49 protein-coding genes and 2 pseudogenes (2 of these 51 only partly in view) are annotated in these 56,991 nt (G+C 74.5%); 21 read left to right on the forward strand and 30 right to left on the reverse strand.

Translation table 11 applies throughout. The annotated features are described in order from the left end of the window. Both ACVV2G_RS22220 and ACVV2G_RS22225 read right to left on the reverse strand, forming a co-directional pair. Nucleotides 1-1,078 carry the 5' portion of a hypothetical protein gene (locus tag ACVV2G_RS22220; RefSeq protein WP_453844498.1) on the reverse strand. It extends 851 nt beyond the left edge of the window, so 1,078 of the gene's 1,929 nt are visible here — the first part of the coding sequence; the start codon lies at nt 1,076-1,078; its stop codon lies beyond the left edge, outside the window. Nucleotides 1,079-1,279: 201 nt separating this feature from the next. Further along, a complete protein-coding gene (locus tag ACVV2G_RS22225) occupies nt 1,280-2,665 on the reverse strand; it encodes an NsdA family TPR-like regulatory protein (RefSeq protein ID WP_453844499.1) in 1,386 nt (461 codons plus the stop codon). Nucleotides 2,666-3,012: 347 nt separating this feature from the next. Between ACVV2G_RS22225 and ACVV2G_RS22230 the strand changes: the two genes are divergently transcribed. The 3 genes from ACVV2G_RS22230 (at nt 3,013) to ACVV2G_RS22240 (ending at nt 6,186) form a co-directional block, all read left to right on the forward strand. Further along, a complete protein-coding gene (locus tag ACVV2G_RS22230; protein ID WP_453844500.1) occupies nt 3,013-3,666 on the forward strand; it encodes a bifunctional DNA primase/polymerase in 654 nt (217 codons plus the stop codon). A 91-nt stretch (nt 3,667-3,757) separates the two neighbouring features. Further along, entirely contained in the window at nt 3,758-4,534 is a 777-nt protein-coding gene (locus ACVV2G_RS22235) for an ABC transporter ATP-binding protein (RefSeq protein ID WP_453844501.1), read from the forward strand. After that, the gene (locus ACVV2G_RS22240; protein ID WP_453844502.1) at nt 4,531-6,186 is read left to right on the forward strand and encodes a transporter; all 1,656 of its coding nucleotides are present in this window, start codon (nt 4,531-4,533) and stop codon (nt 6,184-6,186) included. Before ACVV2G_RS22235 ends, ACVV2G_RS22240 begins: the two co-directional genes overlap by 4 nt. An 87-nt stretch (nt 6,187-6,273) precedes the next feature. On the opposite strand, the gene ACVV2G_RS22245 is transcribed toward ACVV2G_RS22240, so the two are convergent. Next, nucleotides 6,274-7,260, reverse strand: coding sequence for an alpha/beta fold hydrolase (locus tag ACVV2G_RS22245; protein ID WP_453844503.1), 987 nt, complete (start codon nt 7,258-7,260; stop codon nt 6,274-6,276). A gap of 587 nt (nt 7,261-7,847) precedes the next feature. Next, on the reverse strand, nt 7,848-8,540 hold the full coding sequence (locus tag ACVV2G_RS22250) for an iron-dependent transcriptional repressor DtxR (protein ID WP_453844504.1): 693 nt from the start codon (nt 8,538-8,540) through the stop codon (nt 7,848-7,850). A gap of 223 nt (nt 8,541-8,763) precedes the next feature. Between ACVV2G_RS22250 and ACVV2G_RS22255 the strand changes: the two genes are divergently transcribed. After that, a complete protein-coding gene (locus tag ACVV2G_RS22255; protein ID WP_453844505.1) occupies nt 8,764-9,519 on the forward strand; it encodes an SIS domain-containing protein in 756 nt (251 codons plus the stop codon). Between the two features lie 59 nt (nt 9,520-9,578). Here the strand turns inward: ACVV2G_RS22255 and ACVV2G_RS22260 are convergent, their stop codons facing one another. Further along, a complete protein-coding gene (locus ACVV2G_RS22260) occupies nt 9,579-10,985 on the reverse strand; it encodes a PAS domain-containing protein (protein WP_453844506.1) in 1,407 nt (468 codons plus the stop codon). 470 nt (nt 10,986-11,455) lie between these two features. Then, nucleotides 11,456-12,556 (reverse strand): citrate synthase 2, encoded by a 1,101-nt coding sequence (locus tag ACVV2G_RS22265; RefSeq protein WP_453844602.1) that lies wholly within the window; start codon nt 12,554-12,556, stop codon nt 11,456-11,458. Nucleotides 12,557-12,860: 304 nt separating this feature from the next. On the opposite strand from ACVV2G_RS22265, the gene pdxH reads away from it, so the two are divergent. Then, nucleotides 12,861-13,490, forward strand: a complete 630-nt coding sequence (gene pdxH, locus ACVV2G_RS22270) for a pyridoxamine 5'-phosphate oxidase (RefSeq protein ID WP_453844603.1) — start codon at nt 12,861-12,863, stop codon at nt 13,488-13,490. Here the strand turns inward: pdxH and ACVV2G_RS22275 are convergent. The 9 genes from ACVV2G_RS22275 to ACVV2G_RS22315 form a co-directional block, all read right to left on the reverse strand. Continuing rightward, nucleotides 13,480-14,127: a TetR/AcrR family transcriptional regulator gene (locus tag ACVV2G_RS22275; RefSeq protein WP_453844507.1), complete on the reverse strand. Its 648-nt coding sequence runs from the start codon at nt 14,125-14,127 to the stop codon at nt 13,480-13,482. The genes pdxH and ACVV2G_RS22275 overlap by 11 nt on opposite strands. After that, nucleotides 14,115-14,849 (reverse strand): enoyl-CoA hydratase family protein, encoded by a 735-nt coding sequence (locus ACVV2G_RS22280; RefSeq protein WP_453844508.1) that lies wholly within the window; start codon nt 14,847-14,849, stop codon nt 14,115-14,117. The genes ACVV2G_RS22275 and ACVV2G_RS22280 overlap by 13 nt, the downstream gene beginning before the upstream one ends. Then, nucleotides 14,846-16,414 carry a 4-coumarate--CoA ligase family protein gene (locus tag ACVV2G_RS22285; RefSeq protein ID WP_453844509.1) on the reverse strand — a complete coding sequence of 523 codons (1,569 nt, stop codon included), beginning with the start codon at nt 16,412-16,414 and terminating at the stop codon, nt 14,846-14,848. The genes ACVV2G_RS22280 and ACVV2G_RS22285 overlap by 4 nt, the downstream gene beginning before the upstream one ends. Nucleotides 16,415-16,431: 17 nt before the next feature. Beyond that, complete coding sequence (locus ACVV2G_RS22290) at nt 16,432-17,562, reverse strand: acyl-CoA dehydrogenase family protein (protein WP_453844510.1); 1,131 nt, start codon at nt 17,560-17,562, stop codon at nt 16,432-16,434. Nucleotides 17,563-17,756: 194 nt separating this feature from the next. Further along, nucleotides 17,757-19,601 carry an acetyl/propionyl/methylcrotonyl-CoA carboxylase subunit alpha gene (locus ACVV2G_RS22295; RefSeq protein WP_453844604.1) on the reverse strand — a complete coding sequence of 615 codons (1,845 nt, stop codon included), beginning with the start codon at nt 19,599-19,601 and terminating at the stop codon, nt 17,757-17,759. A 94-nt stretch (nt 19,602-19,695) separates the two neighbouring features. Beyond that, nucleotides 19,696-21,294, reverse strand: a complete 1,599-nt coding sequence (locus tag ACVV2G_RS22300) for an acyl-CoA carboxylase subunit beta (RefSeq protein WP_453844511.1) — start codon at nt 21,292-21,294, stop codon at nt 19,696-19,698. After that, on the reverse strand, nt 21,291-22,964 hold the full coding sequence (locus ACVV2G_RS22305) for an acyclic terpene utilization AtuA family protein (protein WP_453844512.1): 1,674 nt from the start codon (nt 22,962-22,964) through the stop codon (nt 21,291-21,293). Before ACVV2G_RS22305 ends, ACVV2G_RS22300 begins: the two co-directional genes overlap by 4 nt. Next, nucleotides 22,961-23,812: a TIGR03084 family metal-binding protein gene (locus ACVV2G_RS22310; protein WP_453844513.1), complete on the reverse strand. Its 852-nt coding sequence runs from the start codon at nt 23,810-23,812 to the stop codon at nt 22,961-22,963. The genes ACVV2G_RS22305 and ACVV2G_RS22310 overlap by 4 nt, the downstream gene beginning before the upstream one ends. A gap of 350 nt (nt 23,813-24,162) precedes the next feature. After that, nucleotides 24,163-25,176, reverse strand: coding sequence for an EamA family transporter (locus ACVV2G_RS22315; RefSeq protein WP_453844514.1), 1,014 nt, complete (start codon nt 25,174-25,176; stop codon nt 24,163-24,165). Between the two features lie 454 nt (nt 25,177-25,630). Between ACVV2G_RS22315 and ACVV2G_RS22320 the strand changes: the two genes are divergently transcribed. Continuing rightward, nucleotides 25,631-26,026, forward strand: coding sequence for an NUDIX hydrolase (locus ACVV2G_RS22320; RefSeq protein WP_453844605.1), 396 nt, complete (start codon nt 25,631-25,633; stop codon nt 26,024-26,026). 90 nt (nt 26,027-26,116) lie between these two features. After that, the gene (locus ACVV2G_RS22325) at nt 26,117-26,737 is read left to right on the forward strand and encodes a dihydrofolate reductase family protein (RefSeq protein ID WP_453844515.1); all 621 of its coding nucleotides are present in this window, start codon (nt 26,117-26,119) and stop codon (nt 26,735-26,737) included. Nucleotides 26,738-26,782: 45 nt separating this feature from the next. Here the strand turns inward: ACVV2G_RS22325 and ACVV2G_RS22330 are convergent, their stop codons facing one another. Next, nucleotides 26,783-27,358: a DinB family protein gene (locus ACVV2G_RS22330; RefSeq protein WP_453844516.1), complete on the reverse strand. Its 576-nt coding sequence runs from the start codon at nt 27,356-27,358 to the stop codon at nt 26,783-26,785. Between the two features lie 128 nt (nt 27,359-27,486). On the opposite strand from ACVV2G_RS22330, the pseudogene ACVV2G_RS22335 reads away from it, so the two are divergent. Continuing rightward, nucleotides 27,487-27,728 (forward strand): annotated as a pseudogene (locus tag ACVV2G_RS22335) (hypothetical protein). Between the two features lie 39 nt (nt 27,729-27,767). Here ACVV2G_RS22335 and ACVV2G_RS22340 read toward each other — a convergent pair. Further along, entirely contained in the window at nt 27,768-30,773 is a 3,006-nt protein-coding gene (locus tag ACVV2G_RS22340; protein ID WP_453844517.1) for an FAD-binding and (Fe-S)-binding domain-containing protein, read from the reverse strand. Nucleotides 30,774-30,883: 110 nt separating this feature from the next. On the opposite strand from ACVV2G_RS22340, the gene serC reads away from it, so the two are divergent. Then, a complete protein-coding gene (gene serC / locus ACVV2G_RS22345; protein ID WP_453844518.1) occupies nt 30,884-32,002 on the forward strand; it encodes a phosphoserine transaminase in 1,119 nt (372 codons plus the stop codon). Between the two features lie 70 nt (nt 32,003-32,072). On the opposite strand, the pseudogene ACVV2G_RS22350 reads toward serC, so the two are convergent. After that, a pseudogene (locus ACVV2G_RS22350) lies at nt 32,073-32,327 on the reverse strand (ABC transporter permease); the annotation flags it as partial. Nucleotides 32,328-32,342: 15 nt separating this feature from the next. Then, nucleotides 32,343-33,311 (reverse strand): YncE family protein, encoded by a 969-nt coding sequence (locus tag ACVV2G_RS22355; RefSeq protein WP_453844519.1) that lies wholly within the window; start codon nt 33,309-33,311, stop codon nt 32,343-32,345. Nucleotides 33,312-33,411: 100 nt separating this feature from the next. On the opposite strand from ACVV2G_RS22355, the gene ACVV2G_RS22360 reads away from it, so the two are divergent. Beyond that, a complete protein-coding gene (locus ACVV2G_RS22360; protein ID WP_453844520.1) occupies nt 33,412-34,092 on the forward strand; it encodes a GDSL-type esterase/lipase family protein in 681 nt (226 codons plus the stop codon). A gap of 215 nt (nt 34,093-34,307) precedes the next feature. Here ACVV2G_RS22360 and ACVV2G_RS22365 read toward each other — a convergent pair whose 3' ends face one another. Both ACVV2G_RS22365 and ACVV2G_RS22370 read right to left on the reverse strand, forming a co-directional pair. After that, the gene (locus tag ACVV2G_RS22365) at nt 34,308-35,297 is read right to left on the reverse strand and encodes an aldo/keto reductase (RefSeq protein ID WP_453844521.1); all 990 of its coding nucleotides are present in this window, start codon (nt 35,295-35,297) and stop codon (nt 34,308-34,310) included. 56 nt (nt 35,298-35,353) lie between these two features. After that, nucleotides 35,354-35,479: a helix-turn-helix domain-containing protein gene (locus tag ACVV2G_RS22370; RefSeq protein ID WP_453844522.1), complete on the reverse strand. Its 126-nt coding sequence runs from the start codon at nt 35,477-35,479 to the stop codon at nt 35,354-35,356. 136 nt (nt 35,480-35,615) lie between these two features. On the opposite strand from ACVV2G_RS22370, the gene ACVV2G_RS22375 reads away from it, so the two are divergent. Next, nucleotides 35,616-36,230 (forward strand): aldo/keto reductase, encoded by a 615-nt coding sequence (locus ACVV2G_RS22375; protein ID WP_453844523.1) that lies wholly within the window; start codon nt 35,616-35,618, stop codon nt 36,228-36,230. Between the two features lie 124 nt (nt 36,231-36,354). Here the strand turns inward: ACVV2G_RS22375 and thpR are convergent, their stop codons facing one another. The 3 genes from thpR to ACVV2G_RS22390 all read right to left on the reverse strand — a co-directional run bounded on the left by thpR (nt 36,355) and on the right by ACVV2G_RS22390 (nt 38,937). Beyond that, on the reverse strand, nt 36,355-36,927 hold the full coding sequence (gene thpR, locus ACVV2G_RS22380; protein WP_453844524.1) for an RNA 2',3'-cyclic phosphodiesterase: 573 nt from the start codon (nt 36,925-36,927) through the stop codon (nt 36,355-36,357). 187 nt (nt 36,928-37,114) lie between these two features. Then, a complete protein-coding gene (locus ACVV2G_RS22385; RefSeq protein ID WP_453844525.1) occupies nt 37,115-38,473 on the reverse strand; it encodes an MFS transporter in 1,359 nt (452 codons plus the stop codon). Between the two features lie 26 nt (nt 38,474-38,499). Next, nucleotides 38,500-38,937 (reverse strand): MarR family winged helix-turn-helix transcriptional regulator, encoded by a 438-nt coding sequence (locus tag ACVV2G_RS22390; protein WP_453844526.1) that lies wholly within the window; start codon nt 38,935-38,937, stop codon nt 38,500-38,502. A gap of 150 nt (nt 38,938-39,087) precedes the next feature. On the opposite strand from ACVV2G_RS22390, the gene ACVV2G_RS22395 reads away from it, so the two are divergent. Continuing rightward, complete coding sequence (locus ACVV2G_RS22395) at nt 39,088-39,276, forward strand: ribbon-helix-helix protein, CopG family (RefSeq protein WP_453844527.1); 189 nt, start codon at nt 39,088-39,090, stop codon at nt 39,274-39,276. A gap of 46 nt (nt 39,277-39,322) precedes the next feature. Here the strand turns inward: ACVV2G_RS22395 and ACVV2G_RS22400 are convergent, their stop codons facing one another. Further along, on the reverse strand, nt 39,323-40,780 hold the full coding sequence (locus ACVV2G_RS22400; RefSeq protein WP_453844528.1) for an NCS2 family permease: 1,458 nt from the start codon (nt 40,778-40,780) through the stop codon (nt 39,323-39,325). A 179-nt stretch (nt 40,781-40,959) separates the two neighbouring features. Here ACVV2G_RS22400 and ACVV2G_RS22405 point away from each other — a divergent pair, with 179 nt between their 5' ends. The 3 genes from ACVV2G_RS22405 to ACVV2G_RS22415 all read left to right on the forward strand — a co-directional run bounded on the left by ACVV2G_RS22405 (nt 40,960) and on the right by ACVV2G_RS22415 (nt 44,069). Further along, on the forward strand, nt 40,960-41,214 hold the full coding sequence (locus ACVV2G_RS22405; RefSeq protein ID WP_453844529.1) for a DUF2530 domain-containing protein: 255 nt from the start codon (nt 40,960-40,962) through the stop codon (nt 41,212-41,214). A gap of 19 nt (nt 41,215-41,233) precedes the next feature. Beyond that, nucleotides 41,234-41,377, forward strand: a complete 144-nt coding sequence (locus tag ACVV2G_RS22410) for a hypothetical protein (protein ID WP_453844530.1) — start codon at nt 41,234-41,236, stop codon at nt 41,375-41,377. Nucleotides 41,378-41,666: 289 nt separating this feature from the next. Next, nucleotides 41,667-44,069, forward strand: coding sequence for an HAD-IC family P-type ATPase (locus ACVV2G_RS22415; protein ID WP_453844531.1), 2,403 nt, complete (start codon nt 41,667-41,669; stop codon nt 44,067-44,069). 255 nt (nt 44,070-44,324) lie between these two features. On the opposite strand, the gene ACVV2G_RS22420 is transcribed toward ACVV2G_RS22415, so the two are convergent. Further along, on the reverse strand, nt 44,325-47,459 hold the full coding sequence (locus ACVV2G_RS22420; RefSeq protein WP_453844532.1) for a sacsin N-terminal ATP-binding-like domain-containing protein: 3,135 nt from the start codon (nt 47,457-47,459) through the stop codon (nt 44,325-44,327). Between the two features lie 183 nt (nt 47,460-47,642). After that, on the reverse strand, nt 47,643-48,569 hold the full coding sequence (locus ACVV2G_RS22425) for a DUF3027 domain-containing protein (RefSeq protein ID WP_453844533.1): 927 nt from the start codon (nt 48,567-48,569) through the stop codon (nt 47,643-47,645). Between the two features lie 333 nt (nt 48,570-48,902). Between ACVV2G_RS22425 and ACVV2G_RS22430 the strand changes: the two genes are divergently transcribed. The 4 genes from ACVV2G_RS22430 to ACVV2G_RS22445 are packed head-to-tail and all read left to right on the forward strand — an operon-like array spanning nt 48,903 to nt 52,410. Continuing rightward, complete coding sequence (locus ACVV2G_RS22430; RefSeq protein ID WP_453844534.1) at nt 48,903-50,294, forward strand: MFS transporter; 1,392 nt, start codon at nt 48,903-48,905, stop codon at nt 50,292-50,294. A 58-nt stretch (nt 50,295-50,352) separates the two neighbouring features. Then, nucleotides 50,353-50,841: a DUF2771 domain-containing protein gene (locus tag ACVV2G_RS22435; protein WP_453844535.1), complete on the forward strand. Its 489-nt coding sequence runs from the start codon at nt 50,353-50,355 to the stop codon at nt 50,839-50,841. 11 nt (nt 50,842-50,852) lie between these two features. Further along, nucleotides 50,853-51,572: a futalosine hydrolase gene (locus ACVV2G_RS22440; protein WP_453844536.1), complete on the forward strand. Its 720-nt coding sequence runs from the start codon at nt 50,853-50,855 to the stop codon at nt 51,570-51,572. Then, nucleotides 51,562-52,410 (forward strand): 1,4-dihydroxy-6-naphtoate synthase, encoded by an 849-nt coding sequence (locus ACVV2G_RS22445; RefSeq protein ID WP_453844537.1) that lies wholly within the window; start codon nt 51,562-51,564, stop codon nt 52,408-52,410. The genes ACVV2G_RS22440 and ACVV2G_RS22445 overlap by 11 nt, the downstream gene beginning before the upstream one ends. A gap of 43 nt (nt 52,411-52,453) precedes the next feature. Here ACVV2G_RS22445 and ACVV2G_RS22450 read toward each other — a convergent pair whose 3' ends face one another. Further along, on the reverse strand, nt 52,454-52,837 hold the full coding sequence (locus ACVV2G_RS22450; RefSeq protein WP_053132946.1) for a cold-shock protein: 384 nt from the start codon (nt 52,835-52,837) through the stop codon (nt 52,454-52,456). A gap of 162 nt (nt 52,838-52,999) precedes the next feature. Between ACVV2G_RS22450 and ACVV2G_RS22455 the strand changes: the two genes are divergently transcribed. After that, a complete protein-coding gene (locus ACVV2G_RS22455; protein WP_453844538.1) occupies nt 53,000-53,272 on the forward strand; it encodes a hypothetical protein in 273 nt (90 codons plus the stop codon). On the opposite strand, the gene ACVV2G_RS22460 is transcribed toward ACVV2G_RS22455, so the two are convergent. Together ACVV2G_RS22460 and ACVV2G_RS22465 are read right to left on the reverse strand one after the other, a co-directional pair. After that, nucleotides 53,227-53,883, reverse strand: coding sequence for an HAD family hydrolase (locus tag ACVV2G_RS22460; RefSeq protein WP_453844539.1), 657 nt, complete (start codon nt 53,881-53,883; stop codon nt 53,227-53,229). The two genes, ACVV2G_RS22455 and ACVV2G_RS22460, sit on opposite strands and share 46 nt — an antisense overlap. Before the next feature lie 804 nt (nt 53,884-54,687). Further along, complete coding sequence (locus tag ACVV2G_RS22465) at nt 54,688-55,728, reverse strand: hypothetical protein (protein WP_453844540.1); 1,041 nt, start codon at nt 55,726-55,728, stop codon at nt 54,688-54,690. A gap of 138 nt (nt 55,729-55,866) precedes the next feature. Here ACVV2G_RS22465 and ACVV2G_RS22470 point away from each other — a divergent pair, with 138 nt between their 5' ends. Further along, a protein-coding gene (locus ACVV2G_RS22470) for a helicase-associated domain-containing protein (protein ID WP_453844541.1) crosses the window boundary here: on the forward strand, nt 55,867-56,991 show its beginning. It continues 1,476 nt past the right edge of the window; 1,125 of the gene's 2,601 nt are visible here — the first part of the coding sequence; it begins with the start codon at nt 55,867-55,869; its stop codon lies off the right edge, out of view.

A 56,991-nucleotide genomic window follows, 5' to 3' on the forward strand; every position in this document is an offset into this window, starting at 1 on the left:
CACCGCCGTGCACCGTCCCGTAGGGGTCGGGCGCGGGGCCGCCGGGCACCGGCGCGATGAACTGCGTGGCCTCGGCGTCGGGGTGCGGAGCGGGCGCGGCGGGGGCGGGCTGGTGCCCGGCCCCGGCCTGCTGCGGGTAGTGCGGTGCGTGGCCGAGGTACTGCGCCGACTCGGCGTGCGCCTGGGCGGGGCGGCCGTGCCGGCCGTGCGCCTGGGCGTCGGGGCCGTACGGGGAGTGCTGTCCGTACGTCTGGCCCGCAGGGTCGTGCTGGGAGTGCTGCCCGTACGTCTGACCCGCAGGGTCGTGCTGGGAGTGCTGCCCGTACGTCTGACCCGTGGGACCGTGCGGGGCGTGTGTCGGCGCGGGGCTCTCCGGAGGCAGCGCCCCCGGCCCCACGGGGGGTATGTACTGCGTCGCGCCCTCGTCCCCGGGTGCCCCGACCGGCGGCAGGAACTGGGTGAGGCCCTCGTCGGCCGACGGCAGCGGTGCGAACGGCTGCGGCGCGGACGCGTGCGGCACGGGCGCCTGATCCTGCCGCCCGTAGGAGAACTGCGCGCCGTGGGCCTGGCCACCGGCCGGTTCCCCGTACGCCGCGGCCCCACCGTCCGCCGGTCCGCCGTACGCCGCGGCCCCACCGTCCGCCGGTCCGCCGTAGGTCCCCGGGGCCCGGCCGCCGGAGGGCTCGCCGTACCCCGGGGCCTGCGCGCCCTCCGGAGGCAGCGGGCCGGGGCCCGCCTGGGACGGCAGGCTGCCGGGCGACTGGACCGGACCCTGCGCGGGCCAGGTGTGCGAGGCGGACGGCTGGGCGGTCTCCGGCGGGCCGGCCCCCCAGGGCTGGTCGCCGGACGGCGTGGACCAGCCCTGTTCCGGAGCCGGGCTCTGCTGCTGCTCGGGGCCCCACGGCCGGTCCCAGGCCTGTCCGCCGGGCGGCGCCGAGGGGGGCACGGGCCGGCCGGCCTGACCGGCGCCGGCGCCTGCCCGGCCCGGCAGCAGCGGCTCGCCACCGTCCGAGGGCAGCACGATGCCTTCGCGCGCGGGCCGCGCCGAGGGCTCCTCGCCCTGTCCACTCTGCGTCACCGGGACTCCTACGAATGGGGGACCTTCGGAATCGTCGGCTCACGCTACCGGGTCCCCGGAACCCCCTGCCACGCCGCACGGGGCGTGGACTCCTTCCCTGTGACAGCAGTAACAAAACCGGTACGCGGCACGCTGTTCACGGCACTTCCCGCCCACCGTGCCGCCGTTTCCCGCCCGTTCACCCGCGCGCGGCCCCGGCGTTCACGCCGCCGCCTGGAGGTCGAGCCGCGCCCCGAACTCCCGTACCACCGCCTCCTCCCGGTACGGCTCCAGCCGCGCCTGGAAGTCGTCCAGGTACTCGGAGCCCCGGTTCGAGCGCAGTGTCTCCAGGAGTTCCACGGCCTTCGTCGCGGTGGTGCAGGCCTGTTCGATCTCGCGCTGCTGCACCTGCGCCGTGGCCAGCAGCACGTGTCCGATGGCCCGCCTGCGCGCCCGCGACTCGGGGTGCCCGTCCAGGGACTGCCGGGCGTACCGCGCCGCGGCGTCGGCCTGCCCGAGGTCACGGTGGCAGTGCGCCAACTCGTCGGCGAGGTAGGCCTCGTCGAAGTGCGCGATCCACACGGGGTCGTCCCCGGAGGCGGCGTCGGCCGCGTCCAGTGCGGCCACCGCCCGCCCGGCCGCCGTGTGGGCCGCCCGTACGTCGCCGAGGAGCGCGTGGCCGCGGGCCTCGGCCGCGTGGAACATCGCCTCCGCGCGCGGCGTCACCCGCCCGCGTGCGCCCTCCTGCGCCGCGCGCGCCAACTGCGCGATCTCCCGCGGGTTGCCGAGCTGTGCGGCCAGGTGGCTCATGGACGCGGCGAGGACGTACCCGCCGTACCCCCGGTCGCCGGCCGCCTGCGCGAGCCGCAGGGACTGGATGTAGTACCGCTGGGCGAGCCCCGGTTGCCCGGTGTCGACGGCCATGTACCCGGCGAGTTCGGTCAGTCGGGCCACCGAGGCGAACAGCTCCCGTCCGACCGACTCCCGGTAGGAGCCCGCGAGCAGACCGGAGACGACGCTGTTCAGGTAGTGCACGACCACCGGGCGCACGTGCCCGCTGCCGTACTGGTGGTCCAGCTCCACCAGCGCCTGCGTCATCGCCCGCACGGCCGCCACGTCGGAGGGCCCCACCCGCGGCCCGGCCGAGCGCGACACCTGGGAGTCGGGGGCGGAGATCAGCCAGTCCCGGCTGGGTTCGACGAGCGCGGAGGCGGCCACGGAGGACCCGGACAGGAAGTCCCGGCGCCCGACGTCGCTGCGCCACAGCTCGCAGACCTGCTCGATGGCCCCCGGTACCGTCGGCGAGAACTGGAGGCCGACGCCGGACGCCAGGTTCTTGCCGTTGGCCATGCCGATCTCGTCGATCGTGACCGTGCGGCCGAGCTTGCGTCCGAGCGCCTCGGCGATGATCGCCGGCGCCCTGCCGCGCGGTTGCTGCCCGCGCAGCCAACGGGCCACGGAGGTCTTGTCGTACCGCAGGTCGAGCCCGTGCTCGACCCCGCACACGTTGACCCGGCGGGCGAGGCCCGCGTTCGAGCAGCCCGCTTCCTGAATGAGCGCCTGCAGTCGTTCGTTCGGCTGCCGCGCGACGAGCGGCCTTGCGGCCATGACGTAACCCCCATGCGGTCTCATGCGGTCTCGGTGCTGTCCCGGCGGACGAAGGAATCCGGCCGTGAAGATCAATGCCCCGTCGATGTGCCGACAATGCGAGACGTGCGAAGCTTGCGAGGATTGCCGGGGTACGGCCGCTGCCGGCCCCAGACGTGGCTACCCAGCTCGCCCGGCGAATCCCCTGCGCGCCCCCACGCATGCACCCATGCGCCCGGCCACGGCATCGGTGCTCCTCCCCCGCGCAGAGGCGTGGGCACGGCCCCGGAGGGCTCGCGCCGGGAGGGTGGCGCCGGGAGACGGGCGGGCGCCCGTAACCCGGCGTGGGCACGGGAGTTGAGTTCCACGTGGAAGAGACCATCCCGGGCACCGAAGCCGCTCAGATCCCGCAGCAGCGCGGCGCGTCGCTGCTGGAGACCGCCGTACGCTACGCCGAGGAGCGCCACTGGGACGTGTTCCCCGGCACCTGGCTGGAAGCCGCCGACGGGGTGCAGCGCTGCTCCTGCGGGGACCCGGCGTGCGCCGCCCCGGGCGCGCACCCGGCGCACGAGGACTGGGCGGCCCAGGCGACGGGCAGCGCGACCGTCGCCCGCCGGATGTGGCAGAAGCAGCCCACCGCGTCGGTCCTGCTGCCCACGGGGCGGACGTTCGACGCGATCGACGTGCCCGAGACCGCGGGGTTCCTGGCCCTCGCCCGGATGGAGCGGATGGAGCTGACGCTCGGTCCGGTGACGCTCGCGCCGGACCGGCGGATGCGGTTCCTCGTCCTCCCCGGGGCCGCGGCGAAGGTCCCGGACCTCGTACGGCGGCTGGGGTGGTCGCCGCCGTCCCTCGATCTGAAGGCACTGGGGGAAGGGGCGTACGTGGCCGCGCCGCCCACGCGGTACGGGACGCGGGGGGCCGTGCAGTGGGCGTGCCGGCCCACGCCGGCGAACCGGTGGCTGCCGGATGTGGAGGAGCTGGTCTCGCCGCTGGCGTACGCGTGCGGCAGGGACCGCTAGGAATCCGCGGCGCGGAGCCGCACGTCCGCACCGGCCCGTGCCCCTCCGGCCCGTTTCTCCCCCCGTAGGGTGCAGGTCGACGGAGGGAGACGTGGTGAGCACAAGCGCCGTACGGATACAGGGGCTCTGGAAACGGTTCGGGCAGCAGGTCGCCGTGGGCGGAATCGACCTGGAGCTGCCCGCGGGCAGGTTCATCGGGCTCGTCGGGCCGAACGGGGCCGGGAAGACGACCACCCTCTCCATGGTGACCGGGCTGCTCAGGCCGGACCAGGGATCGGTCGAGGTCGTCGGGCACGACGTGTGGCGCGACCCGGTCGAGGTGAAGGCCAGGATCGGGGTGCTGCCCGAGGGACTGCGGCTGTTCGAGCGGCTGTCGGGGCGGGAACTGCTCGGCTACACCGGCCGGTTGCGCGGGCTCCCCGGTGCCGAGGTCGACAAACGGGCCACGCAGCTCCTGGACGTGCTCGACCTGGCCGGAGCCCAGCACAAGCTGGTCGTCGACTACTCGACCGGCATGCGCAAGAAGATCGGGCTCGCGTCCGCGCTGCTGCACAATCCCGAAGTGCTCTTCCTGGACGAGCCGTTCGAGGGCGTCGACCCGGTGTCGGCCCAGACGATCCGGGGGGTGCTGGAGCGCTACACCGCCTCCGGCGCCACCGTCGTCTTCTCCTCCCACGTCATGGAGCTGGTGGAGTCGCTCTGCGACTGGGTGGCGGTCATGGCCGCGGGCCGCATCCGCGCCACCGGCACCCTCGCGGACGTGCGCGGCGAGGCGGCCTCCCTGCAGCAGGCGTTCCTCGAACTCGTCGGCGCCGGGGCCCGGGACACCGGGTCCCACCTGGACTGGCTGGGCGGCGGGTCCCGGTGAACGCGCACGGCACCCCGGTCGGCTCCGGCACCCCCGCCGGCCCCGGCACCCCCGCCGGCTCCGGCACTTCCGTCACCTCCGTCACCTCCGTCTTCGTGCGGCTGAAGCTGTCCCTGCTGCGCAACGGGTTGCGGCAGTCCGGCGGGCGGCGGGCCGCGTACATCGCCTCGGTCGTCGTCGTCCTGCTCTTCGCCGCGCTCCAGCTGATCGGTCTGATCGCGCTGCGCGGGCACGCGCACGTGGACGCGCTGGTCATCCTGCTGGCGGCGGTGCTGGGCCTCGGCTGGGCGGTGATGCCGCTGTTCTTCCCCGGCGGCGACGAGACCCTCGACACCACCCGGCTGGTGATGCTGCCGCTGCGGCCCCGCCCGCTGATCCGGGCCCTGCTCACCGCCTCGCTGGTGGGCATCGGACCGCTGTTCACGCTGTGCATGTTCGCCGGTTCCGTGGTCGCGGTCGCGCACGGCGGGGCGGCGTACGCCGTCGGTGTCGTCGGTGCCGTGCTCGCGCTGCTGGTGTGCGTGACGCTCGCGCGGACGGTCGCCGCCGCCAACGTGCGGCTGCTGACCAGCCGCCGGGGCCGCGATCTGGCAGTGCTGAGCGGGCTGGTCATCGCGGTCGGGGCGCAGCTCGTCAACTTCGGCGTGCAGCGGCTCGGCTCGTCGGGGCTGGAGCAGCTCGGCCCGGCGGCCGACGTACTGCGCTGGGTGCCGCCGGCATCGGCGATCGGTGCGATGGACGCGGCGGGCGACGGGGCGTACGGCGTCGCACTCGCCCAGCTGGCGCTGACCGCGGCGGCCCTGGTGCTGCTGCTGCGGGTCTGGTCCCGCCACCTGACGCGGCTGATGACCACGCCCGACGGCTCCACCCTCCGGAGCGACACCCGGCCGGTACGCGAACGCGGCTCCTCGGGGCTCGCCCGGCTGCTCCCCGCGGGCCGCACCGGCACCACCATGGAGCGCACCCTGCGGTACGTGTGGCGCGACCCCAAGACCAAGGCGGCGTGGGTGACGTCGCTGGCCATCGGTCTGATCGTGCCGGTCTTCAACGCCTGGCAGGGCACCGGTTCGGTCTACTTCGCATGCTTCGCCGCCGGGATGCTCGGCATCCAGATGTACAACCAGTTCGGCCAGGACACGTCCGCGTTCTGGATGGTCGCGATGACGATCTCGTCGACCAGGGACGCCCACGTCGAGCTGCGGGCCCGCGCGCTGGCCCTGCTGCTGATCACCCTGCCGTACGCCACCCTCGTCACCGTCCTGACCACGGCGATGCTCGGCGACTGGCGGACGCTGCCCGAGGCGCTGGGCCTGTCCTTCGCGCTGCTCGGCGCGATGCTGGCGACCGGGGCGTGGACCTCGGCGCGCTTCCCGTACTCCATCCCGCAGGAGGGGTACAAGAACGTCGCCCCCGGCCAGGTCGGACTGGCCTGGATTTCGATCTTCGGCGGCATGGTCGGCGCGGCCCTGCTGTGCGCGCCGGTGATCGCGCTGACGATCTGGCTGAACGTGCGCGAGGGCGGCGGTGGCTGGCTGCTGCTGCCGGTGGGCACGGTGTACGGCGCCGCGCTGTCCCTGCTCGGCCTCCGCCTGGCCGCGCCGCGCACGGCGGGACGGCTGCCGGAGATCCTCACGGCGGTCAGCAAGGGGTGACCCGCGCCGCGGGGGGCGCGCGGCGGACCCGGACCGGGGCGCGGTGCCCGGAGGGCTGTCCCACGGCCGGGTGGGCCGGGGCCCCGGTCAGGGGTCCATGAGTGTGTCCAGGAAGGGTTCGATGGCCGCCCGCCACGCCTCCGGCTGGTCGTAGTGGACGAGGTGGCCGGCGTCGGCGACCTCCGCGTACTGGCCGCGCGGCAGCACGCGGACCATCTCCTGCGCCTCCGCGCGGCCCAGCTCCCCGTCGAGGCCGCGCACGACCAGGGCCGGGCAGCGCACCTGGGCCAGTTCCTCCCAGTGGGCGTCGTAGACCCATGTCTCACGGGACCTGAGCATCTGCTCCGGCTCGAACACGGGCCGCCAGCCGTCCGGGGACTCGGCCATCACCTCGGCGTAGAACTCGCCCCGGGCCGGGTTCGGCCGCTCCACCCACGGGTCGTCCTCGCCGAACCACTTGCGTACGTCGGCGAGCGTGGCGAAGGGGACCGGCCAGGCGCGGAACCACTCGGTCCAGGTGTGCTGCGAGGCGGCGCCGAGCGCCGAGGCCCGCATGTCGCAGATGATCAGTCCGCGGACCAGGTCGGGACGTTTGGCGGCGAGCTGCCAGGCGGTCAGCGCGCCCATGGCGTGGCCGATGAGGACGGCCGGACCGAGGCCCAGCTGCTCCAGGGCGGCCTCGACGTCCTCGACGTAGGCCTCCCGGGTGTAGGCCGCTCGCGGGGGCTTGTCGCTGCGGCCGTGGCCGCGCTGGTCGAGGGCGACGGCCCGGTGGCGGGCGGAGAGCCAGCGGGCGGTGGGGGCCCAGTGCGAGGCGCGGCCCATCAGGCCGTGGAGCAGCAGCACGCCCGGCAGGTCACCGGACCCGTGGGCGGAGGGCGGGGAGGGCCGGTCCGCCCCGGCGCTCCCGCCCTGGCCGGTGCCGCCGCGGCCTCCGCCGGCGGAGGCCGGGCCACCGGAGGCCAGGTCGCCGGGGGCCGGGTCGTGCGCCCGGTCGGTCTTGGGTGGGTCTCCGAACTCCCAGGCCGCGAGGCGTACGCCGCCCGCGCCGGTCACGTCGATGCGCCGCGCCATCAGGTCCTGGCACCCCCAAGCTCCACTCGGACCACTCGCCCCAGCCGGGCCGGCCGGTCCCGTGCACTGTGTCCTGCCTGTCGTACCTGTCCTACCTGTCGTGCCTGTGCTGCTCGCCGAGGGCGCCGTCGTGTGCCCGGTCCTCCGGCGCTCGCAGCGTATCGAATACCCATTCGAAGAGGCCGCATCGGTGGGCAACACCCCTCATTCGAGTGACACCCCTCGGGGATTGATCGCCGCGGCCGAGGGGAGATCTTCAACGGGAGGCGGACCGCTCGGGGAAAACGGTCCGAAGGGGATTGACCCTGAGAGCTCGGGGCTCCGGGTCAGCACCGGGGAGGACAGGCCCCGGCGCCACACGGCGCCGGGGCCCTCTCCGTCTCTCCGTCATGGTCCTCCCCCTCTCCGGCCGGGTGACCTCGCCGTCGGGCCGCGGCCGGGAGCCCTCACGTCATATGCCCGACGTCCCAGCCTCGCACGCGACGCGTCCGGGCGCTGCGCTTCGGCTCACCGGGCCGCGGAATCGGCGGGATCGCGCTCCCCGGGGCACCGCTCCCCCGCCCGTCGGGAAGCCGGCCGGCCCGCTCTCAGCGCTTGGCGACGAACACGTGCGAGGCGATCTCCGTCTCCAGCTCCGCCGCCTCGCCGCCGCTGCCCACCAGCACACCGCCCGCCGACTCCGTCACGCTCACCACCGAGCCGGGCTGCACACCCGCCCGGCGCAGCGTGTACATCAGCTGCGCGTCCGTCTGGATCGGCTCGCCGATGCGGCGCACGACGACCGTCTTGCCCTCCGGGCCCGGGTCCAGGTCGGCGAGCGACACCATGCCCTCGTCGAGGAACGGGTGGGCGCCGTCCGTCTCACCCAGCTCCTCCAGGCCCGGAATCGGGTTGCCGTACGGCGACTCGGTGGGGTGGCGCAGCAGCTCCAGCACGCGGCGCTCGACGGCCTCGCTCATCACGTGCTCCCAGCGACAGGCCTCGGCGTGCACCTGCTCCCACTCCAGGCCGATCACGTCGACGAGCAGGCACTCCGCGAGCCGGTGCTTGCGCATCACCCGGGTGGCCAGCCGGCGGCCCTCGTCGGTCAGCTCCAGGTGCCGGTCGGCGGCCACGGACACCAGACCGTCGCGCTCCATCCGCGCGACCGTCTGGCTGACCGTCGGGCCGCTCTGGTCGAGCCGCTCGGCGATCCGGGCGCGCATCGGGACCACACCTTCCTCCTCCAGCTCGAGGATGGTGCGGAGATACATCTCCGTGGTGTCGATCAGTCCGGACATACGTGCCCCTTGATGAGATTGCCGGAGGCTACGGCCCACCGGCGCGTGCGCTGGCCCTGGACTCAATTCTGACGCATACCACCGACAAGCGTGCCCCGGCGCGGAAAGCCGGGCTCCGCGGGGCCCGGAGCGCCACGCAGACGCCGTGCGGACGCCGTATTGACACCGCACTGGTCCAGACCGCACGGTGATCCGCGACGCAGCCACACCGAAGGGGTCCCGCATGAGCGACCGCAAGCCGGCCGGCCTGTTCATCGACGCCGCGATCGACCTCCTGCGGCGCGTCCGCGACGAGGAGGCCGAGGCCATCGAGGCGGCCGGCACGCTGCTCGCCGACACCGTGCAGAGCGGCGGCCGGCTCTTCGCCTTCGGCGCCGGTCACTCCTCCCTCGCCGCCCAGGACGTCGTCTACCGCGCCGGCGGGCTCGCCCTGATGAACCTGCTCGCCGTGCCCGGCGTCGTCGGCGTGGACGTCATGCCGGCCACGCTCGGCTCCGCCCTGGAGCGGGTCGACGGCCTCGCGGGCGCGGTGCTGGACGCCTCGCCGCTGCGCGCGGGCGACGCCCTGGTGATCATCTCCCTGTCCGGGCGCAACGCCCTCCCCGTGGAGATGGCCGTGAACGCCCGGGCGCTCGGCGTGCGGGTCATCGGCGTGACCTCGGTGGCGTACGCCGCCGAGACCAGGTCGCGGCACCTCTCCGGCACCTTCCTCAAGGACCACTGCGACATCGTGCTGGACTCCAAGATCGCCGTCGGGGACGCGGAGCTGACGCTCGACACCGTCCCCGCCCCCTTCGCCCCCGCCTCCACGGTCGTCACCAGCGCGCTCGTGCAGGCGATGACGGCCACGGCGGCCGCCGCCCTCGCCGACCGGGGCGTCGAACCGCCCCTGCTGCGCTCCGGCAACGTGGACGGCGGCCACGAGTGGAACGGGCGCGTCCTGGAGCAGTACCGGGACCGGATCTTCTACCGCCGCTGACCCGGCGGCCCGCCCACCGGCCCGGCCGCCGGTCACGGCCGCCGGCTGCACGGTGTCCGCTACCGCGGCTCCACCGCACCGGCCAGATCCAGTGCCGTCGCGATGCGCACCGCCACGTCCTCGGCGTACATCGCGTCGGACCGCTCGAACGCGCTGCGCCCCGCGCCCCGCAGGAAGGTCACGACGCCCAGCGTCCGGCCCCGGCTGCGCAGCACCGCGCACAGGCCGTGCACCGTGTCCGCCGGCCACTGCCGGGCCGTGGCCCACTCGCGCACCCGCTCGGCCGGCACCGCCCGGACGCCAGCACTGGCCCGCACCGAGCCCGCCCGCTCCACGCACTGCACCGCCGGATGGCCCTCGCCGTAGCGCACCGGCATCCCGGTCGTCCCGGCCGGCACGCTCGGTCCCGGCGCCCCGGAGGGCGTGGCCGCGACCCGGACCAGCCGGACGGGCCCCGCCGCCTCGGTGCCGGGCTCGGTGACCCCGCCCGCGATCCGGTCGATCAGGGCGTGGTCGGCGAAACCGGCGAGCGCGAAGTCCAGGTGCACGACCGCCGCCTCCGCGGGGTCCTCGCACTCGGCCGCCGCCCGCGCCGCGCGGTGCAGCTGGTTGGCGCGGAAGCGCAGCAGCGCCGCCTCCTGCTCGGCCTGCCTGCCCTCGGTGACGTCCTGGAACAGCCAGCCGACACCGAGCGGCACCGGCTCCTCCGCCAGCGGCGACGCCAGCCGCACGAACCCGCTGCGCCAGCACCGGCGCCGCTCGCCCTCCGGGGTGCGCACGCTCACCCAGACCTCGGCGGGCGTGGGCGGCGCGCCCTCCGCCAGCACGTGCGTCAGCGCGCTCTCCAGCTCCTCGACGCCCTGGGCGAGCAGATCGCCCAGCGGCCGGCCCAGTACGGACGACCGCCCCGCGCCCAGGGCGCGTGCCGCGTGGGCGTTCACGACGGCGGGCCGCAGATCGACGTCCACCAGGACGACGCCCCAGCCCGCGTCCTCCAGCAGCGCCTCGCTCAGCGCGATGGAACGCTCCAGGTCGATCTGCGTGTGCACCTCGCTGAACGCGCAGTACACCCCCGCGGGCCGGCCGTCGGGGCCGCGTACGGCCGCGGACTGGGTGCGCACCAGCACCCGCCCGCCGTCCTTGGTCAGCAGTGCGAACTCGTGCACCTGCCGGCCCGGCGCCCCCATCGCGGACAGCAGCCGCTCCTCGACCTCCCCGGCGTCCGCCCGGCGCACGGCCCACCCGGCGAAGCCCTGCCGCCCCACGGCCTCGGCCGCGCTCCAGCCCAGGATCCGCTCCGCCTCGCGGTTCCAGTGGGTGACGACCCCGTCCGCGTCGAAGGCGCACAGGGCCGCGTCCATGCCGTCGAGCAGCGCGGCCAGCAGGTCCGCGCCGTCCCGCTCGGGCTGTCCCGGCTCCTCCGGACCCAGCTCGTCGGTGGTCCCACTACGCCGCGAAGCACTCACCCGGACCCCCCTGCAGGCTGCGTCCGCCGTACGGCACGTCGGTTCGCTCACTGGCCTTCATTCAACTCGAACGTGATGCAGCACACAGCGAGTTCCCACAAGATTGCGGAAATCGTTGCACTGCGGAAACCGGCATACGCCCCCGTCATGCGGGGTGGGCGGCCGGCCGCCGGACCATCCGTGGCCCGGAAAAAGGGATTGCCCGGTGGCCGACCGGTTTCCTAGGGTGGGCGGTACACGAGAAGGGAGGTGGTTCGGCAGATGTATGCATACCGGACGCGTGAGGTGGCTGCGGGCTAGCGGCCCGTCACCACACCGAGTGCGGTGCCGGACCAGCGCGTGAGAGACGCGTGCAGCCGGCCCAATCCCGAGCAGTCACCCGACCCGCGAGTCGCCGGTACGTCCGGCCGGCTCCTCTCCGGAGGAACCCGACTCGCGGGTCGCCTGCGTTCCACCGCGCTTCGCGGGGGTCAGTCCGCGATGCCGGCGTGGCCCTCGATCTCGCGCGGGCCGCGGGGCCCCGGGCCGACGTAGCGGGCCGAGGGGCGGACCAGGCGGCCGGTGCGTTTCTGTTCGAGGATGTGGGCCGACCAGCCGGCCGTGCGGGCGCAGGTGAACATCGAGGTGAACATGTGGGCCGGGACCTCGGCGAAGTCCAGCATGATGGCGGCCCAGAACTCGACGTTGGTGGCCAGGACCCGGTCGGGGCGGCGGGCGTGCAGTTCGGCCAGGGCGGCCTTCTCCAGGGCCTCGGCGACCTCGAAGCGGGGGGCGCCCAGTTCGCGGGCGGTGCGGCGCAGGACGCGGGCGCGGGGGTCCTCGGCGCGGTAGACGCGGTGGCCGAAGCCCATGAGGCGCTCGCCGGCGTCGAGGGTCTTCCTGACGTAGGCCTCGGCGTCCCCGGTGCGTTCGATCTCCTCGATCATGTGCAGGACGCGGGAGGGGGCGCCGCCGTGCAGCGGGCCGGACATGGCGCCCACGGCGCCGGAGAGGGCCGCGGCCACGTCGGCGCCGGTGGAGGCGATGACGCGGGCGGTGAAGGTGGAGGCGTTCATGCCGTGCTCGGCGGCGGAGGTCCAGTAGGCGTCGACCGCGGCGACGTGCCTCGGGTCGGGTTCGCCGCGCCAGCGGATCATGAAGCGCTCGACGACGGACTGCGCCTGGTCGATCTCGCGCTGCGGGACCATGGGCAGCCCCTGCCCGCGGGCGGACTGGGCGACGTAGGACAGGGCCATGACGGCGGCGCGGGCCAGGTCGGCGCGGGCCTGCTCGGCGCCGATGTCCAGGAGGGGCCTGAGGCCCCAGACGGGGGCGAGCATGGCGAGCGCGGACTGCACGTCGACGCGGATGTCGCCGGAGTGGACCGGGATCGGGAAGGGCTCCGCGGGCGGCAGGCCGGGGTCGAAGGCGCCGTCGACGAGCAGGCCCCAGACGTTGCCGAAGGAGACGTGCCCGACGAGGTCCTCGATGTCCACGCCGCGGTAGCGCAGGGCACCGCCCTCCTTGTCGGGTTCGGCGATCTCCGTCTCGAACGCGACGACTCCCTCGAGCCCGGGTACGAAGTCGGACATCAGCGGCTCCTCGTGATCGTGGTGGGTGGCGACCGGTGCGGAGGCGGTGCGGACGCCCCGTGGACCCGCCGGGTCCGTCGGATCCACGGTCGTGTCCTCGACTCGCGGTCCTGGCGGTCACCCCTGTGACACCCCGTACGGCCGACGGTCGTCCGACCGGTTCGGGAGCAAGCACGATATCCCCGAGTGCCACGCTTGGGGAGGGGGTGCGGCACTCAGTGCCACTCAGTGACCGGGAACACCACCGATACGGCAGGATGGCGCCGTGACCGACCGCGACGACGCGCCCCTGGATCTCCCCTCGATGCGCACGCAGTACCGGGCCGCCGGGCTCGACGAGACCGACCTCGCCGCCACGCCCGTCGAGCAGTTCGCGCACTGGTTCCGGCAGGCCGCCACGGAGGGCCGCCTGTTCGAACCGAACGCCGTGGTCGTCTCCACGGCGGACGCCCGGGGGCGGCCCAGCTCCCGCACGGTGCTGCTGAAGCACTTCGACGAGCGGGGCTTCGTCTTCTACACCAACTACACCTCCCGCAAGGCGCGCGAACTGGCGGAGAACCCGCACGTCTCGCTGCTGTTCCCCTGGCACCCGATGGCCCGCCAGGTGATCGTCACGGGCGTCGCGGAGCGTACCGGCCGGGACGAGACCGCCGCGTACTTCCGGACCCGGCCGTACGGCTCCCAGCTGGGCGCCTGGGCCAGCGCCCAGTCCTCCGTGGTGGCCGGGCGCGACGCCCTGGACGCCGGGTACGCCGAGCTGGCCGCGCGCCACCCGCGGGGCGAGCCGGTGCCGGTGCCGCCGCACTGGGGCGGGTTCCGGGTGGTGCCGCGGGCGGTGGAGTTCTGGCAGGGGCGGGAGAACCGCCTGCACGACCGGCTGCGGTACGTGGCGCGGGACGACGGGGGCTGGCAGGTGGAGCGGCTCAGTCCGTGAGCGGGCGGCCTCGCTCCAGCGTCCCGTCCAGCAGGCGCGCCCACTGCTCGACGACCCGTTCCCGGCGGGCCGCGTCGTCGGTGAGGAGGTTGGCGAGGCCGAGGCCGCGGGCCATGTCGAGGAGGCCCTGGACGGTCTCGCGGGCGCCGGGGCGCCGCTCGTCGACGCCGAGGAGGTCGACGGCGATGCGGTGGGACTCGCGGCCGACCCGGGCCTCCAGCTCGGTCACCCGGTCGCGCAGCTGCTCCTCGTTGGAGGCGGCCACCCACAGGTGCAGGGCGGCACGGAACAGCGGGCCGGTGTAGAGACCGACCAGGGCCGACACGACCGCCCGACGGTCGTCGGCCGCCGCGCCCTCGGGGAAGAGGGCGCGCAGGGCGAGGGAGCGTTCCTCGGCGACGTACTCCACGGCGGCCGTGAAGAGGTCCTCGCGGGTGGGGAAGTGGTGCTGGGCGGCGCCACGGGAGACACCGGCGCGTTCGGCCACGACGGAGACCGTGGAGCCCGCCCATCCGTGTTCGGCGAGGCAGGCCACGGCGGCTTCGAGGAGCCGTCGCCGGGTGGCCCGGCTGCGGTCCTGCTTGGGAACGCGCTCCGCGCGCTCGGCCGTGCCCACGGCACCGCTCACACCACCCATTCCGGATCCCGTCGTTCGAGGAAGGCCGTCATCCCCTCGCGGGCCTGCGGGGAGGCGAACAGCCGGGCCGAGAGCGCGGTCAGGTGGGCCGCGTCCCGGTCGAAGGCCTCCAGCACCCTAGCCGTGAGCAGCCGTTTCGTCTCGGCCAGGCCCTGCGGTGAGGCGCGGCGCACACCGTCCAGGACCGGTTCCAGTACGGCGTCCACGTCGTCGCCCGCCGCTGTGACCAGGCCGATCCGGGCGGCCTCGGCGGCGTCGAAGCGCTCGCCGGTGAGGCAGTGGCGGGCCAGGGCGCGGGGGTCGGTGCGGGGCAGCAGGGGCAGGGAGACGACGGCGGGGGCCACGCCGATGCGGACCTCGGTGAAGGCGAACGTCGACGCGGTGGAGGCGCCCGCGATGTCGCAGGCGGCGAGCAGACCGAGGCCGCCCGCGCGGACGTGCCCGGCGACCCGGGCGACGACGGGTTTGGGCAGCTCCACGATCTGCCGGAGCAGGGCGACCAGCGCGTCGGGGTCGGGCGGGTCGCGCAGGTCGGCGCCGGCGCTGAAGGTGGTGCCGGTGTGGGTGAGGACGACGGCGCGGACCCCGGTGTCCTCCCCCGCGTCGGCGAGGGCGGCGGCGAGGCCGGTGACGAGGGCCGCCGACAGGGCGTTGCGGTTGTGCGGGGAGTCGAGGACGAGGGTCTGGACGCCGCGTTCGCGGGTGCGGCCGACCGGCGTCACCGGTCGCCCCGCAGTTCCCGGCGGAGGATCTTGCCGCTGGCGGACCTGGGCACGCCGTCGGCGAAGGTGACCCGGCGGACGCGCTTGTGGGGGGCGACGCGTGCGGCGACGTAGGTCATGATCTCGGCCTCCGAGAGGCCGGGTGCGGTCGGGCGGCGCACCACGTGGGCGTGCGGCACCTCGTTGCCGTCGTCGTCGTAGGTGCCGACGACGGCCGCGTCGGCGACGCCGGGGTGGGTGAGCAGGAGGGCTTCGAGTTCGGCGGGGGCCACCTGGAAGCCCTTGTACTTGATCAGCTCCTTGACGCGGTCGACGACGAACAGCCAGCCCCCGGCGTCGACGTGGCCGACGTCCCCGGTGTGCAGCCAGCCGGACGCGTCGATCAGGGCGGCGGTGGCGTCGGGGCGGCCGAGGTAGCCCTTCATGACCTGCGGTCCCCGGATGAGGATCTCCCCGCGTTCGCCGGCTCCGAGGTCCCTGCCGGGGTCGTCGAGGGCGACGATGCGCATCTCGGTGCCGGCGATGAGCCGGCCGACGGTTCCGGGGGGCGCGACGTCCATGGCGTCCAGGGGGACGACGTGGGTGCCCGGGGACAGTTCGGTCATGCCGTACGCCTGGCCGACGGGCGGCAGGCCGAGCCGCCGCGAACAGGCGGTGGCGAGGTCCGCGTCCAGGGGGGCGGCGGCGCTGACGACGTACTTCAGGGACGAGAGGTCGTAGTCGGCGACCAGGGGGTGCTTGGCGAGGGCGAGGACGATCGGCGGGGCGACGTACAGGCCGGTGATGCGGTGGTCCTGGATGGCCGCGAGGAACTGCCCCAGGTCGAAGCGGGGCAGGACGACGACCGTGGCGCCGAGCCGCAGGGGGGCGTTCATGAGGGCCGTCAGACCGTAGATGTGGAAGAACGGCAGCACGGCCAGGATGCGGTCGCCCGGCGCGGCCGGCATCGCCGGTTCGAGCTGGGCGAGGTTGGTGGCGATCTGCCGGTGGGTGAGCATCACGCCCTTGGGGGTGCCGGTGGTGCCCGAGGAGTACGGCAGCGCGGCGACGTCCTCGGCGGGGTCGATGGCGGCCTCGGGTTCGGGTGCGGTCGAGGCCAGCATGGCGATGAGCGAGCGGTGGCCGGGCGCGCTGTCGCACACGAAGATCTCCTGGACGCCGCCCGCGAGCGCGGCGGCCCGGCGGGCGGTCTCCAGCAGGGGGGAGACGGTGACGATCCAGCGGGCCCGCGCGTCGCCCAGCTGCCCCGCGAACTCCTCGGCCGTGGCGAGCGGGTGCGCGGTGGTGACCGAGGCGCCCGCGCGGGTGGCGGCGTAGAAGGCGAGCGGGAAGGCGACCGTGTTGGGGCTGTGCAGGGCGAGGACGTCGCCCTTGCGTACGCCGGCCTCGGCGAGGGCGGCGGCGACGCGCCGGTGGAACCGGTCCACCTGCTCGTAGGTGAGGGTGGTGCCGTCGGTGCCGTCGATCAGCGCCGGGGCGTTGCCGAAGGCGGCGGCGCGGCCGAGGACGGCATCGTGGATGGGCAGGTCGACGGGCGGGACGTCGGCGTACTCGCTGCGGAACACGGTTCCTCCAGTGCGGGCTAGTACGACTTGGGCAGGCCCAGGGTCTGGTGGGAGACGTAGTTGAGGATCATCTCCCTGCTCACCGGCGCGATGCGGGCCACCCGCGCCGCCGTTATCAGCGGGGCGAGCCCGTACTCGCGGGTGAGGCCGTTGCCGCCGAGGGTGTGCACGGCCTGGTCGACGGCCTTCACGCAGGCCTCCCCGGCCGCGTACTTGGCCATGTTGGCGGCCTCGCCGGCACCGAGGTCGTCACCGGCGTCGTACAGGTGGGCCGCCTTCTGCATCATCAGGCGGGCCAGTTCGAGGTCGATGTGGGCCTGGGCGAGAGGGTGGGCGATGGCCTGGTGGGCGCCGATCGGGGTCTTCCAGACGGTGCGTTCGCGGGCGTAGTCGAGGGCGCGGGAGAGTGCGTGGCGGCCCATGCCGATGCCGAAGGCGGCGGTCATGACGCGTTCGGGGTTGAGGCCGGCGAAGAGCTGGAGGAGGCCGGCGTCCTCGTCCCCGACGAGGGCCTCGGCGGGCAGCCGCACGTCGTCCAGGGTCAGTTCGAACTGCTTCTCCTCGGCGTGCAGTTCCATGTCGATCCGCCGGCGCTCGAAGCCGGGGGTGTCGCGGGGGACGATGAACAGGCAGGGCTTGAGCCGGCCGGTGCGGGCGTCCTCCGTGCGGCCGACGATCAGGGTGGCGTCGGCGATGTCGACGCCGCTGATGAAGACCTTGCGTCCGGTGAGCAGCCAGTCGGTGCCGTCGCGGCGGGCGGTGGTGGTGATGCGGTGGCTGTTGGAACCGGCGTCGGGTTCGGTGATGCCGAAGGCCATCAGGCGGCTGCCGTCGGCCAGCGCGGGGAGCCACTCCCGCTTCTGGGCCTCGGTGCCGAAGCGGGCGATGACGGTGCCGCAGATCGCCGGGGAGACGATCATCATGAGCAGGGGGTTGCCCGCGGCGCCCATCTCCTCCAGCACGAGGGAGAGTTCGGTGATGCCGCCGCCGCCCCCGCCGTAGGCCTCCGGCAGGTTGACGCCGATGTAGCCGAGCTTGGCGGCGTCCTGCCAGAACTGCCTGTTGCCGGTGCCGGAGCGGCCCTTCGCGAAGGCGGCTACCGCCGTGCGGAGGGACCTGTGCTCGTCGGACTCGATGAGGGCGGTCACTGTGGCTCCTTCGGGTGCGGGTGGTGGGTGGTGGCTCGCGCTCGCGCGGTGCGGCGGGGTTTCCGTGCGGTCCTCGCTCGCGCGGTGCGGCGGCGTTTCCGTGCGGTCCGTGCGGTCCTCGCTCGCGTGGTGCGGCGGGGTTTCCGTGCGGTCGGTGCTCGCGCGGCGCTGCGGCGTATCCGCGCGGTCCGCTCCTAGGTGCCGCGGACCACCGCCAGCAGGGAGCCCACCGCGACCTGTTGTCCCGCGGCGGCGTGCAGGTCCGTGAGGGTCCCCGTGACCGGGGCGGTGATCCGGTGTTCCATCTTCATGGCCTCCAGCCAGAGCAGGGGCTGGCCCGCCTCGACGGGTGAGCCTTCCGCGAGGCCCTCCGCGAGGCGGACGACCGTGCCCGGCATCGGGGCGAGCAGCGAACCCGGGGCGTGCTGGGCGGTGGGGTCGGGGAAGCGGGGCAGGGCGGTGAGCGCGGTGGCGTTCACGTGGACGCGGTCGCCGTGGCGGGCGACGTCGTAGCGGCGCCGTACGCCGTCGGCCTCCAGGACGACCAGGCGGGCGTCGGCGTGCACCACGCGCACGCCGTCGGCGGCGAGGCCGGTGCGGGTGTGGTGGTAGCGGACCTCGTGCTCCTCGCCGGCCAGGGCGTACCGCTTGAGCTGGGGCTGCGAGGGCAGGTTGCGCCAGCCGCCGAAGCGGCCCGCGCGGGCGCTCGCGTCGGCGAGGGCGGCGGCCAGGGGGGCGAGGGGGTCCGGGGCGGGTGACGTCAGGCCGTCCAGGTGGCGGTCGTAGAAGCCGGTGTCCATGCGGCCCGAGGTGAACTCCTCGTGGCGCAGGGAGCGGACGAGCAGGTCCCGGTTGGTGACCGGGCCGTGGATCACCGCCCGTTCCAGGGCCCCGGCGAGCCGGCGGACGGCCTCCGCGCGGGTGGGGGCGTGGGCGACGAGCTTGGCGAGCATCGGGTCGTAGTGGACGCCGATGTCGTCGCCGTCGGTGTAGCCGGTGTCCAGGCGGACGCCGTCCGGGACGGCGAGCCGGTGCAGGCGTCCGGTCTGCGGGGCCCAGCCGTTCGCCGGGTCCTCGGCGTACAGGCGGGCCTCCACGGCGTGGCCGCGCGCGGGGGGCGGGGCGTCGCCGAGGGCGTGGCCCTCGGCGACGCGGAGCTGGAGGGCGACCAGGTCGACGCCGTACACCGCCTCGGTCACCGGGTGCTCCACCTGGAGGCGGGTGTTCATCTCCAGGAAGTGCGCCCTGCCGTCCGCGACGAGGAACTCGACGGTCCCGGCGCCGACGTAGTCGACGGCGCGGGCGGCGCGTGAGGCCAGGGTGCGCAGTTCGTCCGTCAGCTCCTCGGGCAGGCCGGGTGCCGGGGCCTCCTCGATCACCTTCTGGTGGCGGCGCTGCAGGGAGCAGTCGCGGGTGCCGAGCACCCACACCGTGCCGTGGGTGTCGGCGAGGATCTGCACCTCGACGTGGCGGCCGTCCTCGACGTACGGCTCGACGAACACCTCGCCGTCGCCGAAGGCACTCGCCGCCTCCGCGCGCGCGGCGGTCAGCGCGGCGCCGAGGTCCGCGAGGCGCCGTACGACGCGCATGCCGCGTCCGCCGCCGCCGGCCGCCGCCTTCACCAGCACCGGCAGGTCGGCCTCGGTGACCTCGTCCAGGGGCGCGACGCCCATCAGGTGCTTGGCGCGGGTCTTGGACGCCATCGCCTCGATCGCCTCCGGCGGCGGCCCGATCCAGGTCAGGCCCGCGTCGGCGACGGCCCGCGCGAAGCCGGCGTTCTCGGACAGGAAGCCGTAGCCGGGGTGCACGGCGTCGGCGCCGGCGGCGATCGCGGCCCGCACGATCAGGTCGCCGCGCAGATACGTGTCGGCGGGGGCGGCGCCCGGCAGCCGTACCGCCGCGTCGGCCACGCGCGCGTGCAGGGCGTTCTCGTCGGCGTCCGAGTACACGGCGACCGTCCGGATGCCCGACTCGCGGCAGGTGCGGAAGATCCGGCGGGCGATCTCGCCCCGGTTGGCGACGAGGACGGTGCCGATCACGGTGTTCGGCCGGCCGGTCGCGGGGGGTCTCTCGTCGGTCGCGGGGTGTGCCTCGCCGGTCGCGGGGCTTTTCTCGCTGGTCACAGTGGTCCCCTCACATCCGGAAGACGCCGAAGCCACCGCGCGCCCCCTCGTAGGGCGCGGTGTGGACGGCGGACAGGCACAGACCGAGGACGGTGCGGGTGTCGCGCGGGTCGATGACGCCGTCGTCGTAGAGCCGCCCGGACAGGAACGCCGGCAGCGACTCGGCTTCGATCTGCTGCTCCACCATCGCGCGCAGCGCCGCGTCGCCCTCCTCGTCGTACGGCCGTCCCTTCGCCGCGGCGGACTGGCGGGCCACGATGGAGAGCACGCCGGCGAGCTGCTGCGGGCCCATGACGGCGGACTTGGCGCTGGGCCAGGCGAAGAGGAAGCGGGGGTCGTAGGCGCGACCGCACATGCCGTAGTGGCCGGCGCCGTAGGAGGCGCCGAGCAGGACGGACAGGTGGGGCACGCGGCTGTTGCCGACCGCGTTGATCATCATCGCGCCGTGCTTGATGATGCCGCCCTGCTCGTACTCCTTGCCGACCATGTAGCCGGTGGTGTTGTGGAGGAAGAGGAGCGGGATGTCGCGCTGGTTGGCGAGCTGGACGAACTGGGCGGCCTTCTGCGACTCCTCGCTGAAGAGGACCCCCCGGGCGTTGGCGAGGATGCCCACCGGGTAGCCGTGCAGGGCCGCCCAGCCGGTCACCAGGCTCGTCCCGTACAACGGTTTGAACTCGTCGAAGTCGGAGGCGTCGACGATGCGGGCGATCACCTCGCGCGGGTCGAAGGGGGCCCTGAGGTCGCCGGGGACGATGCCGAGCAGGTCCTCCGGGTCGTGCTTCGGCGGCTCGGCGAGCGGGGGGTCGGCGTACGCCTTGCGGTGGTTGAGGCGGGCGACGACGCGGCGGGCCTGCCGCAGCGCGTCCGGTTCGTCCACGGCGAAGTGGTCGGCGAGGCCCGACACGCGCGCGTGCATCTCGGCGCCGCCGAGTGACTCGTCGTCGCTCTCCTCGCCGGTGGCCATCCTGACCAGCGGCGGCCCGCCGAGGAACACCTTCGCCCGCTCCTTGACCATGATCACGTGGTCGGACATGCCGGGGATGTACGCGCCGCCCGCCGTGGAGTTGCCGAAGACCACGGCGATCGTCGGGATGCCGGCGGCGGACAGCCGGGTGAGGTCCCGGAAGATGCCGCCGCCGGGGATGAAGATCTCCTTCTGGGAGGGCAGGTCGGCGCCCCCGGACTCGACCAGGCTCACGCAGGGCAGCCGGTTGGCGAGCGCGATGTCGTGGGCGCGCTGGGCCTTCTTCAGCGACCAGGGGTTGCTGGCACCGCCGCGCACGGTCGGGTCGTTGGCGGTGATCAGGCACTCGACGCCCTCGACGGTGCCGATGCCGGTGACCAGGGAGGCGCCCACGGTGTACTCGCTGCCCCAGGCCGCCAGCGGCGACAGCTCCAGGAAGGGCGTGTCGGGGTCGAGGAGCAGTTCGACGCGTTCGCGGGCGAGGAGCTTGCCGCGCCCGCGGTGCCGGGCGACGTACTTCTCACCGCCGCCCGCCAGCGCCTTGGCGTGTTCGGCGTCGAGGTCGGCGAGCTTGGCGAGCATGGCCTCGCGGTTGGCCCGGTGGTCCGGGGCGGCCGGGTCCAGGGCCGAGGGCAGGACCGTCACAGGAGAACCTCCGGGATGTCCAGGTGCCGGGCGCGCAGCCACTCGCCGAGCGCCTTGGCCTGCGGGTCGAAACGGGCCTGGGCCGCGACGCCCTCGCCGAGGACGCCCTCGACGACGAAGTTGAGGGCGCGCAGGCCGGGCAGTGCGTGCCGGGTGACGGGCAGGCCGCGGGCCTCGGGGATCAGCTCCCGGAACCGGTCGGCGGTCAGCTCGTGCGCGAGCCAGCGCCAGGCCTCGTCGGTGCGCGCCCACACGCCGACGTTGGCGTTGCCGCCCTTGTCGCCGCTGCGGGCGCCCGCGACGCGGCCGAGGGCGGCCCGCCGCACGGGCCCCGGCGGGAGCGGCTCCGGCAGGGGCGGTTCCGGTACGGCGTCGAGTACGGCGGTGTCCTGGGGCGGCGCCACCGCGACCCGGCGCCCGTCGTGGAGGACGGCCACGTGGCCGACGGCGCCGTGGGGGACGTACACGTCCTCGAAGACCCCGTAGGGGGCGCCCTTTCCGGGCGGCGCCAGTACATGGAAGCCGGGGTAGCTGGCGAGGGCCAGCTCGACGGCGGCGCCGCTCAGCGCCCGCCCGACGACCCGCTGGTCTGCGTCGCGGACGACGAGCCGCAGCAGGGCGCTGGCCGTCTCCTCGGTCGGGGCGTCGGGCCGGTCGGTGCGCACGAGGTCCCAGCGGACGTCGGCGGCCTTGCGCAGGGCGGGTTCCATCTGCGCCCGCACCAGCGCGGCCTTGGCCTCGATCTCGAGGCCGGTGAGCACGAAGGCGACCTCGCCCCGGAAGCCGCCGAGGCGGTTCAGGCCGACCTTGAGGGCGGGCGGCGGGGCCTCGCCGCGCACGCCCTCGACCCGGACGCGGTCGGGCCCGTCCTGGGCGAGCCGTACGGTGTCCAGCCGGGCGGTGACGTCGGGCCCCGCGTACCGGGCGCCGGACGTCTCGTACAGCAGCTGGGCGGTCACCGTGCCGACGTCGACGAAGCCGCCGGTGCCGTCGTGCTTGGTGAGGACCGAGGTGCCGTCGGCGTGCAGTTCGGCGAGCGGGAAGCCGGGGTGCCGGACGTCCCCCTCGCCGAAGAACGCGTAGTTGCCGCCGGTCGCCTGCGCCCCGCACTCCAGCAGGTGCCCGGCGACGACCGCGCCCGCCAGCCGGTCGTACTCGCCCGGCGTCCAGCCGAAGTGCGCGGCGGCGGGCCCGGTGACCAGGGCGGCGTCGGTGACCCGCCCGGTGACGACGACGTCGGCGCCCGCGCGCAGGCACGCGGTGATGCCGAAGCCGCCGAGGTAGGCGTGGGCGGCCAGGGCGCCCGGGTGGGCGGCGGCGAGGTCGTCGCCCTCGACGTGCGCGACCCGTACCGGGACGCCGAGCCGGCCGGCCAGGGCGCGTACGGCGTCGGCGAGTCCGGCGGGGTTGAGTCCCCCGGCGTTGGCGACGATCCTGACGCCGCGCTCGTGGGCGAGGCCGAGGCACTCCTCCAGCTGGCGCAGGAAGGTGCGCGCGTACCCGGCGGCCGGGTCCTTCAGCCGGTCGCGGCCGAGGATCAGCATGGTCAGCTCGGCGAGGTAGTCGCCGGTGAGGACGTCCAGCGGGCCGCCGGTGAGCATCTCGCGCATGGCGTCGAAGCGGTCGCCGTAGAAGCCGGAGGCGTTGCCGACGCGGAGCGGCTCCGTCATCGCGGGCCCTCCCCCCTGGGCGGGCGTCCGGCTCCCGGCGGGCGTCCGGCTCCCGGCGGGCGTCCGGCTCCCGGCGGGCGTCCGGCTCCCGGCGGGCCGGCGAAGGCCTGGGCGATGTCCAGCCAGCGGTCGGCGTCCGGGCCCTTCGCGGTGAGGGCGAGGTCGGCGCGGTGGGCGCGCTGGGTGGCGAGGAGGCAGAAGTCGAGCGCGGGCCCGGTGACGCGCTGTCCCGCGTCCTCGGGGCCGTACGTCCACAGGTCCCCGTCGGGGGCGGTGAGTTCGACGCGGAACGGCTCGGCGGGCGGGGTGAGTCCGTGGGCCGCGTGCGCGAAGTCCCGGGCGCGGACGCCGATGCGGGCGATGTGCCGCAGCCGCCCGGTGGGCGGCCGGGTCACGCCGAGGGCGTCGGCGATGTCGAGGCCGTGGGCCCAGGTCTCCATCAGGCGGGCGGTGGCCATGGAGGCGGCGGCCATGGGCGGGCCGTACCAGGGGAAGCGGGCGCCGGGGGCCGCCGCGCGCAGTGCCCCGTCGAGGGCGGTGCGCCCTTCCCGCCAGGTGGCCAGCAGGCCGGCGGGGGTCTGCCGGGCACCTTCCTCGGCGCCGTCGTCGACGTACCGGTCGGGCGCGGCGAGGGCCTGCTCGACCAGGGCGCGGAAACCGCCCTCGTCGGTGACGGCCAGCAGCGCCGCGCGGTCGGTCCAGGCCAGGTGCGCGATCTGGTGGGCGATCGTCCAGCGGGGCGCCGGGGTGTCGAGGCGCCACTGCTCGGGGCTCAGCCGGGCGACCAGCGCGTCGAGTTCCTCGCTCTCCTCGCGCAGGTCGTCGATCACGGGCGTGGGGTCGGACACGGACGCCTCCCTCGGGCACGGCGGTGTGCGGCGCGGCGTGGGGAGGAGCATGGCAGGGGCGGGGAGAACAATCAAGCATGCTTGCATGATTTTGGGCGAAGGGCGGAGGGCTCGTTGCGGGGGCCCGGCCGGGGAACGGCCCCGGGCTCCTTGGGCGTCCTCGTCTCAGGCCGCTCGGAGTTGGCCCCGCCCACCGCGCGCGGGTCGTCGTCCCGCAAGGGCTGGAAGACCTCGGCCGGGTGGTTCATCGGTGCCCGCCCCGTGATTCCCGATGAGCTGACCGGTCCGCACCCTGTGCGGTGCGGGTGAAGCCCACCGCGGCCGGGGCGTTCGCGGTCGGGCCCCCGCGATCAGACCGGGGGCAGGTCCGGGAGCGCCTTCGCCCGCCGCCGCCCCATCTGGGTCCGCACCGCCCCCATGCTCGCCGCGATCACCAGGGCGATGGCGGCGGACTGGGTGGCGGTCAGGGCCTGGTCGAGGACGAGGAAGCCGGCCGCGGCGGCGATGGCGGGCTCCAGGCTCATGAGGATGGCGAAGGTGGGCGCGGGCATCCGGCGCAGGGCGAGGAGTTCGAGGGTGTAGGGCAGGACGGAGGAGAGCAGGGCGACTCCCGCGCCCAGCGCCAGCGTCACCGGGTCGATCAGCTCGGCGCCCGCCTCGGCGACGCCCAGCGGCAGGAACAGCACCGCGCCGACCGCCATGGCGAGGGCCAGCCCGTCGGCCTGCGGGAAGCGGCGGCCGGTGCGTGCGCTGAACACGATGTACGCCGCCCACATGGCGCCCGCCCCCAGCGCGAAGGCGACACCGGCCGGGTCGAGGCTGCCGAAGCCGCCGCCGCCGAGCAGGAAGACGCCGGCCAGGGCGAGGGCGGCCCAGACCAGGTTGACCGCGCGCCGGGAGGCGAAGACGGAGAGGGCGAGCGGGCCGAGCACCTCCAGGGTGACGGCGGGGCCGAGGGGGATGCGGTCGACGGCCTGGTAGAAGAGGCCGTTCATGCCGGCCATGGCGATGCCGAAGACGACGACCGTGCCCCAGTCGGCCCGGGAGTGCCCGCGCAGCCGGGGCCGGCAGATCAGGAGCAGGACGACGGCGGCCACGAACAGCCGCAGGGTCACCACGCCGAGCGCACCGGCCCGGGGCATCAGGCTCACCGCCAGCGCGGCGCCGAACTGCACGGAGAGGCCGCCGGCGAGGACGAGACCGACGGGCCCCAGGCCGCCCCACCGGCCACCCGGAGCCCGGGCACCGTCCGGCACGGGTGCGGGGCCGGTGTGGGAAACGTGGCCGGCGGCCCGCGCCGCCTCGGGGCCCGCCGTGGAGGCGGCCGGGGCGGGAGGGCCGGGGGTGGTGCTGGGGGTACTCACGGGGGCTCCGGGGCGGTCTGAGGGGCGGTGTAGTTCATCGCACTGTACGGCGCGGTCCACAGCAGTGGACCGAGTCAGGCGCATATCCCTGCCATGCAACTGTCGTGGTCGGGGAACGCCGCTGTCAACGGACATCCGCTCCGTGGGCGCTCCCGGGGCGCCCCGCAGCACTCGGGACACGCCCCGGCAGGCCCTCGCCACCGCTCCGGAAGACCTCTTCAGGCACTCCTCGGGCGCCCCGCAGGCCCCCGCGGACGATCCGCGCGCGCCCGCGGCCGGCCTCACCGCCCGGGCCCGCCCACCGAGGAGGCGCCGTCCGCCGGGAGATGCCGTCCACTGAGGAGACGCCGTCCGCCGAGGAGCCGGCACCCGCCGAGAAGGTAGCGTCCGCCCTGTGAGACGACGACTCCTTGCCCGCCTGTGGCGCCTCCTGCGCCCGGTGCAGAGCCGTGTGATGTGGCTGCTGCACACGAAGTACGTGGTCGGCGTGACCGGCGTCGTGCGCGACGACGAGGGACGCGTGCTGCTGCTGAAGCACCGGATGTGGCCGCCGGGGCGGCAGTGGGGCCTGCCGAGCGGCTTCGCGCGCAAGGGCGAGGACTTCCGGCACACCGTGGTCCGCGAGGTGCGGGAGGAGACCGGCCTCGACGTGGAGGTGGGCCGCCTGGTCATGCTGAACAGCGGCCTGCGCACCCGCCTGGAGGTGGCCTACGAGGCCCGGCTCCTGGGCGGCGAGCTGCACCTCGACCCGCTCGAGATCCTGGAGGCCCGCTGGTGCCGCCCGGACGACCTCCCCGAGGAGGTCCAGCCGGTGTGCCGTCCGCTGGTGCGGGGCGAGACCACCCCCTGAACCGTGTTCCCGCGCGGTGTCGAAAGCGCGGGCTCCCGATCGACGCAAGGGGTGAAGGCAGCAGCACACCCACCGCCGGAGGAGCCCCTCATGACCGTCACCGTGACCGCGGACCTGGCCATCACCCTCGACGGCTGTCTCGCCGGCCCGGACGTCTCCCTCGACAACCCGGGAGGCGACGGCGCCGAGCCGCTCTTCGACTGGATCCACACCCTGGCGAGCTGGCGGGAGCGCCAGGGCATGACCGGCGGGGTGGAGAACCGCGACTCGGAGCTGATCCGCGAGTGGTTCGACGCCACCGGGGCGGTGGTCATGGGCCGGACGATGTACGACACGGGCGAGGAGTTCTGGGGCGACAACCCGCCGTTCCGCACCCCGGTCTTCGTCCTCACCCACCGCCCCCGCCCGGCCCTCGTGAAGGAGGGCGGTACCACCTTCACCTTCGTCACCGACGGCATCCACAGTGCACTGGCGCGGGCGAAGGCCGCCGCCGGGGACCGGAACGTCGACATCGCGGGCGGGGCGAGCACGGTGCGGCAGTACCTCGGAGCGGGGCTCATCGACGAACTCCAGCTGCACGTGGTGCCCGCACTCCTCGGCGACGGGCTGCGCCTCTTCGAGGGGCCGCGCCCGGGGCGGAACGCCCTCGAACAGGTCAGGGTCGTCGAGACACCCCTGGCCACCCACCTGAAGTACCGCTTCCTGAGGTGACCCGGCCGGGCGCCCTCCAGCAGCCGTACGACCGGACGGCTTCGGTCAGCCCATGCTTTTGGCACCGTCCAGGGACTCGCGGATGATGTCGGCGTGGCCGGCGTGCTGAGCGGTCTCGGCGACGATGTGCATCAGCACCCGGCGGGCCGACCACTGACTGTCGGCCTCGAACCACGGAGCCTTCGGCAACGGCTGCGTGGCCCCCAGGTCGGGCAGCGCGATGACCAGGTCGTCGGTCCGGCGGGCCGCCTCGGCGTAGTCGGCCAGGACCCCGGCCAGCGTCTCACCGGGCAGCATCCGGAACTCGTCGGCCCGCCGGGCCCAGTCGGCCTCGGTCATGGTCGTGAAGTCTCCCATCGCCGACGGGCCGTCCACGATGAAGTTCGCCCAGCCCCGCTCGACCGAGGACACGTGCTTGATCAAGCCGCCCAGGCAGAGTTCGCTCGCGGTGGTCCGCAGTCCGGCCTGCTCGTCGGTGAGGTCACGGGTGGTGAAACGCAGGAAGTGCCGTTGGTGGGCCAGCATCTCCAGCAGGTCGGCGCGCTCACCGGTGACGGCCGGGGCCTCGTTCCGGTCGCCGGTGGTCAGGTCGCGGGTGGTCGACGCGTCGAGAGTGGTCATGGTCTCCGCCTTCCGGTGTTCTGCTCCGTCGGTCGAGGACCACGCTACGAGCCGTATAGGTCAGGCCCTGTCCTAGTCACGCACGGCGCAGCGCGGCTGCCCGGCGCGATCCCGCCGGAACGGCGAAGGTGCCGACCCCCGCGGGCAAGCCCTGTTACCTGATCACCGACGACGACGGCCCCGTCTCACGGCCGGCGGACACCACCGAGGCCACCCGGCTCGGCATGGGCGCCGAGCTCCTCGCCCACGCCCACGGCCTCCTCCCCCGCGCCCCGCACTCCGCTACCTCGCCGAGCGCCTCACCGAAGCCCTCGTGGACGCGCTGCGGGTGGCCGAGAGCCGAGGGCGGAGGCCGAACGGGCTCAACTGAGCGGATCGAGGACACACGGGGCGGTCCTGTCCTCGCTTTTCAGGACCTCCCCAGCCCCTCCGCCAGCACCTCCGCCAGATGACGCCCCCGCACCCCCGCCAACTGCGCGAGCTGCGTCCGGCAGGAGAAGCCGTCCGCCAGGACCACCGCCCCGTCCGGTGCCTCGCGCACCGCCGGGAGCAGCTGGTCCTCCGCGCAGGCGGCCGAGACCGCGTAGTGGCCGTCCTCGAAACCGAAGTTGCCCGCGAGGCCGCAGCAGCCGCCGGTCAGCTCGCCGGTCAGGCCGGCCGCCTCGCGCAGGCGGCGGTCGGCCGCGTCGCCCAGGACCGCGTGCTGGTGGCAGTGGGTCTGGCCGGTGACCGGGCGGTTCACGGCGGGCGGCGTCCAGCCGGGGGCATGGCGCTCCAGGGCCTCTGCGAAGGTCACCACGCGGGCGGCGAGGCGAGCCGCCCGCGGGTCGTCGTGCAGCAGCTCCGGCAGGTCGGTGCGCAGGGCGGCGGCGCAGCTCGGTTCCAGGACGACGACCGGCGCCGAGGTCTCCAGCACCGGGGTCATCAGCTCCAGCGTGCGGCGCATCACCGCACGGGCGCGGTCCAGTTGGCCCGTCGACACGTACGTCAGGCCGCAGCAGACCCTGCCCCGGCGGGCCGTCAGCAGCGCGGTCGGTGGCCTCGTCGTACCGTCCCCGACGCGCCCGCCCCGCAGCCGCAGCGTCGGCGGCAACGCCACCCGCAGCCCCGCCGCCTCCAGCACCCGTACGGCCGCCCGGCCGACAGCCGGTGACAGGTGCTCGGTGAAGGTGTCCGGCCAGAGGACCACCAGGTCGCCGTAACCGGAGCCGGCCCCGGGACCAGGCCCAAACCCGGACCCGGACCCGGACCCGGACCCGGACCCGATCCCAGACCCAGACCCAGACCCGGACCCGATCCCAGACCCGGACCCGATCCCAGACCCAGACCCGGACCCGGACCCGGACCCTCCGGCACCCGGACGCCGCCTGCGCCACCACCGGCTGAACGGCTCCCCCGCCAGCCTCGGCACCTCCCGCTCACCCGCGATGCCGCCCAGCCGCTTCACCACCGCGGCCAACGGACGCACGGACGCCAGCGCGTTGACGGCCGGGGCCAGACGGGCCCGCGCCGCCCAGCGCAGCCACACCGGCAGCCACCCCATCGCGTAGTGGGCGGCGGGACGGCGGCGGCCCGCGTAGTGGTGGTGCAGGAACTCCGCCTTGTACGTGGCCATGTCGACCCCGACCGGGCAGTCCGAGCGGCAGCCCTTGCAGGACAGGCACAGGTCGAGGGCGTCCCGGACCTCCGCCGAGCGCCAGCCGTCCGTCACCACCTCACCGGCGAGCATCTCGTGCAGCAGGCGGGTCCGTCCGCGCGTGGAGTGCTCCTCCTCGCCGGTCGCCCGGAACGACGGGCACATGACCGAGGAGCCCGCCGCCGGCGTCGTACGGCACTTGGCCACCCCCACGCAGCGGCGCACCGCCACCGAGAAGTCACCGCCGTCGGCGGGGTAGCCGAAGGCGACGTCCACCGGCTCACGCGGCAGGACCGAGAAGCGGAGGTTCGTGTCCAGGGGGGCCGGGCGGACCAGCACCCCCGGGTTGAGGAGGTCGTCCGGGTCCCAGACGGCCTTCGCGCGCTCGAAGAGGGCGACCGTCTCCCCGCCGTACATCCTCGGCAGCAGCTCCGCCCGCGCCTGGCCGTCCCCGTGTTCCCCGGAGAGGGAACCTCCGTGAGCCACGACCAGGTCGGCCAGGTCCTCGGAGAAGCGGCGGAAGCGGGCCACCCCGGCGCCCGTCAGCAGGTCGAAGTCGATGCGCACGTGGATGCAGCCGTCCCCGAAGTGCCCGTACGGCGTACCACGCAGACCGTGGGCGGACAACAGGCCCCGGAATTCCCGCAGGTAGGCGCCCAGCCGGACCGGCGGCACCGCGCAGTCCTCCCAGCCCGGCCACGCCTCCGAGCCGTCCGGCATCCGCGTCGCCCTGCCGCTCGCGTCCTCCCGGATGCGCCACAGCGCCCGCTGCCCGGCCGGGTCGGTCACCACCAGGGCGTCCACGACGTCCGCCGCCCGCACGACCGCCTCCGCACGCGCACGGGCCTCCGCCTCCGTCCCCCCGCCCGTCTCCACGAACAGCCACGCCCCGCCCCGCGGCAGCCCCCGCGTGGACGGCACGAGGTCCACCGCCATGCCCTCCACCGTCAGCGGCCCGAGCGGCAGCAGCCCGGCCGCCGCCTCCGCCGCCCCGGCCTCGTCGGCGTAGCCCAGCACCGCCAGCGCACGCGCCCGCGGCGCCTCGACCAGGCGGACCACCGCCTCCGTCAGCACGCCCAGCGTGCCCTCCGAACCGCAGAAGGAGCGGGCCACGTCCGCGCCCCGCTCCGGCAGCAGCGCGTCCAGCGCGTAACCGGAGATCCGGCGGGGGAGGTCGGGAAAACCCGTGCGCAGGCGGGCCAGACCACCGTCCACCAGCTCCCGCAGCCCCTCCGGGGCCCCGGCCCACTCGGGCCCCGGCCGCAGCCGACGCCCGCGCGCGGTGAGTACCGTCAGCTCGCGCACGCTGTCGGCCGTCGTGCCCCACGCCACCGAGTGGGAGCCGCAGGAGTTGTTGCCGATCATGCCGCCGAGGGTGCACCGACTGTGCGTGGACGGGTCGGGGCCGAAGCGCAGCCCGTGCGGGGCGGCGGCCTCCTGGAGGCGGTCGAGGACCAGGCCCGGCTGCACGACGGCCGTGCGGGCCCCGGGGTCGAGGGAGACCAGCCGGTTCATGTGCCGGGTGAAGTCCAGGACGACACCCGTGCCGGTCGCCTGCCCCGCGATCGACGTCCCCCCGCCCCGCGGCACCACCGGCACCCCGTGGGCCCGGCACACCTCCAGGACGGCCGCCACGTCGTCGGCGTCCGCCGGCGCCACCACACCGAGCGGAACCCTCCGGTAGTTGGACGCGTCCATCGTCGTCAGGGCCCGCGAGGTGACGTCGAACCCGACCTCGCCCCGGACGACCGTGCGCAGTGCTGCCTCCAGATCGGTCATACGTCCAGGATGGGCTCTCGCAGTCCGCCACAGGTCCGCACGGCGGAGATCTCGTCTCATCGGACGGACATGTCCCCGGGGCGTTTCGCCGAGGGGATACGCTCCCGCTCGTGGCTGAGATCCAGATTCCTGCTGACATCAAGCCCGCGGACGGTCGATTCGGCGCGGGCCCCTCCAAGGTGCGGGTGGAGGCGCTGGACGCCCTGGCCGCCACCGGTACGTCCCTCCTCGGCACCTCCCACCGCCAGGCGCCCGTCAAGAACCTGGTCGGCACGGTCCGCGAGGGCATCCGCGAGCTGTTCCGGCTCCCCGACGGCTACGAGGTGATCCTCGGCAACGGCGGCTCCACCGCGTTCTGGGACGTCGCGACCCACGGCCTGATCGAGAACAAGTCGCAGCACCTGAGCTTCGGCGAGTTCTCCTCCAAGTTCGCCAAGGCGGCCAAGCTCGCCCCGTGGCTGGCCGAGCCGACGGTCGTCTCCTGCGACCCGGGCACGCACCCCGAGGCGCGGGCCGAGGCCGGCGTGGACGTGTACGCCCTCACGCACAACGAGACCTCGACCGGCGTCGCCATGCCCGTCAAGCGGGTCACCGGGGCCGACGAGGGCTCCCTCGTGCTGGTCGACGCGACCTCCGGCGCCGGCGGCCTGCCCGTGGACATCGCCGAGACCGACGTCTACTACTTCGCCCCGCAGAAGTCCTTCGCCTCCGACGGCGGCCTGTGGATCGGCGTCTTCTCCCCCGCCGCGATCGAGCGCGCCGAGCGCGTCCACGCGAGCGGCCGGCACGTCCCCGAGTTCTTCTCGCTGCCGACGGCGATCGACAACTCCCGCAAGAACCAGACGTACAACACCCCGGCCCTGGCCACCCTGTTCCTCCTCAACGTGCAGCTGGAGTGGATGAACGGCCAGGGCGGCCTGGACTTCGCCACCGGCCGCACCAAGGACTCCTCGTCCCGCCTGTACGCCTGGGCGGAGGAGGCCAAGTACGCCAACCCGTTCGTCACCGACCCGGCCAAGCGCTCGCAGGTCATCGGCACGATCGACTTCACGGACGAGGTCGACGCCGCCGCCGTCGCCAAGGTGCTGCGCGCCAACGGCATCGTCGACACCGAGCCCTATCGCAAGCTCGGCCGCAACCAGCTGCGCGTCGCCATGTTCCCGGCGATCGACCCGGCGGACGTCGAGGCGCTGACCCGGTGCGTCGACTACGTGATCGAGAAGCTTTAGCGGTCGCCGCGCGGCAGGACGAGGGGCGCCCGGCACTCGCCGGGCGCCCCTCATCCGCTCCCCGCCCCTGCCGGCCGAGCCGCTGGAAGCGTCGCACCGCCGGCGGCGGGAAGACCGCCGCCGGCACCACCGGCCACGCGCACGCCATCAGCAGCGCGTACCGCTCAACCCGCGAGTCGCGCCGCCGACCGGCGTGCCGAACAGCTCGCGGGCGACCGCCGCCGTGGACGAGACGGGGTTCCAGGCGGCCACTCCAGCCCCGCCGGCCCAGCCAGTCCGGCCTGAGCTGCGGCGCGACGAGGATGCTGGAGATCATCGTGCCCGGCGCGCGGCGGGCGGGTCAGCGGCGGCGGAACAGCCGTCGTAGCCCGAACAGCGCCGCGCAGGCGACGACCAGACCGAGCGCCCCGACCTTCAGCGTGCCTCCGCCGGAGCCCTCCTCGCCGGAGGCGGCCTCCCCTCCCGGCGAGGAACCCCCGCCCCCACCGCCCCCGGGCGCGTCCTCGGCCCGCACCGGGCTCCGGGTGCCCTCCATGCCGAGCAGCAGCTTCTCCCCGTCGGTGGTGTAGGTGACGGACTCCCCCTGCCCCAGCGGCACGCTGATCCGGCCCTTGCGCTGGATCCTCCCGTCGTTCCAGTCGTACCAGACGCCCCCGAGGTACCCGCGCACGGCGAGCCGCTCGCCGTCCGGGGAGAAGGCGGCGTCGGTGGCCCAGAGGCCGACGGGGACGGTGGGCCGGAAGACGTTGGTGCCGGAGGCGGAGAGCGTCTCGGGGCCCTCGTAGAGGTGCCCGCCGTCCTCGTTCTTGTCGATGAGGTAGACCCGCCCGGTCTTCGGGTGGACGGCCATCGACTCGGCGTCACGGGCGCCGTCCGCGTACTTCACGACGTACTGCGTCGCCTGGACCGTCTGGTCCTTCAGCTCCGTCGGCTCCGGCAGCTCGTAGATCCACACGTACGGCCAGGTACCGCCGAGGTTGTCGCCGATGTCGCCGACGAAGATCCTGTCGCCCGGTCCGATGGAGATCGCCTCGACGTCGCGCGGCGTGCCCACGCCGGAGAGGGCGACGCGCGCGACGGTCTCACCGGTGGCACCGTCCACGGCGTAGAGGTAGGGCCCGTCGTCCTGGTCGTTGTGCGTCCAGTAGACGCCGGGGTGGAGGCGGGAGGCGGCGAGGCCGCTGGACTCCGTGATGCGCGGGTCCTTGATCGTGAAGCCGTCGCTCCCGTCGTCCCCGGCGGCGGAGGCGGGCACGGCGAACGCGCCCACGAGGAGGGCAGGGGCGAGGACGGCGAGAGAGCGGCGCATGCGCCAAGCCTGCCATCCCCGGCGGGCGTTCACGTCGGCCGTCACCCTGCGTGGTCGGGCTCACATCGCGTCCGCCGGACCGATCGTCCATGATGAGCGGATGCTCAGGTTGATGTGCGTCGGTGACTCGATGACGATCGGGAGCGCCGGCGAACACACCTGGCGGTACCGGTTGTGGCAGCACCTGCGCGACTCCTGCGGCCGCCCCTTCACGTTCGTGGGTCCGCGCGAGACGCTGCACGACCCGTCGACGGACGCCCCCACGTCCCACGCCTACGCCGACCCCGGCTTCCCCCGCGCCCACCTGGCCGGCTGGGGCGAGGGCTGGCACCACATGACCCCGCTGATCGGCGAGACGGTCCGGTCCTGCCGCGCGGACGTGCTCCTGGTCTCGCTCGGCCTGATCGACCTCGGCTTCTACACGAACGCGGAGCAGACCGCCGGCAACGTCCGCGCCTTCGTGGCCGGGGCGCGCTCGGCGAACCCGCACGTGCGCATGGCCGTGATGCCGGTGCTGCACAACATACGGGTGGACGCCGACGAGACCTTCGCCGAGCAGGTGCACCGCTTCAACGAACTCCTCGCCAAGACGGTCTCCGACCTCGACGAGCCGGGCTCCTCGCTGCTGCTCGTGCCTCCGCCGGCGTCGTACGACTTCCACGTGGACACCTACGACGGCACGCATCCCGGCGCAAGCGGCGAGCACCTCATCGCGGGCGCGTTCGCACGGGCGATGGACGAGGGGTGGGGGCTGGGCGGGCCCTACGCCGGCGCCCCCTGAACGGCTTGTACCGCCCGCACCGGGACGTCACGGGCGCCGGACCCCACCTCGGCCACGAGACTCCCCCCGCCCCGGGCGCACCCGCTTGCCTGCAGCGCACGCCACCGAAGCTCTCCGCTCCGGTGGACCCCGCGTGGAAACGACGAAGCCGCCGCCTCCAACTCGCTCCGAAAGGCGAGCAGAAGGCGACGGCCCCTTGCCAGGGTCCCGCTACCTCACCATGCGAAGGCTTCGGGAGACGGTCCGGGACCGGGGAAGATCTCATCCAGAGACGTCAGCAGCTCCTCGCTCAGCTCCAGCTCCAGGGCACGCAGCGCCGAGTCCAGCTGCTCCTGCGTGCGGGGGCCGACGATGGGGCCGGTGACGCCGGGGCGAGTCAGCAGCCAGGCGAGCGCCGCTTCACCGGGCTCCAGGCCGTGCTTGTCGAGGAGGTTCTCGTACGCCTGGATCTGCTCGCGTGTCTTGGCGTCCTTGAGCGCGTCGGCAGCACGGCCGCTCGCCCGGCGCCCCTGCGTGGCCTCCTTCTTGAGGACGCCGCCGAGCAGCCCGCCGTGCAGCGGCGACCAGGGGATGACGCCGAGGCCGTAGTCCCGCGCGGCCGGGACGACCTCCATCTCGGCGCGGCGCTCAGCGAGGTTGTAGAGGCACTGCTCGCTGACCAGGCCGTACGATCCGCGCCGCGCTGCGGCCTCGTTCGCCTGGGCGATCTTGTAGCCGGGGAAGTTGGACGACCCCGCGTAGAGGATCTTGCCCTGCTGGACCAGGACGTCGATCGCCTGCCAGATCTCTTCGAACGGCGTCGACCGGTCGACGTGATGGAACTGGTAGAGGTCGATGTAGTCGGTCTGCAACCGCTTGAGGGAGGCGTCGACGGCACGGCGGATGTTCACCGCGGACAGCTTGTCGTGGTTGGGCCAGACGTCCCCGTCGCCCGCCATGTTCCCGTACACCTTGGTGGCGAGGACCGTCCTGTCGCGCCGCCCGCCCCCCTGGGCGAACCAAGTACCGATGATCTCCTCGGTGCGGCCCTTGTTCTCGCCCCACCCATAGACGTTGGCCGTGTCTACGAAGTTCAGACCCGCGTCGAGAGCGGCGTCCATGATGCCGTGGCTGGTTGATTCGTCCGTCTGCGGACCGAAGTTCATGGTGCCGAGGACGAGTCGGCTGACCTTGAGTCCCGTGCGTCCGAGGTGCGTGTACTCCATGGACCACAAGCCAACTGCTTCGAGCCCGCTCCAGGCAAGGACATCAGGTGCCGCCGTCAGGAGTCGTCTGCGAGGTGGCGGTACAGCGTGGCCCGGGAGACGCCCGGAGCCCCGGCGACGGCGCTGACACTTCCTCCCTTGGCCTTCCTCGCGCGGGCCACGGTCAGCACGTCCTCGTTCACGACGGGCGGCCGTCCGCCGGTACGCCCCCCGCGCCTTGGCTGCGTACAGACCGACGCGGGTGCGCTTCTCGATGAGCGGGCGTTCAGGGGTGCATCATGGCGTCAAGCCGTCCTCACGGCTAGCAACCTTCGGCCGATGTGCGCCTTACGTGCCTCTTCACGGCCTTCCGGGCACCGGTCCGCATGTCCGTTTGATCTACTTGCAGGCGCCGGATTCCGTCTGGTTGAGCGATGGGGCAGAAGTGTTCCGCCGACGCGGAACTTCCAGGCGTTTCAGGCCGCGCAGGTTGACGACGCATGCGACAAAGCCGGCCGAAACGCCATCGTGAATCAGCATCAACCGCCTACTGAGTACACACCCCACGTGAACATCCGGCGGGCGGTCGACGCCAGCCTGAAGCGGCTGCGGACGGACCGCATCGACCTCTACCAGTTCCACCACATCGACCGCGCCACCGGCTTCGACGAGATCTGGCAGGCGGCCGACACCCTGGCCGACCCCGCGAAGCGGGCGCAGATCCAGGCGTACGAGGACCTGCTCGACCGGCACGGCGTCGAGCCCGGCGAGGCCGCGACGGCGTGGCTGCTGACCCGGCCCGGCGTGACCGGCCCGATCGTGGGGCCGCGCACCGCCGAGCAGCCGGCGTCGGCGCTGCGGGCCGTGGAGCTGGAGCTGCCGGACGAGCCGCTGGGCGGCCTGGACGGGATCTTCCCGGGGCCGGGCCCCTCTCCAAAGGCGTTCGCCTGGTAGCGCGGTGAGGGGGCGGTGGCCCACGGCTCAGCCGAGGGCCGCCGCCACCGCCACCACCACGAGCATCACTACGAGCACACCGGCCATGATCCGGTTCCGGGTCTTCGGGTCCACGTACCCGAGCCTAACCGGCCGCGCCGAGCGGCCAGCGGCCGACCGCCTCGTAACGGGGCCGCTCGCCCGGCACCCCGGACCCCGGCGGGTTGCTGCGCACCAGGGCCAGGTCGGTCACGGTCCACGCCCGGCCCCTGAAGCCGTCCAGCGCCTCGAGGAAGGGGCGTACGTCGAACGCCTCGCGGCTGCGGGCCACCGTCAGGTGGGGCGTGTGGCGGTGGCGCGCCCCCATCGGGACGCCCGCCATGCGTGCCGCCGACTCCGTGCGGCCGGCGAGCAGCCGCAGGGCCGCGAGATCACCCTCCGCGCCCGCCCAGAGAACCCGCCCGTGCCCGAACTGGCCGCCGCCGCGCAGCGCCAGCCCGAAGGGGGCGGTGCGGTGGGCCGCCCGCTCCAGGCGGGCCGACAGGTCCGGTACGGCGTCGTCGCCGGTCTCGCCGTAGAAGGCCAGGGTGAAGTGCCAGCCGGGGCGGCCGGTCCAGCGCAGCCCGTCCGCACCGGGCAGCTTCCTCAGCGCGGCCACCTCGGCGGCGAGGGCGGCGGTGACGTCCTGCGGGGGCAGTACGGCGGCGAACAGTCTCATGTCCGCCAGTCTGCCCGGGGGACACCTGTGCGTCCGCGCGTGTCCTGGTCACCGTGCGCGTCACGGTGCCGCCGGCTTCGGCTGCGGCTCGGGCTGCGGCATCCGCTCGGGCTGCGGCTTCGGCTGCGGCTGCGGCTGCGGCGAGGGCGTCGGGCTGGACGGGGCCGCCCCCGGGGGCGGGGGCCGGCTACGCCGCCGGTGCCAGTTCCTCCCGCTCCCGCGGCACGAAGCGCACCTGCGGGTGGCCCCGGTGCCAGCCGACCGAGAGGCGCAGGTTGCCGACGCGGGCCAGGACCAGGCCGACGACGACCGCGGCGACGGTGGCCACGGCGCCGCCCGCGGCGAAGCCGACCCGGGCGCCGTAGGTGTCGGTGACCCAGCCGACGACCGGGGCGCCGACCGGGGAACCACCGAGGAAGACCATCATGTACAGGGCCATGACGCGGCCCCGCATGGCCGGGTCGGTGGACATCTGGATGCGGGTGTTGGCGGTGACGTTGACGGTCATGCTGAAGACGCCTATCGGGACCATGAGCAGCGCGAACAGCCACAGCGCGGGCGCCGCCGCCGCCACGATCTCCAGGGCGCCGAAGGCGAGCGCCGCCGCGATCAGCACGCGCAGCCGGGCCGTGCCGCGCCGGGCGGCGAGCAGGGCGCCGGCGAGCGAGCCGAGGGCCATGAGGGTGTTGAAGAGGCTGTAGGCGCCGGCGCCCGCGTCGAAGACGTCGTCGGCGAAGGCGGACAGGAACACCGGGAAGTTGAAGCCGAAGGTGCCGATGAAGCCGACCAGCACGATGGTCGAGATCAGCTCGGGGCGACCGGCGACGTAGTGCAGGCCCTCGCGCAGCTGGCCCTTGCCGCGCGGGGCGCGCTGGACGGCGTGCAGTTCACGGGCGCGCATCAGCAGCAGGCAGCTCAGCGGGGCGACGAAGGACAGGCCGTTGGCGAGGAACGCCCAGCCGGTGCCCACGCCGGTGATCATCAGGCCGGCGACGGCGGGGCCGACCAGTCGCGCGGACTGGAAGTTGGCCGAGTTCAGACTGACCGCGTTCTGCAGCTGGTCCCGGCCGACCAGCTCGGAGACGAAGGACTGGCGGGCGGGGTTGTCGACGACGGTGGCCAGGCCCATGGCGAGGGCGGCGACGTAGACGTGCCAGACCTGGACGTGGCCGGTCAGGGTGAGGACGGCGAGGAAGAGGGCGGTCAGGGCCATCGCGGACTGGGTGACCAGCAGCGTGGGCCGCTTGCGCAGGCGGTCGACGAGGACGCCGCCGTAGAGGCCGAACAGGAGCATCGGCAGGAACTGCAGGGCCGTGGTGATACCGACGGCGGCGGAGGAGCCGGTGAGGCTGAGCACCAGCCAGTCCTGGGCGATGCGCTGCATCCAGGTGCCGATGTTGGAGACGACCTGGCCCAGGAAGAAGAGGCGGTAGTTCCTGACCCTGAGGGAGGCGAACATCGACGCCCCGCCGGCGGCGTCGGGGGTGGTCGGGTCGTCGTGGCCGTCAGGTGCGGGGGCGGAAGCTGCTCCGGGTCCCGTACTCAAAAGGTTCGCCTCCTCGTGTACGCCGTTTACAGGTGTGCGAGCTTCTCCAGCACGGGGGCGGCGGCGCGCAGTTTCGCCCACTCGTCCTCGCCGAGTCCCTCGACCAGGGTGGCCAGGAACGCGTTCCGCTTGCGGCGGCTCTCCTCGAGCATGACCACGGCCTGCTCGGTCTGCGTCACGACCTTCTGGCGCCGGTCCTCCGGATGCGGCTCCAGCCGGACCAGTCCCTTGGCCTCCAGGAGCGCCACGATGCGGGTCATCGAGGGCGGCTGGACGTGTTCCTTGCGGGCGAGTTCGCCCGGGGTCGCGCTGCCGCAGTTGGACAGGGTGCCGAGCACCGACATCTCGGTGGGGCTGAGTGACTCGTCGACCCGCTGGTGCTTGAGCCGACGGGAGAGCCGCATCACGGCGGAGCGCAGGGAGTTCACGGCGGCGGCGTCGTCGCCATGCTTGAGGTCCGGCATGTTCCTTAGCGTAACTCATTAGGCTCGCGAAATACCACCGTTCATCCGCCCGCGTGCCCGTGACGCCCGCCACTGAAACCCGTGCTTCACCCGTACGAGTGAGCTGTTTCCGGAAATCGGGGCGTCACCCGGCCGGCGGGGGCGACCCTCTTGCGCAGGGGGACCAGCGTGCTCGGCCTGCGGATGGACGGGGAGCTGCTCGACCGGCTCCGGCACCATGCGGCGAAAAGAGGAATGAGCGTCCGGGACCATGTCGTCCGGACGCTCATCCGGGATGACTTCGACGAGCGGTTCCAGTCCGCCGTGGAGGAGACGGAACGGTTCTACGGGGTCACCTGAGCCCCGCCGGTCGGGTGAGCCCCGCCGGTCAGGTGAGCCCCGCCGGTCAGGTGAGCCCCAGGGCCGGCATCAGGTAGTAGAAGGCGAAGACCGCGGACACCGCGTACATGGTGACCGGGACCTCCCGGCCCCGCCCGGCCGCCAGGCGCAGCACCGAGAAGGTGATGAAGCCCATGCCGATGCCGTTGGTGATCGAGTAGCTGAACGGCATCATCAGCATCGTCACGAAAGCCGGGACGGCGATCGTGAAGTCGCTCCAGTCGATCTCCCTGATCGAGCCGGCCAGGATCAGGAAGCCGACCGCGACCAGGGCCGGGGTGGCCGCCTGGGACGGCACCATCGTGGCGACCGGCGTGAGGAACAGGGCCACGGCGAACAGCGCACCGCTGACGATGTTCGCGAAGCCGGTGCGCGCACCCTCGCCGACACCGGCCGTGGACTCCACGAAGCAGGTCGTCGCCGACGCGGAACTGGCGCCGCCCGCGGCGACCGCGATGCCGTCGACGAACAGGACCTTGTTGATGCCCGGCATCTGGCCCTCGCCGTCGGTCAGCTTCGCCTCGTCGCTGACGGCCATGATCGTGCCCATCGCGTCGAAGAAGCACGAGAGCAGGACGGTGAAAACGAACAGCACGCCGGTGAGGAGGCCGACCTTCTCGAACCCGCCGAACAGGCTGACCTCGCCGACCAGGCCGAAGTCGGGGGTGGAGACGGGGTTGCCGGGCCACTCCGGAGTGGTCAGGCCCCAGGAGGGGATGTCGGCGACGGCGTTGATGATCACCGCGACGACGGTCATCACGACGATGGAGATCAGGATCGCGCCGGGGGTCCTGCGGACGATCAGCGCGAGGGTGAGCAGCACGCCGAGGGCGAAGACCAGCACCGGCCAGCCGAGCAGGTGGCCGCCGGTGCCCAGCTGGAGCGGGACGGTGGTCTGGGCGGCGTCCGGCATCCGGGTCACGAACCCGGAGTCGACCAGGCCGATCAGCATGATGAACAGGCCGATACCGATGGCGATGGCCTTGCGCAGGCCGTAGGGCACGGCGTTCATCACCCGCTCGCGCAGGCCGGTGGCGACCAGCAGCATGACGATGAAACCGGCGAGCACGACCATGCCCATGGCGTCCGGCCAGGACATCCGCGGGGCGAGCTGGAGCGCGACGACGGAGTTCACGCCGAGGCCGGCGGCCAGCGCGATCGGGACGTTGCCGACGACGCCCATCAGCAGCGTGGTGAACGCCGCCGTCAGCGCGGTCGCGGTGACCAGCTGACCGTTGTCGAGCTGGTGGCCGTACATGTCCTTCGCGCTGCCCAGGATGATCGGGTTCAGCACGATGATGTAGGCCATCGCGAAGAAGGTGGCGAGGCCGCCCCGGATCTCACGGGACAGCGTGCTGCCGCGCTCGGAGATCCTGAAGTAGCGGTCGAGGGCGTGTTGCGGGGGTCGCCGGTCTTCGGGCGACTCGGGGGACGGGGGGACCTTGGCGGAGGCCGAGGTGGGCATGCGAGGACCTCATCACCAACAGGTTCCCCCACGGCCTTATTGGTGTTTCCTACGAATGAAAACGGTCAGAAACAAACGGGTTCAGTATGAACGTATGAGGCGCGGAGCGCTATCTCCGCGCGTAGACACGGGTGGGCGGTGCCGTCACCCGTCCGGGATCCTGCTCGTAAGCTGTACGCATGAAGAAGTGGACACCCACGCACGAGGCGCCGGAGCCCCTGGAGGGCCCCGTGGTCCCGACCGTCGTCGGCGGCACCGTCCTGTGGTTCGTCCTCTTCCTCGCGCAGCTCCCCTTCTACGGCTGGTTCGACGACCACGGCCACACGTGGTGGGTGTGGACCTGCCTGGCCGGGGCGGGACTCGGACTGATCGGCATCTGGTACGTGCGCAGGCGTGACGCCGCGCTCAAGCGGGCCGCACGGGACGCGGCCTGACCGGCCGGCGCCCGGGTCCTTGACGCGCCCGGCCCTGCCCGGCCGGGGTGAGGACGTCTTCACCCGACTCGGGCAGGGCGTCGCCGAGCGGGCCGCCGAGCGGGGCCCGGCCAGGCGGACGGTGCGGGAGATGTGCGGACTCGCCCCCGCGCGTACGGGCTGACCGCACGGCGGGCGGCGCCCACCCTCGACCGCCCTCGACCGAGCGGCCGCGGCCCGTGCGGGCCCGCGCCGGGTTCGTCCCCACCGCGCGACGTGGCTCGACGGGCACCCCGGCCCGACGTACCGGCGCGATCTCGGCGGACGGGCGGTCCCGGCGCACGGCGTCGTCGGGCCGTGGTGCGGGGCTCGTAGTACCACGGCAGCACCCGGCGGGGGGCCTCTCCTCCCCTGGTCGGAACTTCCCCGTGTTCGGCGGGTGGCGCCCGGGGACCGCACGTACCGTCGCTTGCATGACGCATCTCGACGCGGGCGACCGACTCGATCCGGCGCACCCCGTTCGCTCCCCCTCCCCGGCCGCCGGACTGACGACGGCCGGCGTCGCCGAACGGGTGGCGCGCGGTCAGGTCAACGACGTGCCGGTGCGCAGCAGCCGCTCGATGACCGAGATCGTCCGCGCCAACGTCTTCACCCGGTTCAACGCCATCATCGGCGTGCTCTGGGTGGTCATGCTGATCGTCGCGCCGATCCAGGACAGCCTGTTCGGCTTCGTGATCCTGGCCAACACCGGCATCGGCATCGTCCAGGAGTGGCGGGCGAAGAAGACCCTGGACTCCCTGGCCCTGATCGGCGAGGTCCGGCCGACCGTGCGGCGGGACGGGGAGGCCGTCGGGATCAGCACCTCCGGGATCGTGCTGGACGACGTCGTCGAGATCGGCCCCGGCGACAAGGTCGTCGTCGACGGGGTGTGCGTCGAGGCGGACGGGCTGGAGATCGACGAATCGCTGCTGACCGGCGAGGCCGACCCGGTCGTCAAACGGCCGGGGGACCAGGTGATGTCCGGCAGTTTCGTGGTCGCGGGCGGCGGCGCGTTCCAGGCGACGAAGGTGGGGCGCGAGGCGTACGCCGCGCAGCTCGCGGAGGAGGCCTCCCGCTTCACCCTGGTCCAGTCCGAGCTGCGCTCCGGCATCTCCACGATCCTGAAGTACGTCACCTGGATGATGGTCCCGACCGCGCTCGGCCTGATCCTCAGCCAGCTGCTCGCCAAGGACAACGAGCTGGACGACTCGATCGCGCGGACGGTCGGCGGCATCGTGCCGATGGTCCCGGAGGGCCTGGTGCTGCTCACCTCCGTCGCCTTCGCGATCGGCGTCGTCCGCCTCGGCCGCAAGCAGTGCCTCGTCCAGGAGCTGCCCGCCATCGAGGGTCTGGCCCGCGTCGACACCGTCTGCCTGGACAAGACCGGCACCCTCACCGAGGGCGGCATGGACGTCGCCGGGCTGCGCACACTCGGCGGCGCCGACGAGACGTACGTCCGCACGGTGCTCGCCGCCCTCGGCGCCTGCGACCCGCGCCCGAACGCGTCCCTGCAGGCGATCATCGACACCTACCCGGCCGCCGGGCTCGCCGGGGACTGGCGGTGCACGGAGTCACTGCCGTTCTCCTCCGCCCGCAAGTACAGCGGCGCCACTCTCGCCGAGGGCGACGGGACCTCCCGTACGTGGCTGCTGGGCGCGCCCGACGTGCTGGTGCCCGAGGACGACCCCGCCCTCGCCGAAACCGTGCGGCTCAACGAACAGGGCCTGCGGGTGCTGCTGCTCGCCCGCGCCACCGGCGAGCTGGACGACCCGGCGGTGGCCGAGGGCGTCACGCCCACCGCCCTGGTCGTCCTGGAGCAGCGGCTGCGCCCGGACGCGGGCGACACCCTGCGCTACTTCGCCGACCAGAACGTCCGCGCCAAGGTCATCTCCGGCGACAACGCGGTGTCGGTCGGGGCGGTGGCCGCCAAGCTGGGGCTGTCCGGCGCCACCGTCGACGCGCGCCGGCTGCCCGCCGGGCGGGAGGAGATGGCCGGGGCGCTCGACGAGGGGACGGTGTTCGGGCGGGTCACCCCGCAGCAGAAGCGGGACATGGTGGGGGCCCTGCAGTCGCGCGGCCACACGGTCGCGATGACCGGCGACGGCGTGAACGACGTCCTGGCGCTGAAGGACGCCGACATCGGTGTGGCGATGGGCTCGGGCTCGGAGGCCACCCGGGCGGTCGCACAGATCGTGCTGCTCGACAACAGCTTCGCGACGCTGCCGTCGGTGGTGGCCGAGGGCCGCCGGGTCATCGGCAACATCACCCGGGTCGCGACCCTGTTCCTGGTGAAGACCGTGTACTCGGTGCTGCTGGCGGTCCTGGTGGTCTGCTCCCGGGTCGAGTACCCGTTCCTGCCCCGGCACCTCACCCTGCTCTCCACGCTCACCATCGGCGTCCCGGCCTTCTTCCTGGCCCTCGCCCCGAACAAGGAACGGGCCAGGCCCCACTTCGTACGGCGCGTGATGCGGTACGCGGTGCCGGGCGGGGCGGTCGCGGCGGCGGCGACCTTCACGACGTACCTCGTCGCCCGGCAGCACTACTCCGGCCCGGGGGCCCTGGACGCGGAGACGAGCGCGGCGACGCTGACGCTGTTCCTGGTCTCGATGTGGGTGCTGGCGATCATCGCCCGCCCCTACACCTGGTGGCGGGTGGTGCTGGTGGCGGCGATGGGCGCGGGCTTCCTGCTGGTGCTGGCGGTGCCCTGGCTCCAGGACTTCTTCGCGCTGAAGCTGGTGGGCGTCACCATGCCGTGGGCCGCCGTCGGCATCGCGGCGGGGGCGGCGGCGGTGCTGGAGCTGTCCTGGAGGTGGGTGGACCGGCGTCTTCCGTCCTAGCCCGAGGCCCCGCCACTGAGCCGCGGGGGCTTGGTACCTCCGAAAAACGTGAACACTGTGACCCCGTCCGTCCTCGGTACGCTCATCCGAGCGCACCGAGGACACCAACGCGCCACATGCTCACGCGTTTCGGCACCCCTGACCGGTTGAGCCCCGGGGACTCGTAGCCGTGGGCCGCGAGCGAGTGGTGTTCCGTCAAGCGTTCACTCACTGCCCACGATCACTGCTCGCGACGGCACCGCTCCGACTCGCTCATCAGTCGAACCACCGGTCCCGGGCCAGTTCCTCGGTGCGGGTCCCGTCCTCCAGCAGCGCCGCGACCTCGAAGCGGCGCGGCCACTGGCCGGCCGCCCAGGCGAGCCCGGCGGCGACGCCCTCCAGGGTCGCGGCGTGCAGCACGCCGTCGTCGGTCAGCCGCCAGTCGATCTCCACACCGTCGACGACCAGTTCCCCGTGCTCCACGTACGACGCCGGGGTCCGCGCCCCCAGCAGCGCCCGCACCGCCTCCGGCACCTCGTGCTCGGCGCCCTCGGAGTCCACCGCGCCGGTGACCGACTCGCTCAGCCGCCGCACCTGGAACAGCTCCGCCAGCTCGGCCGCCCGGGCCGGCCGCACCGGCAGCAGCGGCACACCCGACGTGAAGGGCAGCAGGTCCGGCGAGTCCACCACCACGGCGTCGGCGGCGTCCACCACCTCCACCCGGCCGTCGACCACGGCCCGCACCTCGTCCGGCAGGGTCACCTGCTCCGGGTCCAGCTCGGCCAGCGCGCCGTACAGGGCGTGGAGTTGGGCGGCCGTGACCGGGCGGCCGGGGTCGGCGAGACGGTCCAGCAGCTCGGCCGCGCCGCCGGGCTCGTCGAGCAGGGCGGCGACCGACGTGCGTACGCCCAGCGCCCGCAGCACCTGCTCGTCCTCGAAACCGGTGGCGTCGGCCTCGTCGTACAGGCCCCGCAGCAGCGGGTCGCCGCCCGCCGCGCGCAGGCCCGCCGGGCGGCGCCCGCCGAGTACCGGGTGCCCGCGCAGCCACCACGCGGTGTACGGCCGGACGATCTCGTGCGTGCCGTCGGGCAGGAGGACGCGCACGGGCTGGACGAGCGCGTCGCGCAGCGGCGGCTGCGACAGCAGGGCGAGGGCCTCGGGCCACCGGTCGTCGTCCACGAGGTCCAGGTCGCGCACGGCGACGATCTCGGTGGCGACCGGCGGGACGGGGCTGTCCGGAAAGCGGTCGAGGACGTCCTCGCTCCACACGTCCACGGCGTCCAGCAGCCCCGCGTCGTCCGGTTCGGCGAAGTCGCCCTCGCGGGGCTCCAGTTCGTCCGGGTCGAGGACGACGTCGGTGGCGCGGACGAGGGCGAAGGTGACGAGCACGCCGCAGGCCGCCAGCGGCTCCGGCCCCCACCTCTCGGCCAGCTCGGCGTCCACGGCGGCGAGTTCGTCCGCGCGCATGACCCGGGCGAAGGGGCCGCCGGGGTGAACGAGTTCGCCGGCCGGGGAGAGTTCGCCGTCCTCGTCGGGGAGGGCGAGCGCGCCGAGCCAGGGCTCGTCGCCGGGTTCGAGTCCGGCGTCGCGTACCAGGCCGAGGACGGTGTCGGCCAGTTCGTCGGCGTCGAGGGCGTCCTCCTCCCAGTTCGAACCGCCCTCGTCGTCCAGGGACGCGGCGACGGCGGCCCGGACCTGCGGGGTGGTCAGCACGGCCCGCGGGGTGGCCGGGAGGGCACCGAGCTTCTCCAGGAGCCCGTGGGCGGCGTCCGGGTGGGCGACCTTCAGGCCGAGGCGGGTGAGAACCTCCGGGTCGAGGGAGGCGTCCGCGGAGGGCAGCAGCACCTGCCGGGGCCCGATGACCGTACGGCCGTCCGCGAGCGGCACGGGGAGCCCGGACAGCCGCTCGGGGTCGACGCCGGCGAGGCTGTCGTAGAACCGCCGCCACCAGCCGGGGGCCTTCTCCAGACCGGCCAGCCGGTCGATCGCGTCGGTCAGCGGCACCCGGGCCACACCGAGCGTGCGCAGCTCCGCGCGGCGCTCCAGGCCGGCGGGCAGCAGGGTCGGCAGCACCTCGGCGAGGACCCGCACGGTGTCGGCGCCCGCACCCTCGACCACCTCGGCGTCGCGGGGCCGCAGCGACTCGGGCAGGCCGGGATCGTCCTCGCGCGGCGGAACGGCGGGCGGCGGGACGGCGGGCGGCAGGAAGGAGGTGCGCGGCAGCCGCCCGAGGATCGCCTGCCGCAGGGCACCGTCCAGTTCGCCCCTGCCCAGCGGGCCGGGCACCAGGTCGATGAGTCCGGCGGTGACCGGCCGCCAGTCGGCGAGCAGCCCGGCGTAGACGTCCGCCGCCCGCTCCGTCAGGAAGTCGGTCAGCGGGCCGCTCGCGGCGTGCCGCCGGGTGGAGTCCAGCGGGAAGGACGCGATGAGCAGGGCGGGCACGCCGAGCGGCTCGTCACTGGGGGTCGGGGCGTGCACGACGGGGCTGGTGCGGGGGCGGGCCGGGCCGCCGTCGGCGTCCACGGGCACCGCCCAGGTCACGGACCAGTGCGGACGCAGCCGCTCCTCCACCGGCCGGTCGGCGAGGAGGCCGGGGGTGAGGGGCCCGTGCGCGGCGGCCGTACGCCAGCGGGTGACGCCCTCGCGGGAGTCCTCCAGGACGGTCAGGGGGCCCTCGCTGCGGCGGGAGAGCGTACGCACGTCGTCCGCCACCTCGACCACGACCTCCTCCAGCCCCGGCAGGGCGAGGAGCAGGGCGTCGTCCACGGCGTGCAGGAGCCGTTCGGCGAGGTCGGCGGCGGCCGGGTCGCGCAGCGGGAGGATGACGGCCGTGTCGTACGGGCCGGGGGCGCTGCCCTCGGCGGGGAACGGCAGACGCAGCAGCGGGACGTGCCCGTCGCGCCGCCGGATCTCGTTTCCGAGGCCGGGGCCGTGCCGGGCGGTGTCGGCGGCCAGCCCGCGGGCCTCGGCCAGGGACCAGCGCACCCCGCCGTGCCGGCCGACGACGGCGGGCTCGTCGGTGACGGCCAGGACGGCGGCGAAGCCGACGCCGAACCGGCCGACCGCACCGTCCCCGGCGTCCCGCTTGGCGGAGGCGCGCAGGGTGGACAGCGACTCGACGCCGGCCGCGTCCATCGGGGCGCCGGTGTTGGCGGCGACGAGGACGCCCTCGCGCAGGGTGAGCCGGAGCCGGCCGGGCACGCCGGCCCGTGCGGCGGCGTCGGCGGCGTTCTGCGCGAGTTCGACGACCAGCCGGTCGCGGTAGCCGCCGAGGACGAGGTCCTCCTCCGCGTTGGCGTCCTCACGGAACCGGGCGGGGCTCGTCGCCCAGGCGTCCAGCACCCCGCGCCGCAGACGTGCCGTACCGAACGGATCGGCGCCCTCGGCGGCAGGCCGCACGAACATGCTCACGGTGACTCTCCTCATCGACGGACCATGAAGGTACCGCGAGCACCCGCCCTCGCCGATCGGACGCCGGTCGGGGCGGTCCGGCCCGTCCGGCGTCCGAGACCCGGGCCGTCGAGGCCGAAGGGGTCCGGGGGCACGCCCCCCCCCGGGGCCGTCGCGCCACGACGCAGCCGAGGCGCGACGGGCCTACGAGTGCCCCAGCTCCGCCGCGGCCTCGTCCTCGGCCGCCGGCACCGAACCGGAGTCCGCCGCCGGCCGCAGCGGGAACGGGTCGACCCGCGTCTCGTCGATCACCGGCGGGGCCGGCTGCGGCGGTTTCGGCATCACCGCCGCCTCGGAGTGCCCGCCGCACCCGTAGGCCAGGGACACCACCCGGCCGTCGGCCGGGGAGAACTCGTTGGCGCACACGCCGAAGGCCTGTCCCAGCGAGCCGCCGATGCGGGCGAGGAAGCCGCAGCTCACGCAGGCCGCGGGGGCCGCCTGGGCCATCGCGGTCTTCGGGCCGAAGCCCTCCTCCCAGCGGTCGGCGGCGACGTGCAGCCCGTACCGGGAGAGCACTCGGGTGCGGCGCAGGCCCAGTTCCTCGGCGACCGCCGAGATGGTGCCGCGGGCGGGGACCGTCGTCAGCTCGGCCGGGGGCCCGGCGGTGACCTCGGCGTCCTCGGCCTCCACCAGCTCGGCCATCTCGTGGGAGACGGCCGAGTTCGGCGGCGGCTCGTCCTCGCCGGTCCAGCCGGGCTCCAGCCGGAGGTCCTCCGCGTCGGTGGGCAGGAGGTCGCCGGGGCCCATGTCTCCGGGGCGCAGCCGCTCGCTCCACGGCACCCACTCGGGCGCGAGGAGGGCGTCCGGGCCGGGCAGCAGCACCGCCTCGTTCACCGTGACGACCTTGGCGCGGGAGGCGCGGGCCACGGTCACGGCCCAGCGCCAGCCGCGGTAGCCGAACTCCTTGCAGGCGAAGAAGTGCGTGACGACCCGGTCGCCCTCCGACACCTGCCCTTCGTGCTCGCCGACGACGCCGGGGGCGGCGGCCTCCTCGGCTGCGGCGCGGGCGAGGTCGACGGCCTCGGCGCACAGACGGTCAGGGGTGCGGCTTCGCGTTGTCGCTGCGCTCACAGGTATCGCTTCTCTCCATACGCCGTCTCACGAGTGCGCCGCTGCCTGCGAGGGGCGGACGGAGCGGACCTGTGGACCGCGTCGACGTCCGCGCCCGATCGCGCTCGGGCACACCTACGTCATCCATTCTGCGGGATGGCCGTACGGCGCGCGGCCGAGAACGTTCGCCACGGCGCGCTAGGCACGCTACCTGCTCATGTGCGCTGGGCCTACACCGACGGGAGTTTCGGCGGGGTACGGTACCGCGTTCCCCGGTGGTGTCACCCGACTCGATCACCGCCATCCGTGCCGTCATCCACGCTATAGCCCCCGCTCTCGGGGCACTATGACGGGGTGGCAGCCGCACGGACGGAGTTCAAGGGCGGGAGCCGGGGGCGGGGCCCCGGCTCCCGGTTCCGTGCGATCGGCCGGGTGCTGCGCCTGCCGGTGACCGGCACCGCGCGCGGCATCCGCCGGGCGACGCACGCGCACGGCGCCGGTGAGTCCGGCCTCGGCAAGCTGATCGAGCTGCACGGGGTGAACGGCGCCGGCGACGTCATGATCACCGTCGCGCTGGCCTCCACCGTCTTCTTCTCGGTCCCCACCGACGAGGCGCGCGGCCGGGTCGCGCTCTACCTCGCCATCACCATGGCCCCGTTCACGCTGCTCGCGCCGGTGATCGGCCCGCTGCTGGACCGCCTGCCGCACGGCCGCCGCGCGGCGATGGCCGCCGCGATGGCCGCCCGGGCGCTGCTCGCGCTGGTGCTGTCGGGCGCGGTCGTCAGCGGGAGCATCCAGATGTATCCGGCCGCGCTCGGCGTGCTGGTCGCCTCGAAGGCGTACGGCGTGGTCAGAAGCGCGGTGGTGCCACGGCTGCTGCCACCCCGTTTCTCCCTGGTGAAGGCGAACTCGCGGGTCACCCTGTGCGGGCTGCTGGCCACCGGCGTCGCCGCGCCGATCGCGGCGGGGCTCCAGCAGGTCGGGCCGCGCTGGCCGCTGTACGGGGCTTTCGTGATCTTCATCGCGGGGACCGTGCTGTCGTTCACGCTGCCGCCGAAGGTGGACTCGGCGCGGGGCGAGGACCGGGCGCTGCTCGCCGCGGACGAGCGGCATCTGCACGGCCCGCACCGCAGGCCGGTCAAGCGTCCCGGACTGCGCACGGTGGGCCCGGCGGTGACGCACGCGCTGGCCGCCAACGCCGCCATCCGGTGCCTGACCGGTTTCCTGATCTTCTTCCTGGCCTTCCTGCTGCGCGTGCACCCGCTGTCCGGACAGAGCGCGGCCGTGTCGCTGGGGATCGTGGGCGTCGCGGCCGGCGCGGGCAACGCGCTGGGCACGGCGGTCGGGGCGTGGCTGCGGTCGCGGGCGCCGGAGGTCATCATCGTGACGGTCGTCGCGGTGGTGCTGGGTACGGCGGTCACGGCCGCGGTCTTCTTCAGCACCGTCCTGGTGGCGTGCCTGGCCGCGGTCGCGGGGTTCGCGCAGGCGCTGGCCAAGCTGTCCCTGGACGCGCTGATCCAGCGGGACGTGCCCGAGCAGGTCCGCACCTCGGCGTTCGCGCGCTCCGAGACGCTGCTCCAGGTCTCCTGGGTGCTCGGCGGGGCGGTCGGGATCGTGCTGCCGCTGAACGGCACGCTGGGCCTGTCGGTCGCCGCGGCGATCATCGCCGCCGGGTGGCTGTCGACCGTACGGGGCCTGGTCGACTCGGCCCGGAACGGGGGACCGGCCCGGCCGAGGGTGGCGTGACCACGCCACGCCGTACCCAGGTGGGGAGCGGGCCGCGAGCGCCGTATAGCCTTCGCCCATGACCACGTTGCAATCCGTAGTGCGACGCCGCCGCGCCGTCGCCGCCGCAGGCGCCGTATCCGCTGGACTGCTTCTGCTGTCCGCCTGTGACCAGCCGACCCCGATGTCGACGGTCACGGTGGGGAGCGACTCGGTCAGCTCCGAGGCCACCTGCGGCGGTGAGGACAAGGTCCTGGAGACCGCCGAGATCCAGAAGTGCCTGCAGGACGACGACGTCGACTCGATCACGGTCGACCCCGACGCCACGGTGCGCTTCGGTGTGGACCCGGAGGTCGCCGACCGGCGCTGGACGATCCTGATGAACGGTCAGCAGCTCACGGACGACACGGACAACACCTACCGCACGGTGCCGGGCAGCGTGTTCTTCAACGCCCAGTACGGCGCCCAGGGCGACTCGACGCTCGTCAGCATCAAGGCCGGCGACGGCAAGGCGGGCAGCGAGGCGGCCACCGGTCTGTGGTCCTTCAAGCTGAAGAAGGACGACTGACCACGTCCTCCGTGCACGTCCTCGTGGCCACCGCGGTCCCCGCCGAGCGGGACGCGGTGGCCCGGGCGTTCCCGGGCACGGGGCCCGGAGCGGCCGTGGAGGTGCCCCGGCCCGGCACGGTCCTGCACCGGCTCCCGGACGGCTGGGACCTGCTGGCCGCCGGTGTCGGCCCCGCTCTCGCCGCCGCCTCGACCGCCGCCGCCCTGACCGCCGCGGCCCTCGAGTCCGCGCCCTACGACCTGGTCGTCTCGGCCGGTATCGGCGGCGGCTTCGCACCCCGGGCGCCGGTCGGCTCGCTCGTCGTCGCCGACGCGATCACCGCGGCCGACCTGGGCGCCGAAACGGCCGACGGCTTCCTGCCGGTCACCGACCTCGGCTTCGGCACCGTCACCCACCACCCGCCCGCCGGCCTCGTCCGCGCCGTCGCCACCGCGACCGGGGCCCGCGCCGGCACCGTCCTGACCGCGTCCACCGTCACCGGCACCGCCGACCGGGCCGCCTGGCTGCGCGCCCGCCACCCGCGGGCCCTGGCCGAGGCCATGGAGGGCTTCGGCGTCGCCGAAGCGGCCGCCGCGCACGGAGTGCCCGTGCTGGAACTGCGCGCGGTCTCCAACCCGGTCGGCCCGCGCGACCGGGCCGCCTGGCGCGTCGGCGACGCGCTCACGGCACTGACGGACGCCTTCGGGAAGCTCGCACCCGTCCTCACGCGTTGGAACCCACATGACCGCTGAGCCCCTGCAGATCGCGTACTCCCCCTGCCCGAACGACACCTTCGTCTTCGACGCCCTCGCGCACGGCCGCGTCCCCGGCGCGCCCGCCCTCGACGTGACGTTCGCGGACATCGACCTCACCAACGGCATGGCCGAGCGCGGCGAGTCCGACGTGCTGAAGGTGTCGTACGCCGTGCTGCCGTACGTCCTCGACGCGTACGCCCTGCTGCCCTGCGGCGGCGCGCTGGGCCGGGGCTGCGGGCCGCTGGTGCTGACCCGGGAGGCCGGTGCGGACCTGCGGGGCCGTACGGTGGCGGTGCCGAGCGAGACGTCGACGGCGTACCTGCTGTTCCGGCTGTGGGCGGCGGACACCCTGCCCGGCGGGGTGGGGCGGATCGTCGTGATGCCGTTCCACGAGATCATGCCGGCCGTGCGGGACGGGAAGGCCGACGCGGGACTCGTGATCCACGAGGCGCGCTTCACGTACCGGAACTACGGGCTGCACCAGCTCGCCGACATGGGCGAGCACTGGGAGCGGACCACGGGGCTGCCGATCCCGCTCGGCGCGATCATCGCGAAGCGGTCGCTGGGCGAGGAGACGCTGACGCGCCTGGCCGGAGCGGTCCGTGCCTCCGTGCGCGCGGCCTGGGACGACCCGGAGGTCTCCCGGCCCTACGTCATGGCGCACGCCCAGGAGATGGACCCGGCCGTCGCCGACCAGCACATCGGGCTGTACGTCAACGAGTTCACGGCCGACCTCGGCGAGGACGGGTACGCGGCGGTCCGGGGGCTGCTGACGCGCGCGGCGGCCGAGGGACTGGTACCGGCCCTCGGCCCGGACGCGCTGGCGTTTCCGTGAGGCGTGAGGCGTGAGATGTGGGGTGCGGTCGGGCGGTGAGGGGTCAGACGTCCAACTGGTCGGCCACCGCGCGGAGCAGGCCGGCGATCTTCTTGCCGGCGGTCTTCTCGGGGTAGCGGCCCCGCTCCAGCATCGGCGTGATGTTCTCCAGGAGGGTCGTCAGGTCCTGGACGATGGAGGCCAGTTCGTCGGGCTTCTTGCGCTGCGCGGCCGCGACCGAGGGTGCCGGGTCCAGCAGGGTCAGGGACAGGGCCTGGTCACCGCGCTGTCCGGCGACCACGCCGAACTCCACGCGCTGCCCCGGCTTCAGCGCCTCGACTCCGGCGGGGAGGACCGAGGAATGGACGAAGACGTCACCGCCGTCGTCGCGGGAGAGGAAGCCGAAGCCCTTCTCACTGTTGAACCACTTGACCTTGCCGGTAGGCACGTCTGTCCTCGTCCTCGTACTCGTCGGAAAACTGCTCGGAAACGGCTCTTGATAGCACTTGGGCGGGTCGTCCTGACCCGCCGGTACCCAGGCTAATGGTCTTCGGGCCGGTGACAAGACGTCCCCCGGTCGTTCTCCAGGCCTGGGAACTACCCTGGTCGGGTGCGTGACAAAACCCGAACGAATTCCGCCGAGCCCGGTGACCGACTGATCCGCGCCGGTGCGATCGTCTTTTTCATCGGCACCGTGGCCACACTGGTCACGGTGGCCCCGTTGCTGCTCGGGACGACGCCCTTTCCCACCTACATGTTCGGACTGAGCATGCTGATGGGCGTGGGCTTCCTGATCGCCGGCGCGGGGGTGTTCCGGTCCATCGCCGCGGGGCGGCGTCAGGCGCGCGCCGCGGCCGGCCCGTCGGCGTCGCCCTCGCGGTAGCCCGCGAGCCATCGCGGGAACTCCGTCAGGTCGGCGAGGACGACGTCGGCGCCGGCCGCGCGGAGTTCCCCGGCGCTGTACGGACCGCTGGCCACGGCCACGGCGTGGGCGCCGGCGGTGCGCGCGCCGCGTACGTCGCCGAGGTGGTCGCCGACGTACACGTCCGCGCCGTGCTCGCGCAGCGCCACGGCTTTCTGCTCGGCCCACAGGCCGCCGATCACGGCGTCCGGCTCGATGCCGAGGTGCGCCAGGTGCAGTTTGGCGTTCGGCTCGTACTTGGCGGTGACGACGATCGCCCGTCCGCCGCCCGCCCGCACCGCCTCGATCGCCTCCCGGGCGCCGGGCAGCGCGGGCGTGGCGGTGACGGCGTACGTCGGGTACATCTCGCGGTACAGGTCGGCGGTGGCCGCGATCTCCTCGGCCGGGAACCAGTGGGCCAGCTCCTCCTCCAGCGGCGGCCCGAGCCGCGTGACGGCGAGGTCGGCGTCGACGTGGGTCCCCGTCCGCTCGGTGAGCGCCAGGTAGCAGGCGCGGATGCCGGGGCGCGAGTCGATCAGCGTCATGTCGAGATCGAAACCGACGGTGGGCGCGGTGCGGGTCGTGGAGGCCATGGTGCCCATTGTGCCGGGAGCCCCGAAGGGACCGGCCGGGCGAGCGGTGCGCGGGCGGCCGGGCGAGCGGTGGGGCTGGGCGGCATGCGGGTGGCCGACCGGGGAACGGGCGGGCGGGACGCGGGCGACCGATGGGCGGCATGCGGCCGATGGACGGCACGCGGGCGTCCGGCTGGGGCGCGCCCGACCACGGCGCGAACGGCCGGGGCGCGGGCGGCCGGGCGCGAACGGCCGGGGTGCGGGCGGCCGGGCGCGGGCGGCTGGGCGCGAACGGCCGAGGCGCAGGCGGGCGGGCGCGAACGGCCGAGGCGCAGGCGGGCGGGCGCGAACGGCCGAGGCGCGGGCGGGCGGGCGCGAACGGCCGAGGCGCGGGCGGGCGGGCGGGCGCGAACGGCCGGGGCGCGAACGGCCGGGGCGCGGGCGGCCGGGCGCGAACGGCCGGGGTGCGGGCGGCCGGGCGCGGGCGGCTGGGCGCGAACGGCCGAGGCGCAGGCGGGCGGGCGCGAACGGCCGAGGCGCGGGCGGGCGGGCGCGAACGGCCGAGGCGCAGGCGGCCGGGCGCGAACGGCCGAGGCGCAGGCGGCCGGGCGCGAACGGCCGAGGCGCAGGCGGCCGGGCGCGAACGGCCGAGGCGCAGGCGGCCGGGCGCGAACGGCCGAGGCGCAGGCGGCCGGGCGCGAACGGCCGAGGCGCAGGCGGCCGGGCGCGAACGGCCGAGGCGCAGGCGGCCGGGCGCGAACGGCCGAGGCGCGGGCGGCCGGGCGCGGCTTGCGTGGCGCGGGCTCGTGCCGGCGGCCCGGCGGGTCAGCCGCCGGGGCGGCGGGAGCGCCAGAGGAGGTAGAGGGCGGTGGCGACGGCGGCGGTGCGCAGGACCCAGGGCCAGGTGTCGGCGACGGCGGCGTTCATGTGGCCCTCGGCGATCGGGTCGCCCCAGCGGCCCTCCGTACGGCCCCACAGCCACACCACGCCGGCGGCGGCCACCGTGCCGGGCAGACCCAGTACCGCCCACTTCGACTGGGCGGGGGTGAGACGGCGGGAGAGGTAGGCGATCAGCCAGCCCAGGCCCAGCGGGACGAGGCTGCCCAGGACGGCACCGGCGACGAGCAGGGCCGCGGCGAGCAGCAGCAGGGGGTTGTTCCAGCCGCCCTCCGGCCACAGGCGGCGCAGGCGGCGGCGCGCGGCCCCGCCCGGCTTCCCGGTGACCGGCTCCGCGCTCCCCTCGACCACCGCTGCGGCCGGCTTGCCGGCCGTCTCCCCGGGAGCCGGGGGCGCCTTCTCCGTCTCGCCCTTGTCCTTCGGCGGCGGCTTGAGCAGCTCCGGGATCTCCACACCGCCGACGAACCCCGGCACGCTGTCGCCGACGCCCACGAAGGGGCCGTCGTCCACCCGCCACCAGTCCTGCCGTACGGCGCCGCTCTCCCCCAGCTCGTGGGCGCTCGCCAGGTGCGGCGGAGAGGGAGCCGGCGCGGGAGGGGGTTCCGTCCCGGGGGCGGTGGGCCGGGGGCGCGTCGCGGCGGCGCGCCGCAGGCCCTTGAGCCGCTCCGCCTTCCGCGGCCCGCCCTCCCGCTGCACGGGCACGGCGGCGGGCTGCGGCACCGACGGCCGCGGGACACCGTTCGTGCCGTCCGCCGCGTCGACGATGTCGTCGGGGCTGCCCAGCCGGTCCAGGATGCGGCGGACGGCGGCGGGACTGTCGACGGTGGTCTTCGCCCGGTGCCGGTCGATCTCGTTGCGCAACTCGGCGACCAGCCGCATGCGGGTGGCCGACGGCAGCTGCCGTTGCTGGGCCACGTCGCCGACGCGGCTCAGATACTCGTAGACGACCTGGTCGCTCTCGATCCCCACGAACCCCTCCGGGGCGGTGTGTTGTGGTGTCCCGCCGGACGAAGGTACCGAATCCTCCGGCGCACGGCGGACACCACCGCGCACGTCACCGGCGCACGCGCCGCCCCGGCGTCGTACCCACCCGCTACCGTGGGCCGGATGAGCACCGAGGAGAAGTCCGCGGCCCCCCGGTCCCTCGCGGAGGCGCTCCGCGTCAGGGACGACGTCTCGCTGGCCGCCCTCCTGCGCAGCCGCCCCGACCTCGTCACCCCCGTGCCCACGGACCTCACGCAGCTCGCCACCCGCGCCGGCACCCGTGCCTCGGTCGTACGGGCGCTGGAGCGGCTGGACCGGTTCACCCTGCAGACGGCGGAGGCGCTGGCCGTTGCGGCGGACCCGGCGCCGTACGGCGAACTGCTGCGGCTCATGGCCGGGGACCCGGCGGTCGCGGCCGACCCGGCCGTCGCCGCCGCCCTCCCCCGGTCCCTGGCCCTGCTGCGCGAACAGGCCCTGGTGTGGGGCGCCGACGACCGGCTGCGGCTGGTGCGCACCGCCCGCGAGCTGCTCGCGCCCTCCCCGCAGCACCCTTCGCCGACGGGGCTCGGCCCCTCCGTGCGGGAGGCGACGGCGGGGATGTCGCCGGGCCGGATGCAGGAGCTGCTCGCCGCCGCCGGCCTGCCCTCGACCCACGACTCCGTGTCGGCGGTGTCCGCGCTCGGTGCGCTGTTCACCGACCGGCCGCGCATGGAGGCCCTCCTCGCCGGCCTGCCCGAGGAGTCCCGTCAGGTGCTGGCCCGGCTGGTGTGGGGCCCGCCGTACGGGCAGGTCACCCACGACCCCGCGGCGCACCTGCGCGCGCTGCTGGACCGCGGCCTGCTGCTGCCGACCGCGCCGGGCACGGTCGTCCTGCCCCGCGAGGTCGCCCTGCACCTGCGCGGGGGCCGGGCGCACCGTGCGCCCGAGCCGGTGCCGCCGCCGGTGGAGGCCGCGGCCGCACACCGTCCGCAGGTGGTGGACGCCACCGCGGCCGGGCAGGCCCTGGCGGCGCTGGCGACCGTCGAGGAGCTGCTCAAGGAGTGGGACGAGGGCGGCCCTGCGGTGCTGCGGGCCGGCGGGCTGAGCGTGCGGGACCTCAAACGGACGGCCGTCGCCCTGGACGTGCCCGAGCCGGTGGCCGCCTTCTGGGTCGAACTGGCCTACGGGGCCGGGCTGATCGCCTCCGACGGCGAGGCCGACGAGCGGTACGCGGCGACGCCGGCCGGCGACGAGTGGCGGGAGCTGCCC

Source organism: Streptomyces sp. JK94, assembly GCF_053613315.1.

Bases quoted from the DNA above. Each gene is read 5' to 3' on its own strand.
- ACVV2G_RS22355 (WP_453844519.1), bottom strand. From the start codon at position 33,311: ATGCGCCGCTCTCTCGCCGTCCTCGCCCCTGCCCTCCTCGTGGGCGCG.
- ACVV2G_RS22340 (WP_453844517.1), bottom strand. From the start codon at position 30,773: ATGACCGATCTGGAGGCAGCACTGCGCACGGTCGTCCGGGGCGAGGTC.
- ACVV2G_RS22275 (WP_453844507.1), bottom strand. From the start codon at position 14,127: ATGGGTGGTGTGAGCGGTGCCGTGGGCACGGCCGAGCGCGCGGAGCGC.
- pdxH (WP_453844603.1), top strand. From the start codon at position 12,861: ATGCGCACGCAGTACCGGGCCGCCGGGCTCGACGAGACCGACCTCGCC.
- ACVV2G_RS22405 (WP_453844529.1), top strand. From the start codon at position 40,960: ATGAAGAAGTGGACACCCACGCACGAGGCGCCGGAGCCCCTGGAGGGC.
- ACVV2G_RS22375 (WP_453844523.1), top strand. From the start codon at position 35,616: ATGTGCGCCTTACGTGCCTCTTCACGGCCTTCCGGGCACCGGTCCGCA.
- ACVV2G_RS22390 (WP_453844526.1), bottom strand. From the start codon at position 38,937: ATGCCGGACCTCAAGCATGGCGACGACGCCGCCGCCGTGAACTCCCTG.
- ACVV2G_RS22365 (WP_453844521.1), bottom strand. From the start codon at position 35,297: ATGGAGTACACGCACCTCGGACGCACGGGACTCAAGGTCAGCCGACTC.
- ACVV2G_RS22225 (WP_453844499.1), bottom strand. From the start codon at position 2,665: ATGGCCGCAAGGCCGCTCGTCGCGCGGCAGCCGAACGAACGACTGCAG.
- ACVV2G_RS22445 (WP_453844537.1), top strand. From the start codon at position 51,562: ATGACCGCTGAGCCCCTGCAGATCGCGTACTCCCCCTGCCCGAACGAC.
- ACVV2G_RS22305 (WP_453844512.1), bottom strand. From the start codon at position 22,964: ATGACGGAGCCGCTCCGCGTCGGCAACGCCTCCGGCTTCTACGGCGAC.
- ACVV2G_RS22250 (WP_453844504.1), bottom strand. From the start codon at position 8,540: ATGTCCGGACTGATCGACACCACGGAGATGTATCTCCGCACCATCCTC.
- ACVV2G_RS22325 (WP_453844515.1), top strand. From the start codon at position 26,117: ATGACCGTCACCGTGACCGCGGACCTGGCCATCACCCTCGACGGCTGT.
- ACVV2G_RS22400 (WP_453844528.1), bottom strand. From the start codon at position 40,780: ATGCCCACCTCGGCCTCCGCCAAGGTCCCCCCGTCCCCCGAGTCGCCC.
- ACVV2G_RS22265 (WP_453844602.1), bottom strand. From the start codon at position 12,556: ATGTCCGACTTCGTACCCGGGCTCGAGGGAGTCGTCGCGTTCGAGACG.
- ACVV2G_RS22460 (WP_453844539.1), bottom strand. From the start codon at position 53,883: ATGGCCTCCACGACCCGCACCGCGCCCACCGTCGGTTTCGATCTCGAC.
- ACVV2G_RS22330 (WP_453844516.1), bottom strand. From the start codon at position 27,358: ATGACCACTCTCGACGCGTCGACCACCCGCGACCTGACCACCGGCGAC.
- ACVV2G_RS22255 (WP_453844505.1), top strand. From the start codon at position 8,764: ATGAGCGACCGCAAGCCGGCCGGCCTGTTCATCGACGCCGCGATCGAC.
- ACVV2G_RS22415 (WP_453844531.1), top strand. From the start codon at position 41,667: ATGACGCATCTCGACGCGGGCGACCGACTCGATCCGGCGCACCCCGTT.
- thpR (WP_453844524.1), bottom strand. From the start codon at position 36,927: ATGAGACTGTTCGCCGCCGTACTGCCCCCGCAGGACGTCACCGCCGCC.
- ACVV2G_RS22360 (WP_453844520.1), top strand. From the start codon at position 33,412: ATGCTCAGGTTGATGTGCGTCGGTGACTCGATGACGATCGGGAGCGCC.
- ACVV2G_RS22435 (WP_453844535.1), top strand. From the start codon at position 50,353: ATGACCACGTTGCAATCCGTAGTGCGACGCCGCCGCGCCGTCGCCGCC.
- ACVV2G_RS22245 (WP_453844503.1), bottom strand. From the start codon at position 7,260: ATGGCGCGGCGCATCGACGTGACCGGCGCGGGCGGCGTACGCCTCGCG.
- ACVV2G_RS22320 (WP_453844605.1), top strand. From the start codon at position 25,631: ATGTGGCTGCTGCACACGAAGTACGTGGTCGGCGTGACCGGCGTCGTG.